Source organism: Alteromonas sp. R7 (genome assembly GCF_055755235.1).
The window spans coordinates 346,029-403,699 of record NZ_JBVTQX010000002.1; the positions used below are offsets into that span (position 1 = coordinate 346,029).

The window sequence follows — 57,671 nt, forward strand, 5'->3', positions numbered from 1 at the left end:
GGAGTTCTGCAGCGATGTTAATGTGGCGGGTTGCTAACTTGTTCTCGCTATCCAGCACATATACAAAGCTTTGATCGAGAATTTCGAATGTGGCTTTCTGAGGAATAACTAAAGCATCCGGATAGGCAATATCCACCATGACATTACCGGTTTGCCCATGTCTTAGCAGTTGGTCTGGGTTAGGGAAAGACGCACGCATTTCAATGGTACCGGTATGATTATCAAAATCAGCTTCAATGGCATCTATCACGCCTTGATGCGCGTAAATACTGCCATCGGCAAGCTTTAATCGCACTGACGTTTGATCATTTGATGCGCTGTTCTGCGCGTACTTTAAATACTCTGATTCAGGCACATTGAAATACACCCACATTGTGCTGATATCAGACAATGTGGTGAGCAGTTCGCCCTCATCAAGCAAACTTCCCGTTCGAGCTTCCAGTCGGTCCATTTTGCCTGTGAACGGCGCTTTGATATCTGTGAATGCTAAGTGAGTCTTTGCCAGTTCAACTTCAGCCTGAGCTTTTTGAAGCTGTGCTTCTATGACGGCAAGTTCGTTAGGAGAAACAATGTTTTGTTCAACAAGCGACTTTGTATTTTTGTACTCCATCTCGACCGCTTTAGCCTCGGCTTCAGCGCGGTGTAGTTCAGCTTCATATACGTTCGGCATTATTTTGAACATGGGCTGACCACGTTCTACCGTTTGTCCCTCATCAACAAAGGTCGATTGAAGATAGCCTTTTTCCATAGCTCTAACTTCAATATGTTGAATGGCACGTATCTGACTGACGTACTCTTTTACCAGCGTTGTGTCTTGTACGATAGGATGAGTAACGTTGAATTGAAGTTTTTCGTGATGCGCAGCATGTTCTTCATGTCCACAACCACCTAAAAGTGCGGAAACAATGCTTACTGCAAGAAGTGCTTTTTTGCTCATAATGTAAATTCGTAATAAAAAGGCTAATCGTGACATGCCTTATAAAAAGACAGCATGCCACTAGCGCGCTTTCAGCAAATAGGTTCACCGCTGATAATTAAGCACGCAAAAACATCCAGCAAAGCGCTGGTGCGTTGTTAGGAATATCGAATTAACGTGTTTTTTAGGTAGCCAATAACCGCTAAACCTAAAAAACTAAGCAATAGGCGGCGCTCGGGTTAACGGCGTTGCGTAGTTAAGGGATGTTTTGAAAAGCCCACGCGGACGTGGTTTTGCGGTATCCGTGAAGGAGTCCGTAATGTAATCCAGCACAACATTTTGTGGCGGGACGGGCTCTTCCGGCGCACTTTCCTCTGTATCAAACTCGAAGGAATATTCGGAAATAGAAGCATCAAAATGATGCTTGAACGTGATCGGCTTGTAATCCTGTTTAAGTCCAGATAAGCAAGTAAACAACAACGCAATTAATGCGTATATGGTGTACTGCTTCATGTACTGATGATTATTCACCGATGATTATTCCAGAAATTCAATTATATAAGGAAAATTGCGGCGTTATGCTACACAGGCGATTACGCTTTTACAAGAAACATTCTTGCTAGTAAACGCAGGCAATAAACGGTTGCACGTATTTGTCACAAACAAACTCAGAATTCCTGAGTGAGGCAGTGTACGTCATATTTTTTTACTGCAAGCAATAGCGCATTTTAACAGCACGCGTTTTTAAGAGGCCTTTTTGAAAGTCACAGAAAAAGAGATGTGGTTGTGGTCCAACTTATCTACCGTCACGGCTGCCCCAATTGCTCCGCACAATGCACTTACTATTGATAGCCCTAGGCCAAAGTTGTCTTCTGACGTACGTGATGCATCCTTTTGCCACAAGGGTTCAAACATATGTCTCAAATCACTTTCATCAATTTCAGTGTGTGTTGTATTTGTCACTTCTATTTGGGCCTGCCCTGATGGTGTTTTACCTATATACACGCTAATCGGCTCACAATGCTTTCCATGCTCGATAGCGTTGTCTAACAAGTTGCTAAATATAGACTCTACCGCAATTCGGTTAGAGTGAATAACCACGTCGCTCCTTTCTTTCGCAACCACATTAATATTATCTACCGCTTTGCTTGCAACAACTTGGGCGACGAGCTCTTCAATATTAATAAGGTCGTTTAATTGAGTCTGCTTGGCACTGTGCTTTTGGATTAACATCAAACCGGAAATGATGTTTTTCATTCGCATACCAATGCGAAGAATCTGCGGTTTAAAATCTTTTTCGAGTCGCTCCTCTCCTGGAAACTTCATGGCAACTTCCGCCAGATTGATAAGTTCGGAAACCGGCGTTTTAAGTTCGTGAGCAATGTCAGAGGTAAGTCTTTTCTCTCTAAGGTATAGTGCGTAGTTATCGTTTATAAAATGGTTCAAGCTGCTGACGATTGGTTCTAGTTCTGAAACGTTTGTAGAGAATGCTTCGTGCTTGTCTGTGGCAGTAAACCTTAGAGTTCTTATATTGTTGTTCAATGCATCAAGTGGTGCCAAGGCGTAAGACACCGTGTTGCGCACGACGAACCTTACCATTAACGGAATTACAATAAGCGCCACTAAAAACGCGATATCGATAAACCAAAGAGTGAAATTCAACAGCTCAGTGGAGGTTGCATATGCGATAACCATGGGGTCGCGCTGCACTTCGCCTCTGACGCTATAGAATGCTTCGCGGTCTTCAGAGTCAATTTGAGGCACGTATTTGGTGTGAATAATACGCCCAGAGCGACCGTCTGGCAGCGTTATGTCGTTAATCACCGCCTCGTTTAAACTTAAGTTTTCAAACGGCAGCTCGTCGACAGTGTACAGTGCAAGGGATTCCGACTTTTCGAAAATCTGCCCTTTGTACCACAATTGAAAGTATTCTGGAGAAGAGGCACCCTCGAACTCAGGGAAATACTCGCCGGCGAACTCAAACTCAACGCCGTCTAAATCTTCATTAACTAAGCTTTGAAGCATGCCAACTTTGGCTTTTAAACCTTGGTTAAACTCTCTTTGGACCCAGGTATCAACTCCGATATCTGCAGCGAGTAAAACGACAATCACCAGCAAAGAAATAGTGATAGAAAGGCGCCGCGTTAAGGTTTTACGTATTGACTTCATCGCCTTCCACCACTACGTAGCCAAATCCTCGCTTACTTTTGATGGGGAGTGTAGCGCCACATGCCCTTACTTTTTTTCGCGCTGAAGAGAGGTGCGCTTCAATTGCATTTTTTGAGATATAGTCATAACTACCGGAAATAAATTCACTTAATTTTTCTGATGTGACGACCTTGCCTTTGTTTAGGAACATGCACTCTACTATGCGATATTCATTCGGCGTTAAACTAATCGCCTGCTCTCCAAATAAAAAAGACTTGGCCTGAATATCCAATATCAATCCATTAATAGTAATTTGATCGTTAATACAGTTTGTTACGCCCCGTCTCATCAAACTGAGAAGTCGCGCTGACAACTCTTCAAATGAAAAAGGCTTAGATAGATAATCATCAGCGCCTGCTAACAAGCCTTCAACTTTCTCTTCAGGTTCGGCACGTGCAGACAAAATGAGCACCTTGGTCTCTACCCGTCTTTTTCTTAGCGTTTTCAAGATAGCCATCCCGTCGAGTTCTGGCAGCATGCGGTCTAATACAATAATGTCGTAGCTACCAAGAAGCGCCATACTCAAACCATCGGGCCCTGTGGCAGCTAAATCAACTGAATGGCCAAGTTTTTCTAGACCTAAGCTCAGGCTATTTCTCAAAGACAATGAATCTTCTATAAGGAGTATTCTCATGTTTCATTGGTCGATTTTTATTCCTCGCTAAGGTTATGATCTCAATCTTAAGATAAACTGAAGGCGAGAATAATATTGAATTAATTAACGATAGAAAGTGACGGCCTAGGAAGCTTTTTGTACAACTTCACGCCGTTTCTCTATGTATAACAAGTGGTTGCAATGGGAAACCATCTGGAATTGTTGGTTCTATATAAAAATTCCCATTAACGCTAATCCCAAAGTTTTGCTTAAGCTTTATTTAAGTTTTGAAAGTTATCTTGTGCTGCAAGTAGTACACAAGAGAACTGACTTTGAAATTTCCACGTTCGTTAAATTTAAACCCTTCATTAGCCAATTTTGTTTTTATAGCATCAGTCTTAATAACGCTGGTTTTCAACTACCCTTTTATTTCAAATGTCTATCACGCTGTGTCGCCAACTTCAGTAGGCCAGTGGATATTTTTTCTGTCCGTTCCATTGTTGCTTACCTTTTTCAATATCATCGCCCTTAGCCTATTAGGCGCCATTCTTTTGCCAAGATTGACCGTGGCAGTGACGCTGTTAGTCAGTTCACTTCTTTTATACGGTACGGTCGCTTACGGCGTGATATTTGATAAGAGTATGATTCAAAATGTGATGGAGACCAATTCTGGTGAAGCATTTGCCTATCTAAACTCAACGCTTTTACTCTTTTTCTTCTTGTTAGGATTGGTGCCCGTTGTTGCCGTCTTTAATCAGGAAATTAATGGAAAATTAGTTGCTAGAGTTAAGCACTTACTTAAGCTCAACGTATTAGCAGTGGTTGGAATAATCGTTATCGCTGCTGGCCTTTATAAAGACTATGCTGCGGTGGGTAGAAATAACAAAGATTTGGCCAAGTATATTATCCCTTATGCATTTTACGATTCTGGCTACAAATATCTCAGAGATACCTACTTTTATCCACCACTTCCTTACAAGGTACTGGACAAGACACCTTCTATAATAAATAGAAATAACGCTTTGCCTTCTACGACTGTACTGGTTGTTGGAGAAACAGCAAGGGCAGACAAATTTGCCAGTAATGGCTATAGCAGAAACACTACGCCCTTTATGAACGACATAGGCGCGGTAAGTTTCAACGACGTGACCTCATGCGGGACCGCTACTGCGGTGTCAGTACCCTGTATGTTTTCTCGACTTTCAAGGCAAAGCTATGATGTTCGCATTGCGGAAAGTCAGGATAATGTGCTTGATATCATACATCGGGCTGGCGCTGACGTGACATGGATAGACAATAATAGTAGCTGCAAGGGGGTGTGCAAAAGAGTTGAAACTATTGCATTTGACCCATCCCGAGACTCTAGTTTATGTGACGGTGATTTTTGCTACGATGTTTTACTCAACGAGCTTTTGAAGGACGTTTTGTCATCACCTGCGACAACTAACAGGGTTATTGTTCTTCATATGATAGGCTCTCACGGCCCTACCTACTATCGAAGATACCCCGCTGAATTTGCCAAATTCTCTCCCGACTGTCCTAGAAGTGATATTCAAAACTGTGATTCGCAGGCGCTTATCAACACGTATGACAATACCATTGCGTACACTGACTATGTACTTGGAGAGATTGTTAATACATTAAAAAATGTGCCAAACGCTTCCATGCTATACCTGTCTGATCACGGTGAATCTTTGGGTGAAAAAGGACTCTACCTGCATGGATTCCCTTATCAAATTGCACCGCAAGAACAAACTCACATTCCTATGCTTTTTTGGGCGTCGAAGTTTGAAGATTCAGGCTACCGAAATTGTATTAAAAACCTGGCCAACCACCCTTACTCTCAAGACAACTTGTTTGACACGTTACTTGGTTTATCAAGTGTAAAGAGTATTACTTACCAACCTACTATGGATATCTTTAAACAATGCGAAGCCTAAATGAATCAAACCCCGTGGTTAGTACCACCTCGCACTTCGACCCAAGTAACAAACCAAAAGGCCTGCGTCGAGTATTTAAGGCTCTAAAGAATTCACTTCGAGCGTTTAGCTGGCTTACTAAGAACGAAGCTGCATTTAAACAAGAACTCAGTCTAGCCGCTGTGGCATTCGTGGTTCTTGCTTTTTGGTCAATTCCTTTTCTTGAACGTGCAATTTTAATGTCTTCCATTTTTTTCATTTTATTTGCGGAAATCATCAATACGGCAATTGAAGTCACCATCGACAGAATAGGTACAGAGTTTCATGCCCTATCAGGGTTAGCAAAAGACTTGGCATCAGCAGGCGTTTTTCTATCCATCGTTATTGCCTGTGTGTTGTGGGCGGGCGTATTTTATAGCCACATATAAAAGTATTAGTAAAGACCTTAAATCCCCAGAGGCATCCATTTAGCAAGGTTGTAAAGATGAGCTTATTAAGTTGAAGGTGTCACAATACTTCAAAAGAACTCGTAACGAAAAAGAGCGCCATTAGGCGCTCTTTAGAAGTGCTGACAAAAGGGAAGATTACGCCTTAGAGGCTTGGTAAATATCTTCAATCGCTTTATCTAGCGTTGCCTCGAATTCTTCTTGAGACTGCTTTGCAGAAACGCCTTCAGTCAATGCGCGAGAGAAGCTCGCAATCATACCTTGGTTTTCTGCCAGTTTCGCATTTGCTTCTTCACGGCTATAGCCGCCAGATAGCGCCACTACTTTAAGTACACGAGGGTGATCGACAAGCTCTTTGTAGAAATTAGCTTCTGTTGGAAGCGTTAGCTTGAGCATAACTTCCTGGCCTTCGTTTAGAAGGTTTAGCTGCGTTAGGATCTCTAATTTAAGAAGAGCTTCAGCTTCCGCTTTTTGTGGGCTGTGGATGTCTACTTCTGGCTCGATAATCGGAACAAGGCCTGCGGCTAAGATTTGTTTACCCACTTCAAATTGCTGAGCAACAACATCTTTAATACCTTGGTGATTCGCAAGCTTAACAACACTTCGCATCTTAGTGCCAAACACGTCTTGCGCTACCGCTTTAGCTAGCAGTGCATCAAGACCAGGCATTGGCTTCATTACTTGAACGCCATTGCTTTCTTCAGCTAGTCCTTTATCTACCTTTAAGAAAGGAATAACACGCTTTTTCTGCCACAGGTAGTGTGCAGAAGACATGCCTTCAATTTCTCTATCAAGGGTGTTTTCAAACAAGATTGCGCCAAGAACGCGCTCGCCGCTAAAAGGGGTGCTGGTGATAATGCGTGTACGCATTTCGTGAACAAGATTAAACATCTCTTCGTCTGAGCTGTACTCTGACTCTTCGATGCCATATAAGCGCAACGCTTTAGGGGTACTACCGCCGCTTTGATCTAACGCTGCAATAAAACCGGTTTGCGTCTTCAGTTTATCCAGCATTGCCTGCTGAGCTTGTGATGCCATTGAAACACTCCTTTTGTATATTACTGCCTTAATAGACAGGTGTAGGGTTTATTGTTATACCAATTCTATTAAAGATCTGTTTGTCTCAGACACGGCACGCCGACACCTTAAGTAAACACATCTGTAATAAGATTGGTATTTATATCTGCGTACTTCACTGTTTCGCAGATGTAATCGTTTCCGATTAAATGGTCACGCTCAAAATGCTGTTACTGAGCGTGACACATAGTGGGGCAACATTTGTACTAGGCCTTAGCTTTTAGGAGCTTCTATGAACTCTCTAGCGCTATAAAACGCTGCTTTAATGTGCAGCGTTGAGGCTTATTTATTTTTTTCTTCTAGTACTGCTACCGCTGGTAGTGTTTTTCCTTCCAAGAATTCTAGGAACGCGCCACCACCTGTTGAAATATAAGAGACCTTATCGGCAATCCCGTATTTATCAACTGCTGCTAGTGTATCACCACCACCTGCGATTGAGAATGCGTCGCTTGCCGCAATCGCTTCAGACAGCGCTTTTGTTCCAGCACTGAACTGTTCAAATTCAAATACGCCTACAGGGCCATTCCATACAATGGTTCCCGCGTTCTTGATAATGTCCTCTAACGCCTTTGAAGAGTCTGGACCAATATCAAAAATCATATCGTCGTCGGCAACGTCACTGACTACTTTTAGCGTCGCTTCGGTATTCTCATCAAACGCTTTGCCCACGACCACATCTGTAGGTACTGGAATATTACCGCCATTCGCCTGTGCTTCATTCATAAGCTGCGTGGCTTGCTCGGTAAGGTCCATCTCTACTAGTGACTTACCTACATTATGGCCTTGAGCAGCAATGAAAGTGTTGGCAATACCGCCACCAACAATCAGCTGGTCAACTTTTTCAGCAAGTGTTTTGAGTACCGTTAACTTGGTAGATACTTTAGAGCCCCCCACAATAGCAACCATTGGACGCTTAGGGTTGTCTAGCGCTTTGCCAAGTGCGTCTAATTCTGCAGCAAGTAATGGGCCAGCACAGGCTTTTGGTGCAAATTTAGCAACGCCATGAGTAGACGCTTGTGCGCGGTGAGCAGTACCGAACGCATCCATAACAAAGATATCGCAAAGTGCTGCGTACTGTTTTGCTAACGTTTCGTCGTCCTTCTTTTCGCCGTTATTAAAACGTACGTTTTCAAGGATAACCAGTTCGCCTTCGCTAAGCTCAACACCATCTAGGTAATCTTTTACAAGCTTAACCGGTACGTCTAGGGCGTCATTAAGATAATCAACAACAGGTTGAAGAGAGAATTCGTCTGCAGGCTCGCCTTCAGTAGGACGACCAAGGTGAGACATCACCATAACTGCCGCACCTGCGTCTAGGGCTGCTTTAATCGTAGGGATTGATGCTTTGATACGCGCATCAGAAGTTACTTTGCCGTCTTTTACCGGCACGTTTAAATCTTGTCTAATTAATACGCGCTGACCTTTTAGGGCCATATCGCTCATGCTTGGAATTGCCATCGTCTTTCCTATGTTAATTTAAATTCAGTAGAGCGTGTTTGAAGGTAAGACACGCTCAAATTAACTGTGAAAGCTGCGCGGGCTGGTGCTACCAACCCTTGGCAGCATCAATGCTTTATTTTGCGTCGAACATCACTTTTGCGGTATCGAGCATACGGTTTGCAAAACCCCATTCGTTGTCACACCACACCAGTGTTTTAACCAGTTGTTTGTGACTGACTCTTGTTTGTGTGCCATCTACAATACACGAGTGAGGGTCGTGATTGAAATCTACCGACACCAAAGGCTCTTCGGTGTAGTCCAAAATACCCTGTAAACGCCCCGCTTTTGCATTGCGAAGGGCTTGGTTCACTTGCTCAATCGTTACCTTAGATTGAAGCGTTACACTTAAATCCATGGCAGTAACATTGATAGTTGGCACTCGAACCGCAATGGCTTCGAATTTTCCCGCAAACTTAGGCAGAATGCGCTCTATACCGGCAGCAAGTCGGGTATCAACGGGAATAATCGACTGACTTGCAGCACGGGTTCTGCGCAAATCTTCGTGATAGGCGTCGATAACTTGCTGGTCGTGCATAGACGCGTGAATGGTTGTGATCGTACCACTTTCAACACCGAACGCAGCGTCTAGCGCTTGGATAACAGGAACAATGCAGTTTGTGGTGCAAGAGCCATTGGAGACTAATTTTTGTTCACTGGTCAACGTGTCTTCATTGGTTCCGAAAATGACCGTATTGTCTAAATCTGGTGACCCGGGTGACGAGAAAAGCACTTTGCCAGCGCCGGCATCTAAATGTGCTTGCCCCGATGCTCTGTCATCAAACTTGCCCGTACACTCAAGCACAATATCAACGCCCAAGTCTTTCCAGGGTAGGTCTTTAATATCGCTTATCGCGAGCAGTGTAATATCGTCGCCTGCGACATTTAGCGTGTTATTTTCTAAGGCCACATCAAAACGGAACCGCCCGTGGGCGGTATCGTATTTAAGTAAATGTGCTATGCCTTCGGGTTTAGCAATGTCGTTAATGGCCACCACGTTAAATTCGTTGTTGCGCCCACTTTCATACAGCGCGCGCAACACGTTACGACCAATACGACCAAACCCATTTATGGCAATATTTACCATAGGCTTATCTATTACCTCTTACAGAGACAGTGCAGCCTCTACTACAGCGTCAGTGGTAATGTTGAAGTGATTAAACAGGTCGCCAGCAGGTGCAGATTCACCAAAGGTGTCCATGCCTACGATAGCGCCATTAAAGCCAACGTACTTGTACCAGCTGTCTTTAGACAAGGCTTCAACCGCTACGCGTTTAACTACGCTAGAAGGCAGTACGCTTTCACGGTAATCAGCAGACTGACGGTCGAATACGTCAGTTGATGGCATAGACACTACGCGAACGGCTTTGCCTTGCTCGGTTAGTTTCGCTGCGGCTTCAACGGCTAGCTGAACCTCAGAACCGGTACCGATAAGAATAAGCTCTGGCGTACCTTCACAGTCTTTAAGTACGTAACCGCCTTTGGCAATGTTAGCCACTTGGTCAGCCGTTCGCTCTTGCTGCGCTAAGCCTTGACGTGTGAAGATCAGCGTTGTTGGGCCGTCAGTGCGCTCAATAGCAGACTTCCACGACACAGCAGACTCAACCTGATCACAAGGACGCCAGTTATCAAGGTTAGGCGTTGCTCGTAGCGCTACCACCTGCTCTACTGGCTGGTGAGTTGGGCCGTCTTCACCTAGACCAATTGAATCGTGGGTGTAAACGAAAATTGCAGGCTGCTTCATTAGCGCTGCCATACGTACCGCGTTGCGTGCATATTCCATAAACATTAGGAAGGTTGCACCGTATGCCTTAAAGCCACCGTGAAGGGCAATACCATTCATCATGGCAGACATACCAAATTCACGTACACCGTAATAAATGTAGTTACCTGACGCATCGTTCGCTTCAACGCCTTTGCTGCCTTCCCAAATAGTAAGGTTAGAACCTGCAAGGTCAGCAGAGCCGCCTAATAGTTCAGGAAGTAGCGGACCAAACGCATTCAGTGCATTTTGTGACGCTTTACGTGACGCGATATTTTGTGGGTTAGCTTGAAGTTCAGCAATGATAGCGTCTGCTTTGTCGCTGAAATCTGCTGGCAGTTCGCCATTTACACGGCGTTTGAATTCTGCTGCAAGCTCTGGGTAGGCGGCTTCGTATGCTGCGAAAGCGTCATTCCACGCGCTTTCCGCTTTTGAGCCTTTCTCTTTTCCATCCCAACCCGCGTAAATATCGTCAGGAATTTCGAACGCGCCATGGCTCCAGCCAAGCTTCTCGCGAGTAGCGACAATTTCATCTTCACCTAGTGGTGCACCGTGACAAGACTCGGTACCTTCTTTATTAGGCGAACCGAAACCAATGGTGGTTTTACAACAAATAAGCGTAGGCTGCGCAGTATTCGCCTGTGCCTTTTCAATGGCGGCTTTCACTTGCTCTGCATCGTGACCGTCAACGCCATCGATCACTTCCCAACCGTAGCTCTTAAAGCGTGCAGGTGTATCGTCGGTGAACCAACCTTCCACTTCACCATCAATTGAAATGCCGTTGTCATCCCAAAACGCGATAAGCTTACCAAGGCCTAGTGTACCGGCTAATGAACATGTCTCGTGTGAGATACCTTCCATTAAGCAGCCGTCGCCTAGGAATGCGTAGGTGTGGTGGTCAACAATAGTGTGACCATCTTTGTTGAATTGTGCCGCTAGCACTTTCTCGGCAAGCGCCATACCCACAGCATTACTGATACCTTGGCCTAGTGGGCCAGTGGTCGTTTCAACACCTGGCGCATAACCGTACTCTGGGTGACCTGGCGTTTTTGAATGCAATTGGCGGAAGTTCTTTAACTCTTCAATTGGCAGTTCGTAGCCTGATAGGTGAAGAAGAGAGTACAACAGCATCGAGCCGTGACCATTTGAAAGCACAAAGCGATCGCGGTTAGCCCAAGATGGGTTTGCAGGGTTGTGTGATAAGAAATCACCCCATAGTACCTGTGCGATATCAGCCATCCCCATTGGGGCACCTGGGTGACCAGATTTAGCTTGTTGAACGGCATCCATGCTTAATGCACGGATTGCATTGGCGAGTTCACGACGAGAGGGCATGTTGTCTCCTGATTTATTTTGTATCTTTTGTTTCGTATCTTAGCGGGCTAGGCAAGCTAGACGAGCGTAGAGGTAAGGCGTTCGCTCTACTTCTTTATACGAATGAATGTGGCGTTATTCTTACCTATGCCACCTTTCAGTTCAATGGGTTTTCATTGCCAATAGCGAAAGTCATAGTAAAAAATGGTCTATACCCTGACCATCACGTATTCCCATTACAGCAAAAACAGTTATATCTGACGCCTAGTTTTACAAATACATCATTAACTTCGACAATTACGACCTGAATAACCCTATAAGTGATCGGGTTGTGTCAACTATTCGTAACGAAGAGACTTTTAGACGTCTAGAAGTAAAGACTGGTATTTATAACTTGTTTTAGTACAATATACGACTATTTTGATAATTTAACGCTTACGGAGCATTTATGGCCACGCATTTATTCACATCCGAGTCAGTGTCTGAAGGACATCCGGACAAAATTGCTGATCAGATCTCAGATGCGGTTCTTGACGCTATTTTAGAACAAGATCCTCGCGCTCGGGTGGCCTGCGAAACGTATGTAAAAACCGGTATGGTTTTAGTGGGTGGTGAAGTAACTACCTCTGCATGGGTAGATATTGAAGAGCTTACCCGAAAAACAGTTAAAGAAATTGGCTACACGCACTCAGATATGGGCTTCGACGCTGATTCATGTGCGGTATTAAATGCTATTGGCAAACAGTCACCTGACATCAATCAAGGTGTTGATCGCGCAAGCCTTGAAGAACAAGGTGCGGGTGACCAAGGTCTAATGTTTGGCTACGCTAGCGACGAAACTGACGTACTAATGCCTGCGCCAATCACGTACTCTCACCGCCTTGTTCAAAAACAAGCCGAAGTGCGTAAATCTGGTAAGCTAGACTGGTTACGCCCAGATGCGAAAAGCCAAATTACTTTCAAATATGAAAACGACAAGCCTGTTGGCATCGACGCGGTTGTGCTTTCAACCCAGCACTGCGATTCAGTAAGCACTGAAACAGTTCGCGAAGCGGTAATGGAAGAAATTATTAAGCCAGTGCTGCCTAGTGAATGGATTGATGGAAATACACGCTTTCACATTAACCCAACGGGACGATTCGTTATCGGTGGTCCAATGGGCGACTGTGGCTTAACAGGTCGTAAAATCATTGTTGATACTTACGGTGGTATGGCCCGTCACGGTGGTGGCGCGTTCTCTGGTAAAGATCCATCAAAAGTAGACCGCAGTGCAGCATACGCGGGTCGTTACGTTGCTAAGAACATTGTTGCAGCAGGACTTGCTAAGCGTTGCGAAATCCAAGTGTCTTATGCAATCGGTGTGGCAGAGCCAACGTCTATCAGCATCGATACCTTCGGTACAGGTGTGGTAGATGAGAAAACATTAGTGGCACTGGTCCGTGAACATTTCGACCTACGCCCGTATGGACTTATTCAAATGCTAGACCTTGAGCGCCCTATTTATCGCCCAACGGCTGCGTACGGTCACTTTGGTCGTGACGAATTCCCATGGGAAGCAACAGATAAAGCAGAAGCGTTAAAAGCATCGATTTAATTCGATAACCAAATAACGCTTTTAAATACGCCGCTCAGTTTTTATAACGCTTTGCAAAAAAGTGTTGGTATAAACTAGCGGCGTTTTTATTTGGCTCGCAAAATCAACGAAACAAATAAAAAACAGCAAAGAATATTTTCATCATCTATTTTTTGCAGCTATGCTTAAATAACGAACACACTATCGCTTGTAGTTTCTGGTTGTTTACAAGCCATGATAACAACAACTTGGGCTCTTCCATGAATGTGGTTACTGGAATTCTTCTGGCACTTACTTTGGCTGCGTCTATGGCGGCTTCCCCCGTGCTCGCGGAAATAAATGCTCCCCACTACAGTCCTATCCAATTCAAAAGCAAAAAAATAGCGCGGTGGCAGCTAAATAGTATGTACCGCATTCAATCTACAACCGAAACTTATCTATACGACAACAGTTATACCTACCCAGCGGGGTCACAAGGTATGTTTAGCGCCAGCCGGCGGTTTAACACTTGGGTTCCGCAAAAGGTCTATGCAACGTACAAAACCAACAATACCGCCTTTCAGCATTACGCAGAGTGGCTTTATTTACCTCATGATGTAGGTACTTTTACTCGGTTGGGCTGGCTGCTTGGCAAAAGCGAGGGTTTAAACATGGCGGTAGAACTTGAACATAGGCAAGTTGGGGAAGAAGAGAATATGGCTCTCTCATTGGGCGTCAATTACTTGTTTTAAGTCATCCTTGTTTTAGGTCACCGCTACATTGCATTCACAGTGCGCTTTTAGTATTACACCCCATCATAAAGACGAAACGTAGTTGCCGTTATGCCAATGATAAGGTTTTTGCGTAAGTCTGTTGAATTACCATCGCGTCGGAACTCGCTCTATGACGCTTAACATCAAGTTGGCTCGCAAGGCGGCTTTTCACCTCATGCCATTGATTCATTTGTGCTTCAGACAAAATATATTCCAATGCTCTACACGTGAAAGACATTTCTACCTGCGCTGCGGCGTAGAGCTTAATTAGCCACGGGTTATCAACGACCCAACCGTCACTGTAAACAACCGTATTGCCAAGGAAGTTATTTAACTCAACACAGACTTTTCGAGGCTCTTCTCCTCGAGTTTGCAGCATCTGCTGCGTTATGCCGTGCAGTGACTCCGCTTTTCGATCCCAGTGAACCCACGAGTCAAAAGGCCGAAGTAGCTTACACCACTTTGCACCATCATAGCGCACGATACCTATCTCAATAGGGTAACTCGCTGCGCCAAATCCACTTGCTTCAATGTCTATTATTGTTGGCAGGGTATTCTTTCGCACTCACGCTCCAAACCGCTGTTTATCCTTGCTTGCAACATACGCAAACCATTTTTATCAGGCGGTTTTACTGCTACCTCGTCACCAGAGGAACAACTAAACAACGTCGAGCACTGTTTAGCAAATGTACAACCACTCTTCTCGAAATATAAGCTAATAGTAGAATCGTGCCACAATTAATGCGCACTCGTTTAGTACACCAACCCGTCGCCAGCGCTCAAAAATCTCGTAAAAGCTCTCAAAAAAGCATCAAACTTATACTAAAGGATAAGACGTTTACGCTAAAAGACTGAGCACATTGCTATACACTTTTAAGGTTAACATTTAGGTAGCCTATTCATGCGTGCACTTTCTATCTTTCTCTCGCTGGCTTGCGTCTTTTCAATTTTTACTGCAAGTAAAGCATTAAGTTCAACGGAACCTCTGGTGATTGGTATTGATGCCGATCTTTCAGCGGTAGCTGTTGAAGGTGGCATCGCTATTACAAGAGGGGTCGAGCTTGCCGTCGACGAAATAAATGCCGCTGGTGGGATTCTAGGTCGTCAAATAAAAGTTATTGCGAAAGACCATCGCGGCAACCCAGCTCGAGGTGTATATAACATTGAGCAATTTTCCCAAACTCCCAATTTACTTGCGGTAGTAGGCGGCGTTCATACACCTGTAGTTCTCGCTGAAGTCGACCCAATACACGAAAAAAACATTTTGATGTTGGTTCCTTGGGCAGCGGGGACGCCTATTATCGACAACGGGCACTCACCGAATAACATATTTCGCGTGTCGGTACGCGACGCTGAAGCAGCGTCAGTCCTAATTAATCACGTCAAATATATGGGGCTTTCAAATATTGCGTTAGTACTGGAAAGAACAGGATGGGGACGCTCAAACCTTGAATCATTAACACAAGCTGCAAGTAATAATGATATTGATATAACAGCAACCCATTGGATAAATTGGCAGCAGAAAGACTTTTCTGAGGATATCGCGGCAATAAAAAGCGCGAAAGCGGAAGCGATCATTCTTGTCACTAACGTTCCTGAAGGTGTTGTGGTACTCGATGAGATGGCAAAACAAGGCATCGCCTCTCTCCCAGTTGTGTCGCATTGGGGAGTCGCGTCGGGTCAGTTCGCCTCTTTACTTGCAAAGCCCATCGCTAACTACAATGTGTCAGTACTTCAAACCTTCCACTTCAACCACCAGAAAAATACCAAGGCAAAAAGCTTGTTAGAAGCCTATTATAATAAGTATGGCTTGGTGGATGCGACTGCGATTGGTGGTGTGACAGGTTTGGCTCATGCTTATGATTTAACTCATTTAATCGCGGCAGCTGCCGCGAAAGCTGGTAGTATAGAAGTAGACGCATTACGCGGTGCGCTAGAGTCTCTTCAAAATGTGCAAGGTGCAGTGAAGCACTACACAGCTCCATTTTCAGAGGACAGACACGATGCACTCTGGGCAAAGGATTATTTTATGACTACGTTTAACGAAAAAGGTCACTTGGTAACAACGGGCGTGCAATGATGCAGCAGCCCCCAAGGTTACGCTCTCTTCTGCTTTCAAGCATGCTACCGCGACTGGTTTTACTCGTCGCGGTTTTGTCTATCATTCTATTTGCTCTCTCTTTTCACTTCATTGTTAAACAAACCGACCAGCTTCAACAACAATCTGTTGATGGTTTAGAACAAGATATCAATTACATTGTTAGCGATACCACTAGACAGCTAGCAGACTTGGCAGCTAACGATATCATCATCAATTCCTTGGTTGATTTCGAGCAAAGGGATAATTACCTTCCCATGTTTTTCCGCTCGTTAAATTTAACTCAGGCGAAAAGTGTCGAGTTTGCGCTATTTGATTTTGCCGGGAACCGGGTGATTGATAAAAACTGGAATGCTGTTATCCCCGAGTCGCTCAGTAGTGCATGGCGCCAGCAAACCCTTGGTTCATCGAATGCATACTCCTCGGTATCAAAGTACGGCGTATTAATAAGCGTTCCAGTGTTACTTAGAGGCGTAGCGGAAGGCGCACTTGTCATGTATGTGGATAGCTTGCAGTCTTTGCTCGCGCCCTATCCCAGACTGACTAACCAGCTTGTTACCGACTCTAGTGGGCATGTCCTGTTTAGCAGTGAGCCCTCACTCATTGCTCCCAACTCAAGCTTTTCCGATTTTGATGACAGCGGCTACGCTATAAAAAAGGCTGATTGGCAAAATCTAACCTTGTACAGCGTTAAACCCACCATCACCGCATACAGAGAAGCCGCATGGACTGGGATTGTATTGCTGGCAATGATCGTAGGCTTCGTATTTATCATTTTGCATATGGTGAGTATGACGGGAACGCTTGCCGAGCGAACACTTTCGACTTTGTACAATGACATTAAGAATCGACTAAACAGTGATGATAAGACCTCACTACGCCTTGATAGTGACGTTGAGGCCCAAGAACTTGCGGATATTCGCGAAGCGTTTGACAAACTGATTTGGGATTTGACAGAGGTTTCGCTGTCTAACGAACAGTTTTCCAACGTGTTGGAATCAATGGGCGATATGCTTGTAGTGGTTGATCAAGACAAGCAAACTTTACTTTCTAATAAGCGCTTCGACGACTTTTGTCATGACCAGTACGGTGAAAAGAACGGTATTTTGAAGTTCATTATGCAAAAGCTTGCTTCTTCACAGAGCAATGAACTTACACACTTTTCGGTATCAACCGGCCAAGAGCGGTTTGTTCATTGGACTAAAACATCACTGGCCGATGCTAATGGTAATATTCGTGGTGATATCTATGTTGGTAGCGACGAAACTGAACAACGCTCTCTTGAAAGTCACGTTAAAGTGCTCACTCACGCTATGGATGAAGCAACGGTGTCGATCATCATTTCGGACATTAAGCGCGTCGGCCAACCAATAATATACGTAAACAGTGCCTTTGAAGAGCTTACAGGCTACAGTCGTGAAGAAATAATCGGTCATAACTGCAGGTCGATGCAGGGCGATGAAACCAGCAAGCAGACAGTTGACCAAATCCGCAAGGCTATTGCAGTGCGCGAGCCTATTGAAACGACGCTGCTCAACTATAAAAAAGACGGCAGCGCCTTTTATAATCGTTTGAATTTAACGCCGGTAAAAATAAATGGTGAAGTCACTCACTATATCGGGTTTCAACAGGACGTTACTCAACAACGACAAACCGAACAGTATCTTCAGGATGCGCGAGAAAAAGCGGAAGAGTCTGCCCGTCTTAAATCGAGCTTCCTCGCTAGTATGAGCCATGAAATACGCACGCCAATACACGGTATTTCTGGTGTTTTGCAGTTAATGGCTAGCTCTGAACTCACTGAGGAGCAAAAGCACTACCTGTCTCTTGCTAAGTTTAGTATCCAGGGCCTTTTACATATCGTAAATGATATTTTGGACTTCTCTAAAATTGAGGCAGGCCAACTGCAAATTGAAGAAAACCCATTCGACATTTTAGAGTCGCTTGAAAACCTTCAAAGTCAGTACGCGATTATGTGCCAAGAAAAAGGGTTAGCGCTACATTTTCACTTTGATTTACAAGGCTTTCACGTTGTACAAGGCGATGATGTACGCTTTAGACAAATACTCTCGAACTTGTTAGGTAATGCCGTGAAGTTCACCGACAGTGGATGTATTGAAGTCACCACCAGCATTCAGCAAAATGCAGATAACAGCCTTAAGCTTTTATGTAGCGTAAAAGACACCGGCATTGGCATCGCACAAGACAAGCAAAGTACAATCTTTGATGTCTTTACCCAAGAAGACCTTTCTACAACTCGCAAATTCGGCGGAACAGGCCTTGGCCTTTCTATTAGCAAACAATTATGCGAACTCATGGGCGGCGATATAAAACTTGAGAGCGTTAAAGGTCACGGAAGCACGTTCTCTTTCACTATTATGCTTGAACAAGCCGACGAAGCCCTGCTTAAGCCAGTTCACCACTCCTCAGGAGTGAAACGGGAAAAAGGGAAAAAACGCAAAGTATTAATTGTCGAAGACAACGACATTAATCAGGTTATTGTTAAACAGCACCTAAACAACCACACTACATTGAGTGCCAAATCAGGCCTAGAGGCACTTGAAGCGTTGAACAAAATGAAAGTGACCTTTGATGTTGTCTTGATGGACTGTCAAATGCCAGAAATGGACGGCTTTGAAGCAACTAAACGCATAAGAAATGGTGAGGCCGGAGAACGCTATTTGAATGTGCCGATCATCGCACTAACCGCCAATGCCATGAAAGGTGACAAAGAGCGCTGCGTTAACGCCGAAATGGACGATTACCTAAGTAAACCTTTTGATGCTATTGACCTCATCGACAAAGTTGAGCATTGGGCAAGCATTGAAAGAAATAGTGAAGAAAGCGCCGTTCATTAACCTATTGTAGTGGAACATCTTGAGTGAACGCCTTAGCGAGATTAGCCCCTCACATCAAAAAAGTTATTTCGTTTATCTTATTGATTAACGTTTCGCTTTTAGGCGGTGGCGCGACTGCCGATGAAGTACTGCGATATAATCTTGGAACGTCAGGCAGCTCTATCCCGTACGAAAATGCTGTCGACGAAGATAGGGCCGGTATTCTAGTTGAAATCCTTCCCCTTATTATGAATAGAGCAGGTATTAAGACAGAAAAAGTCATGCTCTCTACCAAACGTGCCATGCTTGCATTTAAAACAGGCGCTCTTGATTTCGACTTTTTCAGTCCAAGCTGGCTGTCTAAAGATGAGCCCGCGGGCGACTTCACTTTCTCAGATCCCATTATAGACATCACAGAATACTTTATTACTCTGCCTGAAAACCATAGCCGATACCAAACCGTCGCCTCTATCTACGGTGAAACCGTAGGGATGATCTCCGGCTATGTCTATTTTGATTCTGATAAGTTCGTCAGAATGGACTTTCAAGCCGAGAGTAACCTTATCTTAGCCCTTGGCATGAAACGGATAGATGTCATCATAATGGAGGAAGCAGCGGCGCGTTACTGGTCTTCAATGCACAACATAAAAATAGCGCTGGGCCCCATCCATACCGCAGGCAAAATGGCGTTGCGTATTCACAATCGACATAAAGATAAGCTCCCCGCCATTAACCGCGCCATTGCTGAATTAAAACAAACGGGTCAAATTGATAGAATACTTAACAAGTATTCTGACTTTTCATTATAAGCCACACGCAGTTTCAACATTACGCCGTTGCTTTTTTGCCACAGCGCTTTAAAGCAAAGGGAAATTTTATCGATTGGATTAAAAGGCAAAGACACACCAGCGTCATGCCAACCCACCCCACCGGCTTGAATACTTCGCCAATTAGAAAAATAGCGAAAAGTGTCGCAACCAGTGGCTCAATTAACGTAATAAGCGTAGCTTTACTCGCTTCGGTAGTGCGAAGACCATAGCCAAATAGCAAATAACCAAGAAACATCGGCACAACAGCCATATAGAGTGAAACGCTAATGTGGATAGTGTTAGCAAACAAGTTTTGACCGGTAAACCAGAGGGAAGGCAACAGAGCAACGGCAGCGCAACCGAAAAGTCCGGCCATGGCAGATTTTGAATTTGCGCCAGCGTCAATGTGTTGCTTCGCAGCCCATGAGTATCCAGCGTAAGTTAAACCGGCAATTAAACCCAATATAACGCCGAACACCTGATCATCTTTAGATGCTGACAACGCCATTGCGTCGTGTGCCTTACCCATGGCTAACATGCCAATCCCAAACGCACCAAACACAAAACTAATAAACCATTTTAAAGACACGGGCTTTTTACTTAAAAAATACTCTAAAAGCGCAGCGAATAGTGGTGCACTGGCGATAGAAACCACGGTGCCTATAGCAACGCCTGACAAACGCATTGAGCTGTAAAAGGCCAGCGGATAAATTGCAACACATGCACTGCCAAACAGAAAGGTCAGTGGTGTAGAAAAAAGAATAGGTGCATCCTTTACCAGTGATTTTCGGGCACTAACACAAAGCAATACACCACCTATACCCATTGCAAAGGCACCGATTGCCAGAGGACTGATTTCTGGAGCGAACTGAGCGGCAGTGCCTGTTGTCCCCCACAGAAAGCTTGCGATAACAATTGCTAATATCCCTTTTACTACATCGCTTGTATTCACTGCTTTCTCCACTCTATTACTCACCTTCTTAGCGTTAACTGTTGAACAATGCTTTCATGTTGTACTTTCTAATTAACCCATCAGCTTTTATTGTGACGCTGATATAAACCGCTTGCTGCCGCTTGCTTTTATCGCCCAGTCATTTTTGCTCTTAGGGTCAACACCTCTCTCATAAAGATGATACTTAGATTATTGCTTTTGTAATTAGCCAGATAGACGCTTCTTTTGACCTTTTAGACGCACATTCCCCACACATTTACAATTAACACTAAATTAACAAGAAAAACGTACCGCATTAGATACAACAAAAAATGAAATATTTGTTTCGCAAGTTATGGAAATAACCCAACTTTTTTGCCACATTACGCCCTTGCCTGATAACAAAATAGAAACAACCAACCTGGATGGACTTATGTTTAAAATAGAAAAATCGTCGTTTAGACGAAGCACACTTAGCGTTGCGGTAATGGGGCTGCTTAGCTCCGGTGCAATGGCGCAGGACACACAACAAAAGGATGACGATGACTTTGAGCAGATCATAGTAACTGCAACAAAGCGTGCAGAATCCATTGAAGACATTCCTTTTTCAATCAACGCACAAACGCAGCGAGACTTTGAACGCAGCGGTGCAGGAAACTTAGAAGACGTCGCTAGAAACGTGGCGAGCGTATCAATTCAAAACTTAGGACCAGGCCAAAGCCAAGTATCTATGCGTGGCGTTTCAGCGGGTCAAATTGTACGAGACCAACCAGGCGTTAAGGAGCAGGTCGGCGTATACCTCGATGAAAGCGTGATCTCGCTGTCTTTATTTACTCCAGATCTCGACCTTTTCGACCTTAACCGCATTGAAACCCTGCGCGGTCCGCAAGGTACGCTTTTTGGATCTGGCTCTATCGGCGGAACCCTTCGCTACATCACCAATCAGCCCGAGTTAGATACCTTTGAAGGTAAGTTTGAAGCTAATCTTAATAGTGTGACAGACGGTGGCGTGGGCGGTCACGTTAAGGGCATGGTAAATGTACCTATTTCCGACACCATTGCCATGCGCGCGGTGGTATACCGCACTGATTACGCAGGCTTTATAGATGCGTTAGGTGAAAACGGCGCGTTTAGCGAAGACGTTAACGACGGCGATAGAACTGGCGGACGCGTAGCTTTCATTATCGCACCCAACGATAAGCTCACGATTACACCACGACTTATCTTCCAAGAATTAGAAATGAACGGGTTTAACAGACAGGAAGTGTATAACGTGTTTGCTAACCCTTACACAACGACCCGCCCAGCTATTCAATTGGGTGAACGAGAACAGTACCTGCTGCTTGAAGAAGGCTTCTCTGACGATACCTTGATTGCTGACGTAACTGCTGAATATCAAGCCGACGTTGCTGATTTTACCTTTGTTTATAGCTATACCGACCGCGATATTCTTGTAAGTCGTGATGCCAGCGCGCTTTCGGGCTCAGTAAGTATCGACTTAGGTTTTCCTGATGAAGCCGTACTATTACCGTCGAACTTATTAGACAGAACGGAAGTAGAGCAAGATACCTTTGAGCTTCGCGCCGCATCCAATGGCGATGGCGCGCTAGACTGGCTAGTTGGCGCTTTCTACTCTTCTACAGAGCGTGTTTACGACCAATCACTCCCTACCCCTGGGTACGACGCATTTACCGACGCCACCTTAGGTGAAGGCACGTCGGCAGCGGTTGCCAATGGTTTTGAAGCTGATTCTCCCTACAACGCCTATTTACCGTACGACTTGAAGCAGCTTGCTGTGTTTGGTGAAGTGAACTATCAAGTGAACGATGACTTTAAAATGACCGTGGGCTCTCGTTTTTACGATTATGAAGAAGAGCGTCAGTTTATCTCTGGGGGCTTATTTGCCAACGGGGACAACCAGACCGATTCTACAGAATCAGATGGCTTTACTTCTCGCGTTATCGGCCAGTATAGCGTAAACGAAAACGTGAACTTAAATGCTCAGGTGTCTCAAGGATTTAGACTTGGCGGTGTAAATGACCCGCTAAATAGAAGCCTGTGTACCGACCAAGATGAAGCAATCTTTGGTTCGTTCCAAGACTATGACGATGAAAAGCTCACCAACTATGAGATCGGTATGAAATCATCAGGTCGTGGATGGTCAGCTAACATCTCGGCTTTCTATAACGATATTGAAGATCTTCAGGTTACATTGGATGCTGGTTCTTGCTCGTCACGTGTATCATTTAACGTGCCGGACGCCCACACCCAAGGTATTGAATTTGAGCTTACGCGTCAGTTTACTGACCAGCTCTTTTTCTCATTAACGGGTAGCATCATTGAAGCCGAGTTCGATTCAACCGTTGTTGATGGTGATGGTGCGGTACTAGGTGGCGTAGAAGACGGTAACCGCCTAGCTTCAGTACCTGAAGAGAGCTTTGCCATCGCATTTACCTACGATTTAGCGCAGCCTTTATTCTCTTCAAACAGCACCTATTTCCAAGGCTCTTACCAGTACGTGGGAGACCGTATAACCCAGCCTAGTGACCAAGTTGCAGGCGCAGGTATATTCACTTCAGGCCTTGCCTTTGGCGGTGCCACTGGCGCAGAAACAACGGAATTAGACTTGTTGTTAGACGACTACGGCACGCTTAATATGAGCTTCGGTCTTACCTACGATGACTATGAAATATTACTGTATGCAAACAACCTGTTCGACGAAAACGCCCAGCTATCCTTTGATAGAGAACGTGGTGGACGAGCTCGACTTGGATTTACGGTGAACCAGCCACGCACCATTGGTGCGACGTTCCGCTATTTCTTTCAATAACCAGTGATAAAGGTCTCTGCCTGAGGGATGTACTTTCAGGTAGAGGCTTCACTTGCCTATGAATAGCCGTCACCGACCTTAGGAAAAAGCTTTAACGAAAAGCGGCACTGTGAGTGCATTTTGAAAAGCTTTCTAAGAAAAGAGTGGAGTTGGCCGTAAGCCGGGTTCTGTCGTGGGCAACCATTCCTCTAGATCAGCAATCGCTCACTGATTCAAGCAACCTACCCGATCCCCATGCGGGCCACACGTTGAGGGATCCTATTTGGTCTTGCTCCGGGTGGAGTTTACCTTGCCACACTCTGTTACCAGAGGTGCGGTGCGCTCTTACCGCACCCTTTCACCCTTACCGGCATGTAAACATGCTTAGGCGGTCTTCTCTCTGCTGCACTTGTCGTCGGCTCACGCCGCCCAGACGTTATCTGGCACCCTGCCCTTTGGAGCCCGGACTTTCCTCCCCTTTCTTACGAAAGCGGCGATTGCCTGGCCAACTCCGCGGCGCATTCTACATGAAGTACCCTACAATAGCACCCTATTCCTGCTCGCTGTAAAAGCAGTGCTCAACGGCGCTTTTATCGAGCAGTTTGGTGATAATGAAAATTTGATCGCCCATTTCTATTTTGGTACTTCCTTTAGGTATAAGGGTTTCTTCACCACGGGCAATCATCGCCACTACCGTATTATCGGGAAGGGCTAATTCGCTAATGGTTTTATGTAGTGCCGGTGATAACTTCGATACCTCTATTTCTATAAGCTCGCGCTTGCTCTTAGCGACTTTTACAATCTCCAGCGTGCTCGATTCCTTTACTTCATCGTCCAACACTAAACCTAACTTACGCGCCGCATAGGGTAAGGTGGAACCTTGTAATAAGGCGGAAATAAGCACGATAAAGAACACCACATTAAAAATGAGCTCGGCATATGGCATGCCGAATATTAGCGGAAATATAGCGAGTATAATTGGCACCGAACCGCGTAAACCCACCCATGAGATGAGCAACGATGCTTTGAACGAGAATTTTGAAAGCAACAAAATCGGCATAACCACCAGCGGACGTGCAATAAAAATAAGCACAAACGCAATTAAAAGGCCTTCTTTCCAATTAACAAACAGCTCGGTGGGCGTTACCAACAAACCTAAGATAACGAACATAGCAATTTGCCCAAGCCAGGCCAGCCCATCCAGAAACACGAACGTATTACGCTGATAAGCAAAGCGGCTGTTACCCACGATAACACCCGTAATAAAGGTAGCGAGAAAGCCGCTGCCATTTAAGTTCGCAGCAAGGCCAAAAGACAATACACCAAACAACATCACAAATACCGGGTACAAACCGATGGCCATTAAGGTGACGCGTCTGAAAAGCCATACTGCAATACCGCCAATGGCAAGGCCCACTATCGCTCCCACTCCCATTTGACTGGCAAACAGCGAAAGTAAGTCAACTGGCTTAGTGGTGCTGTCTTGAATAAGCGTAATAAGGCCAATTGTGAGAAATATGGCCATTGGATCATTCGACGCACTTTCTAGCTCTAGTGTGGATTTTATTTTTGAAGGAATGCGTATACCAGCGTTGCGCAGAACAGAAAATACTGCTGCGGCGTCTGTCGACCCTACAATAGCACCAAGCAATAAGCCCTTATAAAGCGGTAAATCGAGAATAACCATAGCAGCGATACCGGTGACCACTGCCGTACCAATTACGCCAAAAGTGGCGAGTAACGCGGCGGGTTTCCACGCCTGCGCTATGGACTTTTTTGACGTTTGTAGACCGCCATCAAATAGGATGAGAATAAGAGCAAATGTACCAATGGCATGCGCAGCATCAGCATTATCAAAGAAGATTCGGCCGATACCATCTTCTCCAGCCAACATACCTACACCAAGGAATAAAACTAAAACAGGTACGCCAAAGCGCGGGGATAATTTACTGGCCAGTACGCCCAAAATGGCAAGCACTGCACTGAGTAAAATAATGTGATCAACTGCAAACATTATACGTTCCTTATTGCCCTTGATACTCTCACGCAAATTATTCGGGTATGCGTGAGAGCATCAAGGGTTCCTGTTAATACTGCTACCTTACCGCGTTTTTGCACCAATGTATTGAGGTACAAAAGCACGCTGAGGTATTGGGGTTAAGGAACTTGTGCCGCCTAAGGGATGTGCGACAACGAAGCCTTAATCTCTTCTGCAGTAGGCTTTAACTGCGCTTTACCTTGTTTCTCTCTTCTACTGCCCAACAAATACAACAGCGTAGAGGTGATAAACAAGGTCGATGACGTGCCAATCACGACAGCAAAAACCATAGGGACTGCAAAACTTTCTACGGCATCACCGCCAAAAATAGCCATCGGTAACAATGCCAACAGCGTGGTGACGGAAGTGAATACCGTGCGGCTTAACGTGCTGTTCACGGCCTCATTAATGGTATCTGCCAATGGCTTGTTTGGGTCTAAACGCAATAATTCACGGATGCGATCAAGCACCACCACCTTATCGTTTATAGAGTAACCAATGAGCGCCAACAGTGCTGCGACAGCCGTTAAGTTAAATTCGATGCCCGTAAGCGCGAAAAAGCCTATGGTTTTGGTTAAATCGAGTATCACGGTTAGCAGCGCTGCGCTCGCAAAATGCGCTTCAAAGCGTGCCCACAGATACACCAACATGCCGCCGCCTGCGATAAGCAATGCTAGAATGGATAGCTCGGCAAAGCCTCCGCTGACTTTGGGTCCAACCATATCAATTTTATCAAAACTTACCTCACTGTCGGCTTGCGAAACCGCACGCTTTAGTGCGTCAGTCTGCTTTGCGTTACTATTTTCAAGCTCGCCACTGCTATCTAGAACAGGTGCTCGCAATAAATAGTGATGTTCACTGCCATATTCTTGAATTGCTATCTGATCAAAGCCATTGCTTTCAATCACATTCCTTAGCTCATCGGTAGTAAGGGTTGGTGCGGTCAACTCAATCATGGTGCCACCGGTAAAGTCGACGCCATAATGTAAGCCAGGCTTAGCAAACAAGCCGATTGAAAGCACTGTTAGCACTACCGAAACAGCGAGTGCAATTTTACGCTTTGCCAGAAAATTAATACCGCTTAGCTTATCGCTTAACCGCAAAAGCGGTGATGAAAAGCGCAAAGGAACGCGCTGCTGCGCGCGATCTTGCGTATTCTTGTGCTTCGACTTAACCACTCTTAGCATTAACATTTTAGTTAGGGCTACAGCAGTAAATACCGAAGACACCAGACCAAGGGCAATTGTAATTGCAAACCCTTTAATAGGGCCGCTTCCAAACATAAACAACAAACTTACCGCTATTAGTGTGGTGAAGTTTGAATCCACAATAGTCGCGAACGCTTTATCAAAACCCACTTCTATTGCACTGGCTGCAGGACGACCTTTTTTACTTTCTTCACGAATACGTTCATTAATCAAAATGTTCGCGTCCACCGCCATGCCCATGGTTAGGATCAAACCTGCAATGCCCGGTAACGTCAGTGTTGCGCCAAACAGGGTTAATGCGCCAAACACCAGCGCCATATTGATACAAAGAGCAAAACTTGCGATAGCGCCCCACCTGCCGTAAATCGCTACCATAAATGCCAATACCAGTAACGCACCTGCCACGCCGCTTTCCACTCCGGTTTGAATTGCATCGCTGCCTAAATCTGGCCCTACCGTGCGTTCTTCTATAATGGTAAGTGGCACAGGTAGCGCACCTGTGCGAAGCATTAATGCGGTGTTGCCCGCCTCCGGCAATGTAAAGTTACCGGTTATTTCACCACGACCACCTGGGATCACGCTATTTATGACGGGGGCTGTAACCACTTTGTCGTCAAGGACGATAGCAAGCACACGGCCGATGTTGTCACGTGTCATAGTGGCAAACTGCTTGGCACCTGCACTGTCTAATCGGAACGTCACTACTGGCTGGCCATTTTCACTACTTAAGACACCTGCCGCATCAGTAATATGTTCACCTTCTAGCGCCACTTTTTGCTCTAAGCGATAGGTATTACCCGCCGCATCTTGCTTATTCATAACCTGCTCAGACTGGCTATTCGCGGCCCAGTGAAAAGTCATTTGTGCGGTAGTGCCCAATAATTTTTTAACTTGAGTGGGGTCAGACATACCCGGCATCTGAACTAAAATGGCGTCTTTACCTTGTAGCGTAACGCTAGGCTCAGTAAGCCCCGTTTCGTTCAAACGCTTTCGAACTACTTCAACACTTCGGCTTAACGTGTCTTTAACCAGTTGTTCGGTGTATAGCTCGTTAAGCGTAAGGGTAACGGTGCTTTGCTTTATCTCTACATCAAGTGCACTTGAACCATTTGGCTGAGCGGAAATTTGATATGCGGTGTCTTTTACCTTTCTCGCATCATCTGCACTACGCAATGTAAAGACGACACTTCCAGAACGACTATCTTTATGAGTGAGTGAATGAGACGTTTTTGTATAGCGCACGTTTTGACTGCGCAATTCGCTAAGTAAGTCGCTCGAAAAGCTGTTGAGTTGCTTTTCAAACAAGGCGTTGGTGTCTGCGGCTAATAGCAGATGCGAACCACCTTGCAAATCTAAGCCTAAAGATAGTGTGGAAGTGGTGTACCACGTAGGTAACTGCTGTTTAATTGATTGTGGCAATATGTTGGGCGCAGCGCTCAGTAAACCGAGCATAACGATGAGCACATACACAAAGCCACGAAATGAAAATCGTGCCATTTTAAAATCCTGAATAATTTAATTTTTTGAAGCGCCTTAATTTGCAGCTAAGCGAACGTGCTAGCGCATTAAGGCAAAAAGAGAATTAGCTCAGGGATAAAGGTGGGCCGCGAGAAGGTTGGCGGTAGTATTGGCGAGCACGGGGTACAACATTTGCCATACCCAAACACAGCACAATAGCCAGAGCAATAAACCCCAAGGTCAATTCAACAATTGCCTCAGGTCCATCGCCTTGATCGTCACTGTTTTCTAGCTTAGTGCCGGTAAACCGTAACGAATAGCTTTTGCCCGCGTAGTTAAATTGGGCAAGTGGTGACTGCTGACTTACTTCAACTTCATTATTAATTTGACCACTTTGGAAGCTTGCACTAAGGATGAGACACGAGAGTACCCATGCCATGAAAAGCGGCATGTAGGACGAAAACCCGTGGCGAAAGTTTAGTGCTCTCAAAGTAGTGAATTGTCTATATGTGAAGGAAAAGTCGCGCTATAAAACGCGCGCTGTTATATAGCGCATATATTGGGGTGAGTATACATTATTCAATATCGTGAGTAACGAGATTACCGTTGAAGCACATAATTTTTGGGTTTTACATTTCTGCCCATCGCTTCTTCTTGTAAGTTTACTCACTTGGATATAAGGTGATTTTTTGTGCTGTTTGTATATCAATTGGCAATGGAGCCATAGCATGACAATCACTGTAGGGATCACACATCATACTGAATACCACTACGATAGAAGTATCAGTATGTCACCGCACACTTTCCGCCTTCGCCCTGCTCCGCATAGTCGAACACCAATAAAAAGTTACTCTTTAAAAGTCTATCCTGAGAATCATTTTATCAATTGGCAGCAAGACCCGTTTGGTAACTACCTTGCACGCGTAGTATTTCCTGAGAAGACTAAAAAGTTCTGGTTCACCGTAGACCTTGTTGCCGAATTGACGGTTATTAACCCCTTTGACTTCTTTTTAGAGTCTTACGCTGAAACCTTTCCGTTTTCGTACGAAAAACGGCTGGCGAGAGATTTAACACCCTACCTTGAGACAGAAGATGCATCGTCTTTGTTTCAGCAGTTAATTGACAATCAGCAGCCTAAAGAGCCTGTTACTACCGTAGATTTCTTAGTGGGTGTAAACCGCGCGGTATACGACCTAATTGAATACGGTGTGCGCATGGAGCCCGGAGTCCAGAGCATCGACGAGACTCTGCAGAAAAAAGGCGGCTCGTGTCGTGACTCGGCTTGGCTATTGGTTCAGCTATTTCGGCATTTAGGACTGGCATCGCGCTTTGTTTCCGGCTATCTGGTTCAATTGGCAAGTGATGAAAAGTCTCTTGATGGCCCCAGTGGCCCGGAAAAAGACTTTACCGACCTGCACGCATGGTGTGAGGTATACGTTCCCGGTGCGGGATGGATTGGCCTCGACCCTACGTCTGGACTTTTCGCGGGTGAAGGGCACATTCCATTGGCGTGTACCCCTGAACCACTGTCGGCCGCGCCGGTCACCGGTGCCATCGATCAGTGTGAATCGACATTTAGCTTCTACAACAACGTACAACGTTTGCACGAACCGCCCCGTGTAACCAAGCCTTACAGCGATGCTCAGTGGGCCGCTATCGATAGGCTTGGAGGTCAAATAGACAAGGACTTAGTTAATGCAGGAATAACCCTCACCATGGGCGGCGAACCCACGTTTATTTCCATTGATGATATGGAAAGCGAACAGTGGAACACCGCCGCTGACGGGAAAGAGAAACGCGTTTTAGCACACATGCTTTTCATGAAAATGGTGGAAAGCTTCAGTAATAGTGGCTTTCGCCATTATGGACAGGGTAAGTGGTATCCCGGCGAGCCATTACCTCGCTGGCAATATGCCTGTTACTGGCGTAAAGACGGAACGCCTATCTGGCATAATCAAGCACTACTTGCTGACAACAACGCCACTTACTCTTTCTCACAAAACGAAGCGCAAACATTTGCTACTCAACTAGCCACGGCGTTGGGTTTAAGTGAAAAGGTTGTCGTCACCGCTTATGAAGACGTGCTGTATCATTTATGGCAAGAGGGTAACCTGCCGCAAGACCCGTCACCCGACGCCCCAGAACTGCTTCACGCAATGACCCGCAAAGGCTTTTTAGCCAAGTTGGAACAGGGTTTAGATAACCCCGTAGGCTTTATTATTCCCCTCGCCTACGACACGGTTTTTGACGGATGGCAAAGTAGCGTATGGTCGTTTAAACGAGGGCACTGCTTCTTATTACCGGGCGACTCTCCATTAGGTTATCGGCTGCCGTTGAGTAGCTTAGGTAGTCCGGATACGCTAGCTGAACGGGATCCGGCAGACATGACCGGTGCGCTCTCATCCCCAACGTCTCACAAAGGGTATATTAGTGAAAAGTCAGTATTAACCGCCCTTTGTTTAGAAGTGCGCGACGGAATGTTATGCGTATTCATGCCGCCTGTAAGCCACTTTGAACATTATGCGCTGCTGCTGAACGCTATTGAGTCCATCGCTGATAAACTTAGTATTCCCGTGATATTAGAGGGCTATACCCCGCCCTACGACAGTCGCGTTGAAAAGTTTGCGGTTACTCCCGACCCAGGTGTTATCGAAGTTAACGTTCACCCTGCATCCGATTGGCATACTCTGGTAAAAAACACCCATGCCCTTTATGCCATGGCAAAGTCATGTCGACTCGGTACAGAAAAATTCATGCTTGATGGACGGCACGCGGGCACAGGAGGTGGAAATCACGTGACAATGGGTGGGCCGACACCGTTAGAGAGCCCGTTTTTAAAGCGTCCAGACATTCTGCGAAGCTTTATTACCTATTGGCAGCATCACCCTGGGCTTTCCTATTTGTTTTCGAGCCTTTTCATCGGCCCGACTAGCCAAGCGCCTCGCGTCGATGAAGCTCGGGATGAAAGGCTTTACGAATTAGAAATTGCATTCTCTCAAATTCCCGATGGCGAAGTTCCATCACCTTGGTTAGTTGACCGCCTCCTTCGGCACTTGCTGACTGACCTGACAGGGAATACCCATCGTGCAGAGTTTTGTATCGATAAACTATTCAACCCCGACTCACCCACCGGGCGATTGGGCATTGTAGAGTTTCGCGGTTTTGAAATGCCTCCTCACGCCAGAATGAGTTTGATGCAAATGCTTCTTCTGCGCACGCTGCTAGCGTGGTTTTGGAAACAACCATACAAGAAGAAACTGGTGCGATGGGGCACAGAGCTTCACGACCGCTTTATGCTGCCCCACTATGTACGGCAAGATATCGCTGAAGTATGTAGCGACCTAAACGCAGCGGGTTTCCCCATTAAGCTTGAATGGTTCGATCCGTTTTTTGAGTTTCGATTCCCTCGCTGCGGTAGCCGTGAAGTCGGTCAAATTAAGCTAGACCTCTTTAGCGCTATTGAGCCATGGCATGTATTGGGTGAAGAAGCGACAGGCAGCGGAACTGCGCGTTATGTTGACAGCTCACTGGAACGCGTCCAGCTCACTGTTTCAAACATGCATACAGACCGTTACATAGTGTCGTGTAACGGCCGCAGATTACCGTTAAAACCCACCAATATTCGCGGAGAACATGTAGCCGGAATTCGCTTTAGAGCGTGGCACCCTGCATCAGCGCTTCACCCGACCATTGGCGTACATGCGCCGTTGGTCTTTGATGTTTACGACAGCTGGGCGGGTCGCTCTTTAGGCGGATTTACCTATCATGTTAGTCACCCAGGCGGGCGCAACTTCTCTACTATGCCTGTGAACGCTTTTGAGGCAGAAGGAAGGCGTATTGCCAGATTCTGGGATCACGGTCATACCCCGTCGGTGGCATCGCCTTCCATGCCTGAGTGGTCGCCTCACTTTGCTACACAGTATGTGGTTGACCATGAAGGTCGCAGTGATTTTGATTTACCTTTAGAGGAAGCCGAGAATGAAGAATATCCAAATACGCTGGATTTGCGCCGGCCTCCTACACTATAGTTTAAGTGACAATCGATTTTATGAGTGAAGATTTCACCATGCCAGAATGGCTTAGCAGCTATATCAATTCGAGCACTGCTGCGGATGAGAGCAAACGTCTGCTCAATACGTTATTTTCTCGTTTGTCAGGCCTTAACAGTGACGAGCTGTCCTTTAGAGCAAATGAAATTCGCCGACTAATGCGAAACAGTGGCTTTGCGGATATCGATGAACGCCAGAATTGGCAGCTAGATCCCTTGCCTATGCTCATTTCAAGCCAAGACTGGGAAATGCTCAGCCGCGGCATTGAACAGCGAGTCTTACTGCTCAATAAAGTGCTATTAGACCTTAACACAGACAGGCAAACGCTAACCAACGGCGTTTTCTCTACAGACCACTTGATGCGTCATCCTTACTATCTTGCCGAGAGCCACACGCTTTCCTCGTTAAACAACGGTGTATTTCTAAGCGCGTTTGACATAGCCCAAGATGTAAACGGCGAGTATTTCATGCTGAACGATCACTGCCAGTTCCCTCGCGGTCTTGGACTGCTGCTGGAAAACAGGATTGTGGCAAGAAGGGTAATGAGTGAGGAGTTTGCTGAATGTGGTGTGCAGCGAATAGCAGGCTTTTTTGAGCAACTTCAACATGCTATTGACCAAGAAACCGCTGCGATTAATGACCCGCGCATTGTTATTTTGTGCAGAGGTCCAGACGATCAGTATTATTCTGAGCAAGCCTATCTTGCCACTTACATGGGGTACACCCTGGTAAGAAGCGCTGATTTAACGGTGAGGAAAGGACAAGTCTGGCTTAAAGCTTTAGACGGATTACGAAAAGTTGATGTCATTTTGCGCTGGATTGAGGACAGATTCTTAGATTCACTGGAGCAAGTTGACTACTCAGCGTTCGGGATTCCCGGGCTTATTCATGCAGTCCGAACTCAGAACGTGGTATTGCTCAACCCCTTGGGCAATGGCGCTATTCAAATTCCTGCCATCAAAAACAATTTGCATAGGGCCGCTGAGTTTTTTAATGGTGAATCTTTACTGCTTCGCCAACAAGAAACCTTTCCCGCAGAAAACCTTACGCAAAGCGATCGGTCGGGATATGAGTTATTAAGCTATGTTGACCCTGAATTAAAATACGACGGTGAAAAAGACGCTGACGCTATTGCAAATACACTACAAACGGTAGCGTTAACCGACCTATTCTGGCGAAAAAAGGTGAATCTTTCGCATACGCCATTTTGGCACGATAAAGGGCTGGTAAGTAAGCCAGTCATTATGCGTTGCTATGCGTTGTACTCACAAGGGCAGGTTTTTATTCTCCCCTCAGCCATGTGTTTTACGCCCAAGGCAGCGCGCACCGATGGCAAAACAGAAATAAAGGACACGTGGGTTGAAACCATAGGTCCGCCACAAGAGCGTGCGCCTTCTATTCCCAAATCACTGCAATCAGATGCAGACTTAGCGCTAGTCGAGGGGCTACTGCCTAGCAGAACGGCGGAAAACCTATTTTGGTTGGGCTGTGCGGTAGAGCGAAGTGAAAACGTGATTCGGTTGGTCAGGGTATTTATAGACAAATTCACTGAGCTTGCCATTTACCCCGATGAGGCGCACAGAAATGCCCTGTTACGATTTAAATCTGGGTTAGAACAGCAGGCATTAATTTACCCATACCTTACGCCAGACGCAGCGAAAATAACCGTGAACGAAGGAGGATTCAAAGAATTAGTGATATCGCTAATTAACGATAATTCCTTCGCCGGCGGCCTTTACAGTAGCATTAATATGGTGGTGCAAAGCGCGCTGCAAGTGAGAGAGCTACTTTCTTATGACAGCTTGCGCATTATCGAAAGCCTAGAAGAGGAACATCACGAATTCAGTACCATTACCGAGCAGACGCCGACGCACAGATTACAAAGTACACTCGATAAATTAATTGGGCTTACCATGGCGTTTAACGGCTCTATTCAAGACAGCCTGTCTAAAAGTAATGGCGCCTTTATGATAGAAATTGGACGACGGTTAGAGCGCAGTAAACAGCTTGTGTCTATGGTGCAAAACCTGCTGCAATTTCCGCTTCCCGAAGCTGAGCAACAAAACGTGCTGGAAATCGTGTTGGTGGCGCAAGTGAGCGCTATTACCCACAGACGCCGATACCGAGCGTTTCAAAGTATTGAAACGGGATTAGAGCTATTGCTTTTAGATGCCGAGTACCCGCGCTCATTAGCCCATCAAATCCAAAAAATTACCGAGCTTTGCGAAAGCTTGCCGGTAAGCGCCAAGCCCGGCTTTTTAAGTACCACTGAGAAAATTCTGTTGCAGTTAAAAGCAAGCTTCGCGCTGGCTGACAGACAGACCTTAAATATCAACACTAATCAAGCACCTTCGGGCTTGGTGTCTTTACTAAAAAGCGTGACATCACAACTGCAGAAATTTAGCGAAATGATGCAAACTCAATACTTCAGCCACACTAAGCCTGCGTCACAACTGCACTGGTCTGGCATTGGCACCGCGTCTGTACAGATCGTCGAAAAACCAATAGATGAGGAAGCGACAGCTCCGTTAGCCAGTGCGCCTGATGCCAGTAGTCCGAATGAAAGTGAGGTGAAAAAATGAAGTACACCATTCGTCACGTCACTACCTACAAGTATTCCGACAAAGTGAGCCTGACACAAAACCATGCCCGCCTTATACCGCTAAACACCTTCAATCAAAAAAGGATTAGCGCCAGTGTCACCATTGTGCCTGAACCTGACTATCAGGCAGAGTTTAAAGACTACTTCGACAACACGGTAACGGTGTTTGAAATACCCACTTTGCATGAAGAAATGCAGGTCATCGCAACCAGTGAAGTTGAAATTCAAGGAGCACCATTACAAGGTCTGTTTGCGCACAATACGCAATGGGAAAGCGTGAGAGATCAAATCCGCTACCCAGTAGATCAGAGCATGTTGGCAGCACAGTTTTTCAGTATTCCTACTCGCTTAACGCAGGCCAATAAAGCGATTTTAGACTATACCTTGATGTCGTTTACGCCTGGCCGCTCTATCGTGGAGTCGTGCGACGACTTAATGAACCGCATTTTTAACGATTTTACCTTTGACCCATCCTTTTCGACGATTAACACCCCAGTAAGCCACGTGTTTGAGCACAAGCGGGGCGTATGTCAGGACTATGCGCACCTAACGCTTACTTGCTTACGCAGTATTGGTTTGGCGGCGCGCTATGTAAGTGGATATATCGAAACGATTCCACCACCGGGTCAGGAAAAGCTTACTGGTGCAGACGCCACCCACGCTTGGGTTGCGCTTTTTGTACCGGGCTCTGGTTGGATTGATTACGACCCGACCAACAATTTGAAACCCTACGACCAGCACGTTACGTTAGCTGTCGGACGAGATTTTGCAGATATCACACCGCTTAAAGGCATTATGTTTGGTGGTGGAAATCAGGTTTTAGACGTTTCAGTGGATATGAATCGCGGACAATAAGGAGCGTAGTTTGAGTAGCCAAAAACAAAGTCAGACGTTGTCGAAAGCTGTGAGTCTGGAACACTGCAATTTTTCCGAGTTTTACGATGAACTAATAGATAAAAATGGAAAACCCCGCCCTCACGGTGCGCCGTTAATGGATTATTTGTCGCAATTAAGTGAAGAAGAACTCAAAAACGCGCAAGACGCCGCCGAGTTGGTGGTGAAAGAAATGGGTATTACCTTCACGGTTTATGGTGAAGGCAGTTCAATTGACCGAGCGTGGCCCATCGATATCATTCCTCGTATTATCCCAAATAAAGAATGGCAACGCGTAGAAGAAGGACTTAAACAGCGCGTAAAAGCCCTTAATATGTTCATCGACGATCTGTATCACGATCAGAAGATTATTAAAGATGGCGTTTTTCCTAAAGCGCTTCTCGATAAGTCCGTGAACTTTAGAAAGCAGTGCGTAGGTGTTTCTCCCCCAAACGGTATCTGGGCACATATCTGTGGCTCTGATTTAGTGCGAGATAGCGACGGCACGATTTACGTACTGGAAGACAACCTGCGCGTACCTTCTGGCGTGTCTTACATGTTAGAAAACCGCTCGGTGCTGAAGCGTGTCTTTCCAGACATGTTCGAGAAAATGGATATTCTTCCCGTAAACGACTATCCCTCACAGCTGTTCGACATGTTGTCGAGTCTATCACCGCGTCCTCAGGATAAGCCTGAAGTTGTGGTACTTACACCCGGTATCTACAACTCTGCCTACTTTGAACACTGCTATCTTGCTCAGGAAATGGGGTGTGAGCTAGTAGAAGGTCGAGATCTAACCGTAGAAAAAGACGACTGCGTATATATGAAGACGATTAAAGGCCTACGCAGAGTGGACGTTATCTACCGCCGTATTGACGATATGTTTTTAGACCCAGAAGCGTTTAACCCTGATTCGATGCTGGGCGTTCCCGGGCTAATGCGAGCGTGGAGTAAAGGCAAGGTAACGCTGATCAACGCGCCGGGGGCTGGCGTGGCAGACGATAAAGTGGTGTACACCTATGTGCCTGACATGATTCGCTATTATTTGGATGAAGAGATTAAGCTGCCTAACGTAGAAACCTACCGTTGTTACGAGCCAGAAGACTTCAAATACGTTGAAGCCAATATCGACAAACTTGTAATAAAGCCTGCCAATGAATCGGGAGGCTATGGCTTGCTAATTGGTCCAAAATCAACCAAAAAGCAGCAGCAAGAAACCCTTGCTCAAATTAAGGCTGACCCCAGAAACTGGATAGCACAGCCTACCTTGAATTTGTCTACCGTCCCTACTATTGACGGTTCTACAATTGAAGGGCGACATGTGGATCTTCGCCCTTTCATCCTTTCATCAGGTACTCACACCTATGTTACAACGGGAGGCCTCACTAGGGTTGCCCTTGTTAAAGGTTCCCTCGTGGTCAATTCATCACAAGGCGGTGGTAGTAAAGATACTTGGATTGTGGATTAGGAGGGACTGACATGTTATCACGAGTTGCTGAAACGCTTTATTGGACGGCGCGCTACGTTGAAAGGGCTGAAAATCTCGCCCGCCTGATTAATGTTAACAACCTCCTGCTGATGGACTTACCCAAAGGGTTTTCGCCAGGCTGGGAGCCATTGCTAGACATAACAGGAAATCGCGAACCATTTGAGGCCATTTATAATGAATACAGCGAGAAGAATGTCGTTAAGTTCCTTACGGTAGACACACGCAATCCGTCTTCCATATTGAATTCCCTTCAATACGCAAGAGATAATGCGCGCACAATCAGAGACGTTATTCCAAGAGAAGTGTGGGAAACGCTGAACGCACTTCACTTATCGGTAAAAGAGAACAGTACAAGCTTTCTAAGTAAACGCGGGCGCTTTGCAAGTTTAAAACAGGTAATCAATCAGTGTTTACTGATGTTTGGAACCATGGATGCCAGCATGAGCCACGACGAAGGCTATTTCTTCTGGCGCTTTGGTGCGGCATTGGAACGGGCTGATATGACATCAAGGATAATTGACGTTCGCTCATCGACCCTTACCGAAGACATGAGTGACCTGCCATTCGAAAACATCTTATGGATGAGCGTACTTAGAAGCCTGAGCGGCTACCAAATGTATCGCCAGAAAATGGGCGTTCGCATACGTCCGGGCGATGTGTTGTTATTTATGCTACATAGCAAGGAGTTTCCGCGAAGTGTGTTGTTCTGCTTGAACAAACTAAAGAGTTTGTTCCTCAACTTGCCCGACAATGAAGCGATGATAGAGCGAATTGACCACAGTATTAGTGATTTAGAAAAACAGCCTGTTGCGACACTTCGAGGACGAGCGCTGCACAACTATATCGACGAGCTTCAAATTGATTTTGCCGACATTCATCAACAACTCGCAGAGCAATACTTCTTACATTAGTGCGCGTTTTTTCGCGTCTGTCGGTGCGCAAAGTAAAAGAAGTTATAAGTGAACACAGGAAATGGAAGCCAGAACACAAAAGTAAGAAAACAAAACAAAGCCCGCGCTAAGCGGGCTTTGTTATATTCATAGCAAGCTTGTGTTGTCAGGTATTACACAACCGCGATCACATCTTCTTTTGCAAGGCGCGCTTTCGGTAAACCATGGTTCCAATCTTGCTCTGTATCTGGGTAGCCCATGGCAAGTGCCACTTCGCAAACGTGGCCGTCTAGCTCATCTTTAAACTGTTCGCCAAGCAATTCGGCGTCAACACCTTCCATCGGCGTAGACGCTATGCCTAAACGCGCCAGAGTGTGAAGAACATTGCCTAATGCTAGATAAACTTGCGCTTTGGTCCAAGCCGCGTTGTTACCGTTTTCATCGGTGTTCGCTTCCGCAAATGCGTAAGCGCCCATGAAGTTTTCACGCATATCTTCGGGCAAATGACCAGACGCTACTTCTGCATCGACACGCTTTACAAATTTCTCTTTCGTAAATTTAGGATCATAGGCAAACAGAATGGTATGCGATGCTTCTTTAGCGTGATGCTGATTGAACTGATGCTTATTGGCAAAGCTATCGTGTAAACGCTGCTTGGCTTCATCACTTTCAACAACCACAAATTTCCATGGCTGAGAGTTGATTGAAGACGCAGATAGTCTCAACGCCTCAAGAATTGTCGCCAGATCATCAGCTGAAATGCGTTTACTCGCATCGTACTGTTTAACCGTGTAACGCTTATTTAAATCTTCAATAATTGGATGAGACACAATTAACTCCTCAATACGTCTGCTATTTGTTGTTCACGCATGAATGCTGCGAACAGAAAATTAAAGTACTCAATGAATATGGCGTGTATGGTATAGATTCGGCTTTTCAATGATAAGCCCTATAAAAAACGAATCAGTTTCAAATATTTTTTGATAATAAAAATTCGATAATAGATAGTATCGCCAGCAGCGTGCATTTCACAATTCATGGGTTAAGCGCTATGCTGATAAATAGAATTACAAAAAACCATTTAAAAACATTAGGTTTACCTTATGATTAGGCATTTGCTTCTCCCTCTTTTTCTCGCATCGTCTCCCGTACTCGCAGACAGTGGATCTCGCTTAATTGCATCTGGTGGTATTACAGGTTTCGAGGGCACAGCGGGTGGCGGCATTACGCCTTGGGCATTTATTGGCGGATACGCGAGTAAAGAAGAGGTCAGTTATTCGGCAAATATTCAGTACTTAAGCCTAAGCGATTATTCCCTTACAACAGCAGGGGCAAGCGTTAGTTTGTTTGACCGTATAGAGCTTAGCGTGCAGCGACAGCGCCTCGATATTGCTTCAGGGTTAACAAGCAACGTTTTCGCGTTACTCACAGAAGGTGCTATTACAAACGCCAACAGCACCACCATTGAGCAAGATATAATCGGTGCAAAAGTTAAGGTTCTTGGCGATGGCGTCTTTACTCAAAACTCATGGATACCCCAAGTATCCATCGGCGCACAATACAAGAAAAACAGAGACTACGACAGCTCTCTTTCGCTACCCGACGGTACGACCCCCTTGCCCAGCGTAGGCGTACCAATGCTGCTAGGTGCGAAAGACGACAGTGGTACCGACGTTTACCTTTCAGCCACGAAACTGTGGTTAGGCACTCCATCAGGTTATAATTTACTCACCAATCTTACCGCGCGATATACAAAGGCGAATGTGTTTGGCTTACTTGGATTTGGTTCTGAAAACAACGATAGCGCTAAGCTCGAATGGGAGGGCTCTTTAGCAGTATTAATTAGCCCTACCACAGCAATTGGCACAGAGTTTAGAACGCAAACCAATCGATTAGGAGGCTTAGCTGAAGAAGACACCGTTGTTGATGCCTTTATTGCCTACTTCCCAAATAAATCTATTTCGATTACCGCTGCCTATGTGGATTTGGGCAATTTACCTTTGCAAGAAAGTTCTTCAGGATTTTATCTAACGGTAAACAGCACTTTTTGATAGGGGAACGAAATGATCAGACACTGCTTCCGGTTAATGGTAATTGCTGCGTTAAGCGTATTGATAATCGCATGCGCCAGCGCTCCTGAACAAAGCCTTTATGAAGAAATTGGCGGCCATAAAACGCTCAATACCATATACGGCGTAGCGATTACACGAATTTACACTGACCCCGTAATTGGTCATTACTTCAAAGGTGTTCCCAAAAAACATTTAAGAGATCAACTTGTATTGCAAACATGCGAGCTTATTGGCGGGCCTTGCGAATATGATGGAAAAACAATGTTGGAGTCTCACACGGGTCTCAATATTAAGGAGCGTGAATTTTACATATTGGTGGAGTATGTCCAAGGCGCGATGCGCGATGTGGGGCTAACCTATCAGCAAGAAAACCGTATTCTCAAGCTGCTAGCGCCAATCAAATACGAAACGGTATACCTGTAGTGTATTCATCCGTCCTGTACACGTTGAATAAAGCAGGTACGTTAACGTTCTAGTTCTTTTTATAGATACAACAATAAAAAACCCTCGTCTTAGCGAGGGTTTTTATATCAATCTAAATTAGCTGAAGCTTAGTTAGGCGTAATCGCGTTGTGGTAAACGTCTTGCACGTCATCACAGTCGTTAAGCATGTCCATGAATTTTTCAAACATCGGCATGTCTTCTTCGCTTATCTCAGTTTCGGTCTGAGGCATCCAGCTCATTTCTTCTGCAATAAAGCTAATGTCTGGGTAGGCTTCAGTTAGCGCTGTTTTTACTTGATAGAATTCAGTGTGTGGCGCGTAAACTGTAACTTTACCGTCTTCAACTTCAACATCAGTTACGTCTACGTCGGCTTCCATTAGCACTTCTAGGATAGCGTCTTCGTCGTCACCTTCAAACTGGAATACCGCTTGGTGATCGAACATATGCGATACCGCACCCTGTGCACCAAGTTTCGCGTTGGTTTTAGTAAAGCAGTTACGTACTTCAGTGATGGTGCGGTTTGCATTGTCAGACAAGCAGTCAACAATGACCATGCAGTTACCTGGGCCAAAACCTTCATAACGCATAGGCTGGAAGTCTTCGCCAGCACCACCAGCGGCTTTATCAATCGCTTTTTCAATAACGTGGCTTGGTACTTGGTCTTTCTTCGCCTTTTCCATTAGGCGGCGAAGTGAAAGGTTGGTGTCTGGATCGGCACCACCATTTTTCGCACATACGTAAATTTCTTTACCGTATTTAGAATAAACTTTAGTTTTTTGGCCGGCAGTTTTTGCCATGGCGTTTTTACGAACTTCGAATGCTCTTCCCATCTTAAAATTCTCTTTCTCGCAATTTGAAATGCTGCGTTGGGTTTTATCGGGCTACCTGTTGCCTGACCGTTCATCAGGCGCATCGCTCTGCCTTACTTGGTAGCATTGCCGAACTCGACGTTTCAATAAATGGCCGAACGCGACGGTGCTAAAAATTGCCAAGCGAAACACTGCCCAAAATAACGGTAGGCTAAGCGACACAAAAAATTTGGGCGAAATTCTACCTTAATTTTCGTGTAATACCAATGTGAACGCCCCTAGAAAGGGTATAGGTTGGTAGCTTTCACATTTTCAATGAGGTCAAAATGTACTCTGACCCCATATTTATGCTTACGGCAAATGCTCGGTTGCCAGGTAGTCGTGTGACTGCATTTCCTTTAAGCGGCTAAGACAGCGCCTGAACTCAAAATTAAGTAGCCCCTCGGTGTACAAGCTTTCCAGCGCGACTTCTGCAGATATGATCAGCTTTACATTTCGCTCGTAAAATTCGTCCACCATCGCAATAAAACGACGCGCCACATCGTCATTATGCTGGCCCATTTCCCTAACATTGGCTAAAAGCACGGAGTGATAGCAACGGCTTAACTCAATGTAGTCGCTCTGGCTTCTGGGCCCGCCACACAAGGCTTTAAAATCAATCATCAATACCCCGTCAGCGTTTCTAAGCGTCGGTATTTTTCGGTTGTTCACCTCAATATCTTCGCCTTTAGAGCCTTCTTCCGGAGCTAATTGAGAAAAGTAGCTATGCAAGTTTTCGGTGGCTTCGCCATCAAGTGGGTAGTGATAAATTTCGGCTTGCTCTAACGTTCTAAGACGATAATCAATACCGCTATCAACGTTTACCACGCGGGTATTCTGATTGAGTAGATCGATAGCAGGTAAGAACCGCGCACGCTGTAATCCGTTTTTATACAAATCGTCAGGGACTATGTTTGACGTCGCCACCAGCACAATACCGTGACCAAACAGCTCTTCCATTAACGTGCCTAAGATCATGGCATCGGTTATATCAGACACGAAAAACTCGTCAAAGCATATTACCCGCGCTTCTTTTGCTAACTTAGCCGCTACCAGCTTTAGCGGGTCTTGTGCGTTTTTAAGCTGCTTTAGTTCATCGTGCACACGGTACATAAAGCGGTGAAAATGCACGCGCATTTTCTTTTCGAAAGGCAAACAGTCGTAGAATGTATCTACTAAATAGGTTTTGCCTCGCCCAACACCACCGTAAAAGTAAATGCCCTGGATACCAGGCTTCGCATGGCCTTTCCCAAACGCTGCTTTTAACTTTACCCGCCACGTCGTTTTCTTTTCAGGTTGGGTAAGTTCATCAAACAAACGTTGAAGTTCTTTTACTGCATTTTCTTGCGCCGCGTCGTAACGAAAGTCAGACGACTGAAGATCTAGCTGATATTTTTCCCATGGCGTCATCGCCGAAACCACTCCGTACAAAAGTCAATAGCGGCGCTTGCTGCACCGACCTGCTTGAATTTCTCAATTATGACCTTAATTTTAATGGAAATCACGGTAGAATCTCACATTGAAATTCGACATACACCGAATAAATGTCACGATGTATGCGCTTTTCGGGTTCGACCTTGCTATATTCAGCGTATGGTCGAAAGCAGCTTTTAGATCGTAGAAGTAAAGGTCGGCTGCAAGATGTAGATTGATTCGGAGAATATAATGGAATTGTTAGTATCTCTTGCTTTGTTAGTAGTTGGGTTAATTATTGGCTTTTTCGCAGGTCGCTTTTTTCAACAAAAGCAGGGCGCAGGCAATACTGCACAGACTGAGAAGCAAGTTAAAGAGATCCTCGCACAGCAGGCGCAACACCACATTCATCAAACTCGTCAAAGCTTAGAGAGCATTGAAAGCCAGTGCGAAACCTTGAAGCAACAAATTGAAGAGTATGAATTGCTGCTTGAGCAAGGCAGCGATGATGACAGCAAAGTTCCTTTTTATGGGGAACAAGCAACCACATATTTACGTAACAACCTAAAAGGGTCTGACAAATCGAGAGTTCAGCGTGTATCTGACACACAGCCAAGAGACTTCGCTAACTCGGGTTCTGGGCTGTTCGTCGGCGGATCTGATAAGAATACCGCAGAAAAACAGTAACATCGGGAACTTTATCACGACCTCGGACTCTTTTAGTGAAACCATGCTATGTCGCATATAACATGAAGGAGTGTAAGCGAACATGAAAATGTCTTTCCGCCATTGTCTATTGGCGTCTGCCGTTGTTGTAAGTTCATTGGGCTTTACTGCTAGCACACAGGCGGCGTTACCGTTCTTTTCTGATAAGAAAGATGAAGTTCCCTCTTTAGCCCCTATGCTAGAAGAAGCTACCCCAGCGGTAGTGAGCATTGCGGTAGAAGGAACACAAACCTCTACGCAGCGTGTACCCGAGATGTTTCGCTACTTCTTCGGCGCCCCGCAAGAACAGGTTCAAGAGCGCCCTTTCCGAGGTCTTGGTTCTGGTGTCATCATAGATGCCGATAAAGGTTATGTCGTTACCAACAACCACGTTGTTGATAATGCAGATGAAATCACTGTTAAGTTAACTGACGGTCGCGAGTTTAAGGCGAAAAAGCTAGGTTCAGATGAGCAAAGCGATATCGCGCTACTTAAAATTGAACCTGATGATTTAAAAGCGTTACCGCTTGCCGATTCTGACGCGCTGCGCGTTGGTGATTTCGTAGTAGCCATTGGCAACCCATTCGGTCTATCACAAACCGTTACCTCAGGTATCGTTAGTGCTTTAGGTCGCTCAGGTTTAAACATTGGTGGTTATGAAGACTTTATTCAAACCGACGCAGCAATTAACCGCGGTAACTCAGGCGGTGCGTTAGTTAACCTTCACGGTGAACTGGTTGGTATCAACACCGCTATTTTTGGTCCTAACGGCGGTAACGTCGGTATTGGTTTTGCTATTCCTGCCAATATGATGAAAAGCCTAATTGATCAAATTGCAGAATTTGGAGAAGTTCGCCGTGGCCTTCTAGGCATTTTAGGTAGCGATATTGACGCGGGCCTTGCCGAAGCCATGAATGCGGAAGTGAACATTGGTGCGTTCGTGAGCGAAGTGCAGCCAGACTCTGCCGCTGAAAAAGGTGGTCTGCAAGCCGGTGATATTATTACTGCCATTAATGGTCGTAAACTTCATAGCTTCCAAGAACTGCGCGCAAAAATTGCGAGTATGGGCGCGGGCGCTGAAGTTGAGCTCACCGTTATGCGCAAAGGTAAGAAAATGAATGTAGATGTTGTATTAGATGACGCTACAGACACGACAGTGACGGCTGCTCAAATTCACCCAGCCCTAGAAGGAGCAACCCTGTCTAACGGCACTGACGATGCTGGTAATGCTGGTGTAGTGGTTTCTGATATCGAGCGTGGTGCGCCTGCGGCGAGAATTGGCCTTCAATCTGATGATGTGATAATTGGCGTTAACCGCGTACGTACGTCCACGGTTGCAGAGTTTAGAAATGCACTAGACGAAGCCAAAGGCGTTATCGCACTCAATGTAAAACGTGGAAACTCTACGCTTTATTTGGTAATCAGACAGTAGCAATGTAGCTCTTCAATTACATCCTCCGCTCAGACGCGTTGGTGTCCAAGCTGAGGGTTAGCATAAAAACGGCGCTTTATAAGCGCCGTTTTTGTTTTCAAATGATAACCGTTGAAAACAGTGTGCTCCTAGCTTCCTAACGGGGCTTCTTTTCGGACTCCTCTGATAAGCCGCATTCTCGAGCTACACCTATGTCCACGTAAATAAGGCTGTATGAACAGCATGAAAGGTTTTGAAGTACATGCTAGTGCAAATTGAGTTGCACAAAATTTGCGTTTCATTACGGTAGTTTATTAAATAAAGTGATATCCTTTGCCGTAAGATGATAATTTAAGAATGTTGCGCTTTAAGATTGTGAAGTAGTGCTGAGTTAACGGCACGTATTAATTAAGTGCGACAGATAACAAAAAGTGTGATTTGTGACTGGCCGCTCAATTTTTAACTTCTTACTAAAATCTGTATTTCTTGGCGTAGCTGTTGCTGCATTACTGTTAGTTTTCCTACCCGATCTACGTCAAGGCAAAGGCCTTGCTCAAGGGTTCTTTAACTCCCCCTCAGTAAGCGCTAGTCGCGAAAGCTATTTTACTGCTCTAAGTCGCTCTGCGCCTGCAGTAGTCAATATCTACAGCGTCAGTATTGAGAACGGTTCAGGCCTATTCAGAAATCAATCTCGTGGGCGCACCAATTTGGGTTCTGGCGTTATCATGACAGAAAATGGCTATTTGCTTACCTGTCACCACGTAGTTGCAGATGCAGATAGCATTTACGTAGCGGTTCAAGATGGACGTATTTTGGAAGCGCAAATTGTGGGCACCGACCCACTGACCGACCTTGCCGTGTTAAAAGTCACCGCTGATAACCTGCACATTATTCCTCAGGTGTCAGAACCTGACACCCATGTGGGTGATGTGGTGATGGCGATTGGTAATCCTTTCGATCTGGGACAAACCATTACTCAAGGCATAGTAAGCAGAGCCGGACGAAATGGTCTATCTAATTATGTTGATTTCATTCAAACCGACGCAGTTTTGAACCAAGGTAACTCTGGTGGCGCACTGGTAGATAGCAATGGTATTTTGCTGGGTATCACTAACGCCAACTTCCAAGTGCTAGATTCAAATAATCGCGCTCGCAATGTAGACGGCATTAACTTTGCCGTGCCTTACGAATTAGCTAAGCGAGTCATGGATGAAATTATCAGCAATGGACGTGTTGTTCGCGGGCAGCTTGGTTTTGTTGGCGGTGAAAACCGCAACCGACCAGGCATAGACGTTTCAGCAGTAGCTAAAGGCAGCCCTGCCGACATCGCGGGTATCCGCCCTGGCGACATCATTGTAGCCATAGACGGCGTACGTTTAGAAAGCGCATCAAAAACGTTGGACATGATTGCCGAAACAGAGCCCGGTACTGAACTTGAAATTGAGCTCAGCCGCGACGGGCGTTCGATTACTCTTACGGCAACGGTCGCAGAGCTTCGCGCTGGTCAATAAGTATTGTTGGGGCTGGCAGATTAGTTCGGCTTCCCGAGTTTTAAACGTGAAGATTTAATACCAGCCCGCATAGATAATAGACACAAAAAAAGCGCCAGATAGATATTCTATCTGGCGCTTTTTCGTAGAAGTGCGAAACCTTGAGTTATTCTTTCACTCTTTCAATGATGGCACCCAAGCCACCCAGCTTCTCTTCAATGGCTTCATAACCACGGTCTAAGTGATAAATGCGATTCACGTGAGTCTCACCTTCTGCGATGAGCCCAGCTATCACCAAGCTTGCCGACGCGCGCAGGTCAGTAGCCATTACCGGAGCTCCTTTAAGGCTTGAGCTGCCTTTAGACACTGCTGAGTTCGCTTCTAACGCGATTTCTGCGCCCATACGTTGTAACTCTGGCACGTGCATAAAGCGGTTTTCAAATATGGTTTCTGTAATTACGCCCGTGCCTTCGGCAACACAGTTCAAGGTAACAAACTGCGCCTGCATATCCGTAGGGAATGCTGGGTGTGGTGCGGTTTTAACTCGCACAGCCTGTGGTTTGCGCCCTTCCATGTCTAGCTCTATCCAGTCATCACCAGTGGTGATTTTAGCTCCGGCCTGCTCTAGCTTATCTAGCACCGCATCTAATGTATCTGGCGCCGCATGAGTACAGCGTATTTTCCCACCTGTCACAGCGGCCGCTACCAAGAAAGTACCGGTTTCTATACGGTCAGGCAGCACTGCATAATCACAACCGTTTAAGGTTTCCACGCCCTCAATGGTTATTTTATCGCTTCCTGCACCGCTAATTTTCGCGCCCATCTGAATAAGACAGTTTGCTAAATCCACGATTTCGGGCTCGCGTGCCGCGTTTTCAAGAATGGTTGTTCCGTCAGCCAGCGCCGCTGCCATCAGTAGGTTTTCAGTGGCACCCACGCTTACCATATCCATGAAAATACGCGCACCTTTCAGACGCCCATCGACTTCGGCTCGAATATAGCCTTCGTCTACTTCAATCTTCGCGCCCATCTTTTCAAGGCCAGTTAAATGAAGATTTACCGGGCGCGCACCTATAGCACAGCCACCGGGCAAAGAGACATTCGCTTTACCTTGCTTAGCTAACAGTGGGCCAAGTACCAAGATAGACGCACGCATAGTACGTACTAACTCATAGGACGCTGTAACGCTTTGTAGCGTACTCGCATCGATAACGATATCGTTAGGTGCGGGTAGTGCGACTTCAACACCTAATTCACGCAAAAGTGCCGTCGTAGTATTGATGTCACGAAGACGAGGAACGTTGGTGTAACGACAAGGAGAGTCGGTCAGCAAGCTTGTCATCAACAATGGCAAGGCCGCGTTTTTAGCGCCAGAGATGCGCACGGTACCGTTGAGCGCAGGGCCCTTTTTAATTACGAGTTTATCCACGTGCTACGCCTATTATTGAGGAATATTAAACTGGCGCTCACGCTCCCAGTCTTTTACTGAAAACGTCTTGATGGTAATTGCATGCATGCTGCCGTCTGCAATTTTATCAGCCAAAGGCGCATATACCGCTTGCTGGCGCTTCACACGGCTCATTTCGTTAAAAGCATCGCTTACCGCAATAATATTAAAATGCGAACCTTCGCCCTTTACATGGACTTCGTGAAGGTCTAACGCATCTTTCAAGATTTTTTCAATTTCAGACAATTCCATAACTTACTTCTTAATTCGCTAACGGGTGTTTATTCTACGGGTAAAAAGCTATCTGCGTCGCTTATTTTAGCAAGCTTACGTAGCTTCTCAGGCATTTTATATAGGCTCATGCTAACACCATTTTGCTTTGCATCCCTAACGGCATTAATAAGCCAAGCCAAACCTGCACTGTCTGCGCGCTCAACATCACTTAAATCAACAAGACATCTTTTATTGTTAATCAAGGTACTACGCTCATTTCCGTCCAAACTATCCCAGAAATTCTTCGACAGCGTTTCACGGTCAAGATGACCGTGAACCACTACATTGCCTTTGTCGTTTACCTCGAATAGGCTCACTCAGCCTCTCCTTCGATTTCGATTGGCTCGCCTTGCTTAAGCTCAACTGGCTTACCAATTTTGTCGCGCATTAGTGCGATAACTGCATCGATACCGTCTTGACGAAGGATTGATTCAAATTCGCTACGCTTGCTGTTTAGCATGCTGATGCCTTCAGCAACCATATCGTAGGCTTTCCACTCGTTCGTTTTACTATCTTTACGAACTTTAAAAGCAATTTTGATTTCAGGGCGGTTTGGATCTTGAACCACTGCACGCACTGTTACTGATTTTTTATCATCAAAAGATGATTCAGGCTCAAAGATGACTTCTTGGTTGTCGTAGTAGCCCATTGCCACAGCGTAGGTTGTTACCAAATATTGACGAAATACGCTGATGTACTCGCCCATCTTCTCTTGAGGTACTGACTTAAAGTGTTTACCTAGTACCATAAAAGCAGCGAATTTGTAGTCGATATGAGGTACTAATTCTTCTTCCATAATAGTGCGTAGCATTTCAGGATCAGCTTTGATCGCTGCTTGGTTCGCTTTGATGCGCTCAAACGTGCGGTTTGCTACGTCTTGAACCAATTCGTACGGGTTTTGTTCATTAACTTCTTGTGCATTCGCTATGCCCGCTACAGACATCATGAAGATGCCAAGTGCTACCATAAACTTTTTCAAAATTACTCTCCTAACTTAAAACTCTATTTAGCAGACCTGATGGCAATCCAATAAGTTTCATCACGCCGCTGGAATAATTTAACGACCTGGTAATATACGTCTGGCCGTAATACTGCGATTAGTCTTCGTCGCTTCCGCGATTAAATAAGAACTGACCAATGAGATCTTCAAGAACCAAAGCTGACTTAGTATCCTGAAGGTAATCGCCATTCTGTAAATTAGCGACACCGTCGAAAGAGAAGCCAGGTTGGAAGCCAACATACTGTTCGCCTAGCAAACCCGAGGTCAAAATAGACACAGAGCTGGTTTCTGGAAAGCCGTTGTATTCATTTAAAATTGACAGCTCAACCACTGGCGTAAAATCTTCTTGGTCTAGCGTAATCGATGACACACGGCCAACCGTTACCCCACCAACCTTTACTGCCGATCTCGGCTTTAAGCCGCCAATATTGTCGAATTTTGCGTATAACGTGTAGGTATCGCCTTCGGTGGCTACCGTTTGGTTTGCTACTTTCAGTGCCAATAACAACAACGCACCGATTGTAAGCATGACAAACACACCAACCATTACTTCCGTTTTATACTTACTCATTCCAATCCCCTACTCGATACCAAACATAAGGGCGGTTAGCACGAAGTCCAGCCCTAATACTGCTAATGATGAATAGACCACCGTTTCGGTAGTCGCTTTGCTGATCCCTTCCGATGTTGGAATAGAATCGTAACCTTTAAATATGGCAATCCACGTTACAACCAAGGCAAACACGAGGCTTTTTATTACGCCGTTTATGACATCCTGGTTCCAATCTACTGTCGATTGCATAATTGACCAGTAGCTGCCTGCATCAACGCCTAGCCAATCAACACCCACTAAGTGGCCGCCTAAAATACCAATGGCACTGAAAATAATGGCAAGCATAGGCATCGCTAACATTCCCGCCCAAAAACGCGGAGCGACGATACGTCGTAGCGGGTCTACCGCCATCATCTCTAAACTACTCAGTTGCTCCGTGGCTTTCATTAAGCCTATTTCAGCTGTTAAGGCTGAGCCAGCTCGCCCAGCAAAAAGCAATGCGGTCACAACCGGACCAAGCTCTCTTAACAATGAAAGTGCGACCATGGGGCCTAAGCTACCTTCTGCGCCATAATCAACCAAAATGGTGTAGCCTTGTAGCGCCATTACCATGCCGATGAATAACCCCGACACCATAATAATTAGCAGCGACTGAACGCCCACTACATACAATTGCTTAATCACCAACGGTACATTTTTAAGCCTAGGGACAGCGATTAATGCACCAAACAACATAAGAGCTGCTCGACCAACCGCAGTGACCTTCCCTATCGTTTTAGCGCCTATTGATTGGAAGAACTTCATTTATCTGCCCCCAAGAAGCTTGCTTTCAAATCAGGTGCAGGATAATGAAATGGTACCGGACCATCTGCTTTTCCTTTCAAGAACTGCTGGACTAATTCAGAGTCACTTTCTTTGATTTGCTGCGCCGTTCCTTCACCGATAACCCGCTTGTCAGCTAAGATATAAATATAATCGGCAATGGTCAGTACTTCAGTGACATCGTGAGTCACCACAATACTGGTTAGATTAAGTGCGTCGTTTAATTCACGAATAAGCTTAACCAGCACACCCATTGATATAGGATCTTGTCCTGCAAAGGGTTCGTCGTACATGATTAAATCTGGATCTAGTGCAATCGCCCTAGCCAAAGCAGCCCTGCGCGCCATACCACCAGATAATTCACTAGGCATTAACTGAGCTGCACCGCGCAATCCTACTGCCTGTAGCTTTAAAGCGACAATTGTCGCAATAACGTCTTCAGAAAGTTTTGTATGTTCGCGAAGTGGAAACGCCACGTTATCGAACACACTCATATCGGTAAAAAGCGCACCACTTTGAAAAAGCATGCTCATTCTACGACGTGTCTCATATAGCGTTTTTCTCGACATAGAAACAATCGAATCGCCGTCGAATCTAACGTCACCTTCATCTGGCGTTAACTGCCCGCCAATAAGGCGCAGCAGCGTGGTTTTACCTATACCACTTGGCCCCATTACCGCAGTAATTTTGCCTTTGGGTACCTTTAGCGATATCCCATCATAAATGATGCGATCAGCGCGCTTAAAGGTAAGGTTATCTACTTCAACTAAATGATCCATAGTTACTTAAATGTCGACCCCTGACGTTGGATTGAGACCTTATAAAATAACGCGTTCAATCCACTTAGAAAATTTTAAAATTATAAGAGTAAGTGAGTATTCAATTTCTGTGCCTTCACTTGATCCACTCTTAAGGTTTACTGCACAGTTTACTTTATGAGCGCATAAAATCAAAAAAGTTTACTCTCCAGTGTACTTTTTTGAATTTATATCGCCAGACATTGCTTAGAACACCTTGTCTGGGCGGTGTAATTTAAGGGCATTGTACGCTTTTTCAAGCCCCTCGCCAAAGTCAAAAAGTTACAAGTTATGTTCGATTAAGACGAATGTTAGGTATCTCACGTTTAAGTGCCTAACCTTCCCTAGCAATCTTTACGCTTAACATTGACTCCATCCTATTTTGTTGTTTCTTAACTGAAACTGAATATGAAGTCTTGTGTGTGTAAGTGCGACCTAATTTGCGTATTCAGCGGAAATTTACGTCAATTGACAGTATTTGGCGAAAATAAAACGCTGCGAGCATAGGCAAATGGCACTCTTTTTGCGACAATCTAGCGAAATACTTTCTATTACAGGTTGTTGTGCTTTTAAACATTGTCATTTTTCTTGTTGGGCTGATTGTACTGAGTTGGAGCGCTGACCGGTTTGTATATGGCGCCTCAGCATTAGCAAAAAACATCGGCATTTCTCCAATGATGATCGGACTAACGATTGTCGCTATGGGATCTTCGGCACCTGAAATTGTGGTTTCCGCCATAGCCTCCGCAAATGGCAATATGAACACCGCCGTGGGTAACGCGCTAGGTTCTAACATCACGAACATCGCGCTAGTTTTAGGTATAACCGCGCTAGTGAAACCATTGCTTGTTTCATCAACAACGTTAAAGCGCGAACTTCCAGCACTCCTTATCATCTCATTGATTGCCATTGGCTTTATGTTTGACGGTGAACTTAAGTCTTATGAAGGCATTATCCTACTAGGCCTGTTCATTTTCGTACTGGCAATGATGGCGTGGTTGTCGCTACAGGTAGATAAAGAAGACCCTCTGGTTGCGGAAACCGCAGATGAAATCCCCAAAGGCGTTTCAAATACGTCAGCTCTCATTTGGATTGGTGTAGGCCTTGTAATACTTCCATTAAGTGCTCACTTTTTGGTGAACTCAGCAGTAGAAATTGCCAGATACATGGGCATTTCGGATTTGGTTATCGGACTAACGATTATTGCGTTTGGTACAAGTCTACCTGAGCTAGCAGCAAGTGTTGCGGGTGTACTTAAAGGTGAAGACGATTTAGCACTGGGTAATATCATCGGCTCAAATATCTTCAACCTGCTTGCCGTACTTGGCATGCCCGGGTTAATCGCGCCTGGTATCCTGGACCCTGACGTTTACAACCGAGATATGTACGTAATGCTTGGTTTAACATTATTATTGTTCTTGTTCAGCTTCGATTTAATCGGCAAACGTACAATATCAAGAACAAATGGATTCATACTTCTGGCTTGCTTTATCGGCTATCAATTCTGGCTATTCGGATAATCATGAATACACAAACTCAGATGAACTATATCGACTCAGCGAAGCGCGTTATTGAAATTGAAACACAGGCTATTGCTAATCTGGCAGAGCGCTTAAACAATGAATTTATCGCTGCCTGTAATATTCTCTTTGCCTGCAAGGGTAAAGTTGTCGTGAGTGGTATGGGAAAGTCTGGGCATATCGGAAATAAAATTGCCGCTACGCTTGCCAGTACAGGTACTCCTGCATTTTTCATGCACCCTGGTGAAGCCAACCATGGCGACTTGGGCATGCTAAGCAAAGGCGATGTCTTACTCGCCATCTCTAATTCTGGCGAGACTAACGAGCTCGTTAACTTATTGCCCGTAGTTAAGCGCTTAGGCATACAGGTGGTCGCCATGACCAACAGTGCTTCCAGTTCATTAGGGCAACACGCAGATGTCGTACTTGATATCAGCGTTGAAAAAGAAGCGTGTTCGCTAGGTCTTGCTCCTACGTCAAGCACAACCGCCACACTGGTTATGGGTGATGCGCTTGCGGTAGCACTGCTCGACCAAAAAGGTTTCACCTCAGATGACTTTGCGCTTTCGCACCCAGGCGGTAGTTTAGGCAGAAAACTTCTGCTTAAAGTTAGCGATATAATGCAAAGCGGCAGTGATATCCCCCTTGTCCATGCCAGTGCTTCTGTTGCTGACGCACTGCTGGAAATATCTAAAAAGGGACTGGGTATGACAGGCGTGATAGCGGCAGACGGTACGCTGACAGGCGTCTTTACGGATGGCGACCTACGACGAATTCTCGATGCCCGCGTAGACGTACACAGTGCGACAGTAGAAGAAGTAATGACTAAAGGCGGCAAGACTACCACCGCAGGTCAGCTGGCTGTAGAAGCCCTGAATTTGATGGAAACCCATAAAATTAGTGCGTTAATGGTTACTGACGATAAGCGCAAACCTGTTGGGGCCTTTAACATGCATATGCTATTAAAAGCAGGAGTGCTTTAAATGACAACCACCTTATACACGGAAATAAATGACTCGCTTTTCGCAAAACTAGCCAAGATAAAGTTGCTGGTATGCGACGTTGATGGTGTGTTCTCAGATGGTCGAATTTACTTAGGTAACGACGGTGAAGAACTTAAAGCATTCCATACCCGTGATGGATATGGTGTAAAAGCGCTAGTGAGCAATGGAGTGAATGTCGCGGTTATTACTGGACGTCGCTCTGCCATTGTTGAAAATAGAATGAAGGCACTGAATGTTGCACATATAATTCAAGGCGAAGAGAATAAAGCAGACGCGCTTAGCGACCTGATGAAGCACCTTGAGTTAAACACTGACGAAGTGGCTGCGGTAGGTGATGACATGCCAGATACGGGTATGTACAAGCACGTTGCGGTTAAAATTGCGGTTGCCGATGCCCATCCTTACGTAGCAAAACAAGCAAACTGGATTACGACCCTTCCCGGAGGGTTTGGCGCGGTCCGAGAAATATCGGATACCATTTTGCAGGCCAAAGGGGTAGCAAATGAGATTTTTGGAGCTAGTGTATGAGCCTGTTTGGCTTTAATCGCTTAGGATTAAGTATATCGGCGCTATTTATTCTGGCGATGCTGATGTACATCCCTACGTGGATGGAAGAGCAGCCTGAAACGCAGGGGAATCGTGAAAACGATGCGCTAAAGCCCGCCTACAAAGCAAAAAATCTAACCACTACGCTGTACAATCAAGACGGTGAGTTAAATCACAAAGTATTTGCAGAGTCGATGGAGCATTACGACCAGCTTGGCTTTGTATTGTTTCAGCAACCTAAATACACCCTTTATACAGAAAACGCGTCATCACCATGGGTGGTAACCGCTGATGAAGGTACACTATACAATAACGAGCTAATCCAGCTGGAAAACCAAGTTAATATTGAGAACCAAACTGGCGATGACTTTGTCAGAAGTATATCGACCGAGTACATTCAAATTAATTTAGAAACCAAGCAAATGACATCTGACCAACCCGTTGAAATACTGGGCACCCAATATGTCATTTTAAGTAATGGGTTTAACGCGAATTTACGCACACAAGAATACGAGCTTTTAGATCATGTACAAACCACTTATTCCCCTAGCAACTAGTTTATTGCTTGCCATCGCTAGCGGTGCGGTACACGCCAGTGAAGATGATTTTTCGCAGCCCATAAAAATAGGCTCGAACACCCAGTTTATCGACGGTAAAAATAAAACCGCGTTGTACAAAGACGACGTACTCATAACTCAAGGCTCTTTGGTTATTGAAGCTGACGAAGTGGAAGTAATTGCCACTGACGGTGGTGGTCGTGAAATATTTATTGCTAGAGGAAAGCCTGCAAGCTATTCCCAGCAATTGGAAGACGGCACGCCAGTTTCGGCAAAAGCTAATGAAATACGCTATGAAGTGGTGAACCGAACGATTTCTCTTGCTGGAAACGCAGAGTTGAAACAAGACACCAGTAAAGTACAGGGTGACAACATCACGTTCGATATGATTACCGAGCAATTGCTAGCGACTGGCGGCGCAGGTAAGGATGGTGAGGGTCGAGTGACCACAGTATTCACACCTGAGACCATTCGCAAAACTTCGTCTAAGAAAGACAAAAAAGACAACGAGGGCAATGAATAGCAATGGCAACTTTGAGCGCTAAAAATCTTGCTAAGGCTTACAAGTCAAGACAGGTTGTTCGAGATGTAAGTCTGTCTGTCTCAACGGGTCAAATTGTTGGTCTTCTTGGCCCAAATGGCGCTGGTAAGACCACCACATTCTACATGATTGTTGGTTTAGTGAATCTGGATAAAGGCAAGATTGAAATCGACGACAATGAGCTAACTCATCAGCCCATGCACGAGCGCGCACGCCGCGGAATTGGCTACCTACCGCAGGAAGCCTCTATTTTCAGAAAGCTCACAGTGCATGAAAATATCATGGCCATTTTGCAAACCCGTAAAGATTTAAATTCACAACAGCAAGAAGAAGAAGCTGATGCGCTACTTGATGAATTTAATATTAACCATATACGTAATAGTACGGGAATGAGTTTGTCAGGGGGCGAACGCCGTCGCGTTGAGATTGCCCGCGCTCTGGCAGCAAAACCGCAATTTATTTTGTTAGACGAACCATTTGCTGGTGTTGATCCAATATCAGTTAATGATATAAAGAAGATAATACAACATCTTCGCGATAGGGGTATTGGAATCCTTATCACAGACCATAACGTACGAGAGACATTGGATGTTTGTGAAAAGGCGTACATTGTGAGTCATGGCGAGCTTATTGCGCAAGGAACGGCGGAACAGGTTTTAAGTAATCAAAAAGTAAGGGATGTATACCTAGGCGAACAATTCAGGCTATAGTTAATGTAACCGAATTGCCATTTTTCAGTTTCGCTCTGGTATATTCAATTTAGAGCATTTAAATAAGACGTAGATGAAACCATCTTTACAGCTAAAATTTAGCCAACAACTTACCATGACACCACAGCTTCAGCAGGCCATTAAACTGCTGCAGCTTTCTACACTTGATCTTCAACAAGAGATCCAAGAAGCGCTCGATTCTAATCCGCTATTAGAAGTTGAAGAAGGTAACGACGAGCCGCAACTAGAAAAGAACAATATCGACAACGATGACAGCGGCTCTGAGGCCACTGCTTCTGCATCTAGTGACACACTAGAAGCCGGCGATGCACTTGAGAAAAACGATCTTCCCGATGAGCTGCCAATCGACAGCACATGGGACGAATACTACTCTGCTTCATCTTCGCCAGCTCCGGGTCCATCCAATGACGACGAGCAAATCTTCCAAGGTGAGACTACTGAAGATATTCAAGAGCACCTTCTTTGGCAAATGCGCCTTACCCACTTCTCGGATACCGATCGCGCAATCGCTACAGCAATCATCGACTCTATTGACGAGTCAGGTTATTTAACCGTTACCCTTGATGATATTTTAGAAGCGGTTAACGATGATGATATGGAAGAGCCGATTGAAATGGACGAAATAGAATGTGTGCTTAAGCGCATTCAGATGTTCGACCCTATTGGTTCTGGCTCACGCTCTCCACAAGAATGTTTGATGGTGCAATTGCGCCAGTTTTCAGAAGACACACCGTGGCTTGCTGAAGCCAAGCAACTGATTGAAGAGTACTCTGACTTACTGAGCAGCAAAGACTATCGTACGCTTATGCGTAAAAGCCGATTGAAAGAAGATCAGCTACGCGAGGCAATGCGTTTACTGCAAACCTTGAATCCTCGCCCAGGTAGTGCTTTAGTTACTAAAGAGCCTGAGTACGTTATTCCTGATGTCTCAGTAACCAAGAAAAATGGCCGTTGGGTGGTTGAGCTGAACCCCGACAGTCTGCCTAAGTTAAGCGTAAATCAACAATACGCTGCAATGAGTCGCCGTGCCAAGAATAGTAGCGATTCACAATTCATCCGCTCACACATGCAAGAGGCTAAGTGGTTCATAAAGAGCCTTGAATCTCGTAACGAAACCTTAATGAAGGTTGCAAACTGCATTGTGCAGCAGCAAATGGGCTTTTTTGAGCACGGTCCGGAAATGATGAAACCAATGGTGCTAAATGATGTCGCAGAAATGGTAGATATGCACGAATCCACTATTTCGCGAGTGACAACGCAAAAGTACATGCATACGCCACGTGGAATCTTCGAATTGAAGTATTTCTTCTCAAGCCACGTTGCAACAGAGTCTGGTGGTGAATGTTC

48 protein-coding genes and 1 other RNA gene (2 of these 49 cut by a window edge) are annotated in these 57,671 nt (G+C 45.4%); 25 read left to right on the forward strand and 24 right to left on the reverse strand.

The window, feature by feature from the left end; all coding sequences use genetic code 11:
- The 4 genes from AC0J2X_RS04325 to AC0J2X_RS04340 all read right to left on the reverse strand — a co-directional run.
- A protein-coding gene (locus tag AC0J2X_RS04325; protein ID WP_014948392.1) for an efflux RND transporter periplasmic adaptor subunit crosses the window boundary here: on the reverse strand, positions 1–937 show its 5' portion. 149 nt of this gene lie to the left of the window's left edge; only the first 937 of its 1,086 coding nucleotides appear in the window; it begins with the start codon at positions 935–937; its stop codon lies beyond the left edge, outside the window.
- 195 nt (positions 938–1,132) lie between these two features.
- Positions 1,133–1,447 carry a hypothetical protein gene (locus AC0J2X_RS04330; RefSeq protein ID WP_230633693.1) on the reverse strand — a complete coding sequence of 105 codons (315 nt, stop codon included), beginning with the start codon at positions 1,445–1,447 and terminating at the stop codon, positions 1,133–1,135.
- A 213-nt stretch (positions 1,448–1,660) separates the two neighbouring features.
- Positions 1,661–3,085, reverse strand: a complete 1,425-nt coding sequence (locus AC0J2X_RS04335) for a sensor histidine kinase (RefSeq protein WP_014948390.1) — start codon at positions 3,083–3,085, stop codon at positions 1,661–1,663.
- Positions 3,069–3,758, reverse strand: a complete 690-nt coding sequence (locus tag AC0J2X_RS04340) for a response regulator transcription factor (RefSeq protein WP_014948389.1) — start codon at positions 3,756–3,758, stop codon at positions 3,069–3,071. Before AC0J2X_RS04340 ends, AC0J2X_RS04335 begins: the two co-directional genes overlap by 17 nt.
- Positions 3,759–4,051: 293 nt before the next feature.
- Here AC0J2X_RS04340 and AC0J2X_RS04345 point away from each other — a divergent pair, with 293 nt between their 5' ends.
- Entirely contained in the window at positions 4,052–5,659 is a 1,608-nt protein-coding gene (locus AC0J2X_RS04345; RefSeq protein WP_014948388.1) for a phosphoethanolamine transferase, read from the forward strand.
- Entirely contained in the window at positions 5,647–6,066 is a 420-nt protein-coding gene (locus AC0J2X_RS04350) for a diacylglycerol kinase (protein WP_014948387.1), read from the forward strand. Before AC0J2X_RS04345 ends, AC0J2X_RS04350 begins: the two co-directional genes overlap by 13 nt.
- Before the next feature lie 156 nt (positions 6,067–6,222).
- Here the strand turns inward: AC0J2X_RS04350 and AC0J2X_RS04355 are convergent, their stop codons facing one another.
- From AC0J2X_RS04355 to tkt, 4 genes are all read right to left on the reverse strand, one after another.
- The gene (locus tag AC0J2X_RS04355; RefSeq protein ID WP_014948386.1) at positions 6,223–7,122 is read right to left on the reverse strand and encodes a fructose bisphosphate aldolase; all 900 of its coding nucleotides are present in this window, start codon (positions 7,120–7,122) and stop codon (positions 6,223–6,225) included.
- 321 nt (positions 7,123–7,443) lie between these two features.
- Entirely contained in the window at positions 7,444–8,619 is a 1,176-nt protein-coding gene (locus tag AC0J2X_RS04360; protein WP_014948385.1) for a phosphoglycerate kinase, read from the reverse strand.
- Between the two features lie 115 nt (positions 8,620–8,734).
- Positions 8,735–9,745, reverse strand: a complete 1,011-nt coding sequence (gene epd / locus AC0J2X_RS04365) for an erythrose-4-phosphate dehydrogenase (protein ID WP_014948384.1) — start codon at positions 9,743–9,745, stop codon at positions 8,735–8,737.
- Positions 9,746–9,763: 18 nt separating this feature from the next.
- Complete coding sequence (gene tkt, locus AC0J2X_RS04370; RefSeq protein WP_014948383.1) at positions 9,764–11,755, reverse strand: transketolase; 1,992 nt, start codon at positions 11,753–11,755, stop codon at positions 9,764–9,766.
- 427 nt (positions 11,756–12,182) lie between these two features.
- Here tkt and metK point away from each other — a divergent pair, with 427 nt between their 5' ends.
- Positions 12,183–13,328 (forward strand): methionine adenosyltransferase, encoded by a 1,146-nt coding sequence (gene metK, locus AC0J2X_RS04375; RefSeq protein ID WP_014948382.1) that lies wholly within the window; start codon positions 12,183–12,185, stop codon positions 13,326–13,328.
- Positions 13,329–13,567: 239 nt separating this feature from the next.
- Complete coding sequence (locus AC0J2X_RS04380; RefSeq protein ID WP_014948381.1) at positions 13,568–14,038, forward strand: hypothetical protein; 471 nt, start codon at positions 13,568–13,570, stop codon at positions 14,036–14,038.
- 88 nt (positions 14,039–14,126) lie between these two features.
- Here the strand turns inward: AC0J2X_RS04380 and AC0J2X_RS04385 are convergent, their stop codons facing one another.
- A complete protein-coding gene (locus AC0J2X_RS04385; RefSeq protein ID WP_014948380.1) occupies positions 14,127–14,624 on the reverse strand; it encodes a 3'-5' exonuclease in 498 nt (165 codons plus the stop codon).
- A 336-nt stretch (positions 14,625–14,960) separates the two neighbouring features.
- Here AC0J2X_RS04385 and AC0J2X_RS04390 point away from each other — a divergent pair, with 336 nt between their 5' ends.
- The 3 genes from AC0J2X_RS04390 to AC0J2X_RS04400 are packed head-to-tail and all read left to right on the forward strand — an operon-like array spanning position 14,961 to position 19,803.
- The gene (locus AC0J2X_RS04390) at positions 14,961–16,139 is read left to right on the forward strand and encodes an ABC transporter substrate-binding protein (RefSeq protein ID WP_014948379.1); all 1,179 of its coding nucleotides are present in this window, start codon (positions 14,961–14,963) and stop codon (positions 16,137–16,139) included.
- Positions 16,136–19,015, forward strand: a complete 2,880-nt coding sequence (locus AC0J2X_RS04395) for an ATP-binding protein (protein ID WP_472995817.1) — start codon at positions 16,136–16,138, stop codon at positions 19,013–19,015. Before AC0J2X_RS04390 ends, AC0J2X_RS04395 begins: the two co-directional genes overlap by 4 nt.
- Before the next feature lie 23 nt (positions 19,016–19,038).
- Positions 19,039–19,803 (forward strand): substrate-binding periplasmic protein, encoded by a 765-nt coding sequence (locus AC0J2X_RS04400; RefSeq protein ID WP_014948377.1) that lies wholly within the window; start codon positions 19,039–19,041, stop codon positions 19,801–19,803.
- Positions 19,804–19,822: 19 nt separating this feature from the next.
- On the opposite strand, the gene AC0J2X_RS04405 is transcribed toward AC0J2X_RS04400, so the two are convergent.
- On the reverse strand, positions 19,823–20,767 hold the full coding sequence (locus tag AC0J2X_RS04405; protein ID WP_069943789.1) for a DMT family transporter: 945 nt from the start codon (positions 20,765–20,767) through the stop codon (positions 19,823–19,825).
- 400 nt (positions 20,768–21,167) lie between these two features.
- On the opposite strand from AC0J2X_RS04405, the gene AC0J2X_RS04410 reads away from it, so the two are divergent.
- Complete coding sequence (locus tag AC0J2X_RS04410) at positions 21,168–23,564, forward strand: TonB-dependent receptor (protein ID WP_170826494.1); 2,397 nt, start codon at positions 21,168–21,170, stop codon at positions 23,562–23,564.
- 141 nt (positions 23,565–23,705) lie between these two features.
- Here the strand turns inward: AC0J2X_RS04410 and rnpB are convergent.
- From rnpB to AC0J2X_RS04430, 4 genes are all read right to left on the reverse strand, one after another.
- Positions 23,706–24,056: RNase P RNA component class A (gene rnpB, locus AC0J2X_RS04415), an RNA gene on the reverse strand.
- A gap of 37 nt (positions 24,057–24,093) precedes the next feature.
- On the reverse strand, positions 24,094–25,557 hold the full coding sequence (locus AC0J2X_RS04420) for a potassium/proton antiporter (protein ID WP_049586178.1): 1,464 nt from the start codon (positions 25,555–25,557) through the stop codon (positions 24,094–24,096).
- A 161-nt stretch (positions 25,558–25,718) separates the two neighbouring features.
- Complete coding sequence (gene secD / locus AC0J2X_RS04425) at positions 25,719–28,286, reverse strand: protein translocase subunit SecD (protein WP_069943787.1); 2,568 nt, start codon at positions 28,284–28,286, stop codon at positions 25,719–25,721.
- Between the two features lie 85 nt (positions 28,287–28,371).
- Positions 28,372–28,686 (reverse strand): hypothetical protein, encoded by a 315-nt coding sequence (locus AC0J2X_RS04430; protein ID WP_239260533.1) that lies wholly within the window; start codon positions 28,684–28,686, stop codon positions 28,372–28,374.
- Positions 28,687–28,975: 289 nt separating this feature from the next.
- On the opposite strand from AC0J2X_RS04430, the gene AC0J2X_RS04435 reads away from it, so the two are divergent.
- Genes AC0J2X_RS04435 through AC0J2X_RS04455 form a run of 5 tightly spaced genes read left to right on the forward strand, consistent with a single transcriptional unit; the run spans position 28,976 to position 38,171 of the window.
- The gene (locus AC0J2X_RS04435) at positions 28,976–32,275 is read left to right on the forward strand and encodes a transglutaminase family protein (RefSeq protein ID WP_472995819.1); all 3,300 of its coding nucleotides are present in this window, start codon (positions 28,976–28,978) and stop codon (positions 32,273–32,275) included.
- 20 nt (positions 32,276–32,295) lie between these two features.
- Entirely contained in the window at positions 32,296–34,878 is a 2,583-nt protein-coding gene (locus AC0J2X_RS04440; RefSeq protein ID WP_342325963.1) for a circularly permuted type 2 ATP-grasp protein, read from the forward strand.
- A complete protein-coding gene (locus AC0J2X_RS04445) occupies positions 34,875–35,753 on the forward strand; it encodes a transglutaminase family protein (protein WP_014948368.1) in 879 nt (292 codons plus the stop codon). Before AC0J2X_RS04440 ends, AC0J2X_RS04445 begins: the two co-directional genes overlap by 4 nt.
- 10 nt (positions 35,754–35,763) lie before the next feature.
- On the forward strand, positions 35,764–37,239 hold the full coding sequence (locus tag AC0J2X_RS04450) for a circularly permuted type 2 ATP-grasp protein (protein ID WP_014948367.1): 1,476 nt from the start codon (positions 35,764–35,766) through the stop codon (positions 37,237–37,239).
- A gap of 11 nt (positions 37,240–37,250) precedes the next feature.
- Positions 37,251–38,171 carry an alpha-E domain-containing protein gene (locus AC0J2X_RS04455; RefSeq protein WP_014948366.1) on the forward strand — a complete coding sequence of 307 codons (921 nt, stop codon included), beginning with the start codon at positions 37,251–37,253 and terminating at the stop codon, positions 38,169–38,171.
- 152 nt (positions 38,172–38,323) lie between these two features.
- On the opposite strand, the gene AC0J2X_RS04460 is transcribed toward AC0J2X_RS04455, so the two are convergent.
- On the reverse strand, positions 38,324–38,980 hold the full coding sequence (locus AC0J2X_RS04460; RefSeq protein ID WP_014975732.1) for a nitroreductase family protein: 657 nt from the start codon (positions 38,978–38,980) through the stop codon (positions 38,324–38,326).
- A gap of 273 nt (positions 38,981–39,253) precedes the next feature.
- Here AC0J2X_RS04460 and AC0J2X_RS04465 point away from each other — a divergent pair, with 273 nt between their 5' ends.
- Positions 39,254–40,201 carry a DUF3034 family protein gene (locus AC0J2X_RS04465; protein ID WP_281715972.1) on the forward strand — a complete coding sequence of 316 codons (948 nt, stop codon included), beginning with the start codon at positions 39,254–39,256 and terminating at the stop codon, positions 40,199–40,201.
- A gap of 12 nt (positions 40,202–40,213) precedes the next feature.
- The gene (locus AC0J2X_RS04470; RefSeq protein ID WP_101563532.1) at positions 40,214–40,645 is read left to right on the forward strand and encodes a group I truncated hemoglobin; all 432 of its coding nucleotides are present in this window, start codon (positions 40,214–40,216) and stop codon (positions 40,643–40,645) included.
- Between the two features lie 128 nt (positions 40,646–40,773).
- Here the strand turns inward: AC0J2X_RS04470 and AC0J2X_RS04475 are convergent, their stop codons facing one another.
- Complete coding sequence (locus tag AC0J2X_RS04475; protein ID WP_014948360.1) at positions 40,774–41,496, reverse strand: YebC/PmpR family DNA-binding transcriptional regulator; 723 nt, start codon at positions 41,494–41,496, stop codon at positions 40,774–40,776.
- 330 nt (positions 41,497–41,826) lie between these two features.
- On the reverse strand, positions 41,827–42,924 hold the full coding sequence (gene zapE / locus AC0J2X_RS04480; protein WP_472995820.1) for a cell division protein ZapE: 1,098 nt from the start codon (positions 42,922–42,924) through the stop codon (positions 41,827–41,829).
- Between the two features lie 255 nt (positions 42,925–43,179).
- Here zapE and AC0J2X_RS04485 point away from each other — a divergent pair, with 255 nt between their 5' ends.
- From AC0J2X_RS04485 to AC0J2X_RS04495, 3 genes are all read left to right on the forward strand, one after another.
- Positions 43,180–43,614, forward strand: coding sequence for a ZapG family protein (locus AC0J2X_RS04485; RefSeq protein ID WP_014948358.1), 435 nt, complete (start codon positions 43,180–43,182; stop codon positions 43,612–43,614).
- A gap of 88 nt (positions 43,615–43,702) precedes the next feature.
- A complete protein-coding gene (locus AC0J2X_RS04490) occupies positions 43,703–45,064 on the forward strand; it encodes a DegQ family serine endoprotease (protein WP_014948357.1) in 1,362 nt (453 codons plus the stop codon).
- Positions 45,065–45,483: 419 nt separating this feature from the next.
- On the forward strand, positions 45,484–46,554 hold the full coding sequence (locus AC0J2X_RS04495; RefSeq protein WP_014948356.1) for a trypsin-like peptidase domain-containing protein: 1,071 nt from the start codon (positions 45,484–45,486) through the stop codon (positions 46,552–46,554).
- Between the two features lie 145 nt (positions 46,555–46,699).
- On the opposite strand, the gene murA is transcribed toward AC0J2X_RS04495, so the two are convergent.
- The 7 genes from murA to mlaF form a co-directional block, all read right to left on the reverse strand.
- Entirely contained in the window at positions 46,700–47,962 is a 1,263-nt protein-coding gene (murA, locus tag AC0J2X_RS04500; protein WP_014948355.1) for a UDP-N-acetylglucosamine 1-carboxyvinyltransferase, read from the reverse strand.
- 12 nt (positions 47,963–47,974) lie between these two features.
- A complete protein-coding gene (locus AC0J2X_RS04505; protein WP_012517351.1) occupies positions 47,975–48,232 on the reverse strand; it encodes a BolA family protein in 258 nt (85 codons plus the stop codon).
- A 29-nt stretch (positions 48,233–48,261) separates the two neighbouring features.
- Complete coding sequence (locus AC0J2X_RS04510; RefSeq protein ID WP_014948353.1) at positions 48,262–48,570, reverse strand: STAS domain-containing protein; 309 nt, start codon at positions 48,568–48,570, stop codon at positions 48,262–48,264.
- On the reverse strand, positions 48,567–49,232 hold the full coding sequence (locus AC0J2X_RS04515) for an MlaC/ttg2D family ABC transporter substrate-binding protein (protein ID WP_014948352.1): 666 nt from the start codon (positions 49,230–49,232) through the stop codon (positions 48,567–48,569). Before AC0J2X_RS04515 ends, AC0J2X_RS04510 begins: the two co-directional genes overlap by 4 nt.
- A 118-nt stretch (positions 49,233–49,350) precedes the next feature.
- A complete protein-coding gene (mlaD, locus tag AC0J2X_RS04520) occupies positions 49,351–49,824 on the reverse strand; it encodes an outer membrane lipid asymmetry maintenance protein MlaD (protein ID WP_014948351.1) in 474 nt (157 codons plus the stop codon).
- Positions 49,825–49,833: 9 nt separating this feature from the next.
- Entirely contained in the window at positions 49,834–50,610 is a 777-nt protein-coding gene (mlaE, locus tag AC0J2X_RS04525) for a lipid asymmetry maintenance ABC transporter permease subunit MlaE (RefSeq protein ID WP_014948350.1), read from the reverse strand.
- A complete protein-coding gene (gene mlaF / locus AC0J2X_RS04530) occupies positions 50,607–51,407 on the reverse strand; it encodes a phospholipid ABC transporter ATP-binding protein MlaF (RefSeq protein WP_014948349.1) in 801 nt (266 codons plus the stop codon). Before mlaF ends, mlaE begins: the two co-directional genes overlap by 4 nt.
- A gap of 581 nt (positions 51,408–51,988) precedes the next feature.
- Here mlaF and AC0J2X_RS04535 point away from each other — a divergent pair.
- The 7 genes from AC0J2X_RS04535 to AC0J2X_RS04565 all read left to right on the forward strand — a co-directional run.
- The gene (locus tag AC0J2X_RS04535) at positions 51,989–52,945 is read left to right on the forward strand and encodes a calcium/sodium antiporter (protein WP_014948348.1); all 957 of its coding nucleotides are present in this window, start codon (positions 51,989–51,991) and stop codon (positions 52,943–52,945) included.
- 2 nt (positions 52,946–52,947) lie between these two features.
- Positions 52,948–53,928 carry a KpsF/GutQ family sugar-phosphate isomerase gene (locus AC0J2X_RS04540; RefSeq protein WP_061094262.1) on the forward strand — a complete coding sequence of 327 codons (981 nt, stop codon included), beginning with the start codon at positions 52,948–52,950 and terminating at the stop codon, positions 53,926–53,928.
- Entirely contained in the window at positions 53,929–54,477 is a 549-nt protein-coding gene (gene kdsC / locus AC0J2X_RS04545) for a 3-deoxy-manno-octulosonate-8-phosphatase KdsC (RefSeq protein ID WP_014948346.1), read from the forward strand. It begins immediately after the preceding gene.
- Positions 54,474–55,052 (forward strand): LPS export ABC transporter periplasmic protein LptC, encoded by a 579-nt coding sequence (lptC, locus tag AC0J2X_RS04550; protein WP_014948345.1) that lies wholly within the window; start codon positions 54,474–54,476, stop codon positions 55,050–55,052. Before kdsC ends, lptC begins: the two co-directional genes overlap by 4 nt.
- On the forward strand, positions 55,021–55,575 hold the full coding sequence (gene lptA, locus AC0J2X_RS04555) for a lipopolysaccharide transport periplasmic protein LptA (RefSeq protein ID WP_014948344.1): 555 nt from the start codon (positions 55,021–55,023) through the stop codon (positions 55,573–55,575). The genes lptC and lptA overlap by 32 nt, the downstream gene beginning before the upstream one ends.
- A 2-nt stretch (positions 55,576–55,577) precedes the next feature.
- Positions 55,578–56,303, forward strand: coding sequence for an LPS export ABC transporter ATP-binding protein (gene lptB, locus AC0J2X_RS04560; protein ID WP_014948343.1), 726 nt, complete (start codon positions 55,578–55,580; stop codon positions 56,301–56,303).
- A gap of 73 nt (positions 56,304–56,376) precedes the next feature.
- Positions 56,377–57,671 carry the 5' portion of an RNA polymerase factor sigma-54 gene (locus AC0J2X_RS04565; protein ID WP_014948342.1) on the forward strand. 187 nt of this gene lie beyond the right edge of the window, so only the first 1,295 of its 1,482 coding nucleotides appear in the window; its start codon is at positions 56,377–56,379; its stop codon lies off the right edge, out of view.

Coding starts and splice junctions, on each gene's coding strand:
- AC0J2X_RS04435 (WP_472995819.1), top strand. CDS start 28,976: ATGACAATCACTGTAGGGATCACACATCATACTGAATACCACTACGAT.
- secD (WP_069943787.1), bottom strand. CDS start 28,286: ATGGCACGATTTTCATTTCGTGGCTTTGTGTATGTGCTCATCGTTATG.
- mlaE (WP_014948350.1), bottom strand. CDS start 50,610: ATGAAGTTCTTCCAATCAATAGGCGCTAAAACGATAGGGAAGGTCACT.
- AC0J2X_RS04475 (WP_014948360.1), bottom strand. CDS start 41,496: ATGGGAAGAGCATTCGAAGTTCGTAAAAACGCCATGGCAAAAACTGCC.
- AC0J2X_RS04420 (WP_049586178.1), bottom strand. CDS start 25,557: ATGTTTGCAGTTGATCACATTATTTTACTCAGTGCAGTGCTTGCCATT.
- kdsC (WP_014948346.1), top strand. CDS start 53,929: ATGACAACCACCTTATACACGGAAATAAATGACTCGCTTTTCGCAAAA.
- AC0J2X_RS04395 (WP_472995817.1), top strand. CDS start 16,136: ATGATGCAGCAGCCCCCAAGGTTACGCTCTCTTCTGCTTTCAAGCATG.
- AC0J2X_RS04410 (WP_170826494.1), top strand. CDS start 21,168: ATGTTTAAAATAGAAAAATCGTCGTTTAGACGAAGCACACTTAGCGTT.
- AC0J2X_RS04430 (WP_239260533.1), bottom strand. CDS start 28,686: ATGGCATGGGTACTCTCGTGTCTCATCCTTAGTGCAAGCTTCCAAAGT.
- AC0J2X_RS04465 (WP_281715972.1), top strand. CDS start 39,254: ATGATTAGGCATTTGCTTCTCCCTCTTTTTCTCGCATCGTCTCCCGTA.
- metK (WP_014948382.1), top strand. CDS start 12,183: ATGGCCACGCATTTATTCACATCCGAGTCAGTGTCTGAAGGACATCCG.
- epd (WP_014948384.1), bottom strand. CDS start 9,745: ATGGTAAATATTGCCATAAATGGGTTTGGTCGTATTGGTCGTAACGTG.
- AC0J2X_RS04335 (WP_014948390.1), bottom strand. CDS start 3,085: ATGAAGTCAATACGTAAAACCTTAACGCGGCGCCTTTCTATCACTATT.
- AC0J2X_RS04350 (WP_014948387.1), top strand. CDS start 5,647: ATGCGAAGCCTAAATGAATCAAACCCCGTGGTTAGTACCACCTCGCAC.
- AC0J2X_RS04470 (WP_101563532.1), top strand. CDS start 40,214: ATGATCAGACACTGCTTCCGGTTAATGGTAATTGCTGCGTTAAGCGTA.
- mlaD (WP_014948351.1), bottom strand. CDS start 49,824: ATGAGTAAGTATAAAACGGAAGTAATGGTTGGTGTGTTTGTCATGCTT.
- AC0J2X_RS04455 (WP_014948366.1), top strand. CDS start 37,251: ATGTTATCACGAGTTGCTGAAACGCTTTATTGGACGGCGCGCTACGTT.
- AC0J2X_RS04340 (WP_014948389.1), bottom strand. CDS start 3,758: ATGAGAATACTCCTTATAGAAGATTCATTGTCTTTGAGAAATAGCCTG.
- AC0J2X_RS04490 (WP_014948357.1), top strand. CDS start 43,703: ATGTCTTTCCGCCATTGTCTATTGGCGTCTGCCGTTGTTGTAAGTTCA.
- AC0J2X_RS04360 (WP_014948385.1), bottom strand. CDS start 8,619: ATGGCAATTCCAAGCATGAGCGATATGGCCCTAAAAGGTCAGCGCGTA.
- tkt (WP_014948383.1), bottom strand. CDS start 11,755: ATGCCCTCTCGTCGTGAACTCGCCAATGCAATCCGTGCATTAAGCATG.
- AC0J2X_RS04390 (WP_014948379.1), top strand. CDS start 14,961: ATGCGTGCACTTTCTATCTTTCTCTCGCTGGCTTGCGTCTTTTCAATT.
- AC0J2X_RS04505 (WP_012517351.1), bottom strand. CDS start 48,232: ATGGAATTGTCTGAAATTGAAAAAATCTTGAAAGATGCGTTAGACCTT.
- mlaF (WP_014948349.1), bottom strand. CDS start 51,407: ATGGATCATTTAGTTGAAGTAGATAACCTTACCTTTAAGCGCGCTGAT.
- lptC (WP_014948345.1), top strand. CDS start 54,474: ATGAGCCTGTTTGGCTTTAATCGCTTAGGATTAAGTATATCGGCGCTA.
- lptB (WP_014948343.1), top strand. CDS start 55,578: ATGGCAACTTTGAGCGCTAAAAATCTTGCTAAGGCTTACAAGTCAAGA.
- AC0J2X_RS04540 (WP_061094262.1), top strand. CDS start 52,948: ATGAATACACAAACTCAGATGAACTATATCGACTCAGCGAAGCGCGTT.
- lptA (WP_014948344.1), top strand. CDS start 55,021: ATGTACAAACCACTTATTCCCCTAGCAACTAGTTTATTGCTTGCCATC.
- AC0J2X_RS04485 (WP_014948358.1), top strand. CDS start 43,180: ATGGAATTGTTAGTATCTCTTGCTTTGTTAGTAGTTGGGTTAATTATT.
- AC0J2X_RS04380 (WP_014948381.1), top strand. CDS start 13,568: ATGAATGTGGTTACTGGAATTCTTCTGGCACTTACTTTGGCTGCGTCT.
- AC0J2X_RS04355 (WP_014948386.1), bottom strand. CDS start 7,122: ATGGCATCACAAGCTCAGCAGGCAATGCTGGATAAACTGAAGACGCAA.
- zapE (WP_472995820.1), bottom strand. CDS start 42,924: ATGACGCCATGGGAAAAATATCAGCTAGATCTTCAGTCGTCTGACTTT.
- AC0J2X_RS04440 (WP_342325963.1), top strand. CDS start 32,296: ATGAGTGAAGATTTCACCATGCCAGAATGGCTTAGCAGCTATATCAAT.
- AC0J2X_RS04445 (WP_014948368.1), top strand. CDS start 34,875: ATGAAGTACACCATTCGTCACGTCACTACCTACAAGTATTCCGACAAA.